Raw genomic sequence first — 57671 nt, forward strand, 5'->3', positions numbered from 1 at the left:
CTCAGCCAGATTAGTTCTTTTATTTGCAAGATCAGTTCTGCCTTGGGCAAGTTCAGTTCTTTTATTAGCGAGGTTAGTTCTATTTTCAGCCAACTCAGTTCTTTTGTTTGCGAGATTGGTTCTGCCCTCAGCCAGACTAGTTCTTTTATTTGCAAGATCAGTTCTACCTTGAGCGAGTTCAGTTCTGCCTTTTGCGAGTCTGGTTCTATTTTCTGCTAGTTTAGTCCTGTATTGGGCAAGGTTAGTAGTATTTTCTGCTAATTCCTTCCTCTTTCGCATCCATTCATTCATTTCTTCTAAAAATTCTTCATAAAAAGCATCATGGGCTTCACAATGTTGGTCTTTACGCTCATCCATTTATCTATCCCTCATAGATTATTAATTGTTTAGATTAATTTAGATTAAATAAATAATGATTACATAACCGGCGGAGATACCTTATTATTGAATCATTTAATTATCAAGCCCTTAATGTAGAAAAAAGTACAATTTACACGGTTAACTATTTAATAGATAGTTTAAAATTATTTGTTTATGGCAATGATATAAAAACAATGTATTTAAATAGCTACCTCAGTAACAGCACTGAAGATGGGGTAGTGTTTATGAGATTAATAATTTTTTCATTTGGAAGAAATTTCCTTAAAAAGGATTTTCTCCCAAACCATATGGCAATAAGATTATCTTGTGAAATCTGGTTTACAAAGGTATGGAATACACTGGAGTCTATTACTTCAAGCCACATGGGAATGTCCTGTTTTAGATAATACATAAACAGGTTTTTCATTGTATTTTCTACCTTTATTTTTAGAGACCCTGCTTCAGATACCCCAACAATTTTTAACTCAGCCTTATACAGGGTAACCATCTGATTTATAAGTTCCAATGAATTTTGAGTTATGTAATCATGGTCAAGACAACATACAATTTGTTTGGGGCTTTTGTTCTCTTTTACAATTAAGACAGAACATGGAGCTTGGTTTGCTATCTTGGCAGGAATGTCCAACTCTCCCCATTTGCATCCATTTGTTTTATTACATCCTAGAATTATCAATGTTGAGTCGTCTTCAGTTGATTGTTCTAAAATTTCGTCAACTATATTAGTTCCTTTTTTAATGATGATCTTTAATGTCTTAAGACCGCCTTTTCCCACTCCCACAAATACGTTGTCTTTAGGTGTTGTAAATGTAGAGATTTCTTCTCTTGAATAGGGACATTCACCTTTAGGATAATAGGATGTTATGATTTCCCTATAGTCAAGTAACGTTTTGGCCAGATCTGAATCTTCTATCCTATTTGGAGCTTCTTCTGGTTTAATTACTCCCAGGAGTGTGATATCAGACCAGGTGTTAACAGCTAGTTTGCCTACCTCGTGGACAACATATGAGCTATAAGGATTTTTATCAACTGCTACTAATATTCTCATTTTATTTCCCCTTTTTAATCCCAAAAAATTAAAATAGGTGACAGTGTACATGCCATAATATCTGTTATGGGCCTCCTTCTCCCTTTCCTATTAAACATGGAAACCACCATCCCACTTTCCTTTAACTTTTCTGCTACATTCTCAGGCAGACCTGATATTTCAAGTAGTTCAGTTGTAGATATCCCTTCTTTGGCTAATAGGGATTTGGCACGATCAAGTAGATCACTAGAGGGGGCTTTGTTAATAATAACTTCTCTGGTTTCCAAGAAATTGTATTGCACCAAGTAAATTTTCACTGGCACATTTTTGTATAGCTTTATGTAACTAAGGATAAATTTTTCAAGATTCATCTCACTGTCTAGCACTAGATGGACCTTTTCAAATTTAGTTAGATTTTTTACAATCAATACTGGACATGTCATTTTTTTTATAAATGAACTTTTTAATGTATCATAAAAAAAGGAACAATCAAAAGAGGATAAATGTCCAATAACACATAAATCGTAGAATCCACCTTCTAATTCTTTTAGTATCTCCTTTTCTTTATCTCCTACAACTATTTTGACTTTAGTAATTCCTTTACAATTGTCTGCTTCTGTTTTAACAAAGGTTTCTATTTTGTCTTTTGTTGTGTTAACTAGAGTTTTTTCCCAGGTTTTTCTCACCCAGCCTGCACCAAATTGATAATGTTTTTGTGTTGGCTCTTCAACATGAATTGGTTGAATGAACATTGGTACTTTTTGTGATTGTCTACAAATGTATCTTAGACTAATACTTGATGGAAGATTGTTTTCAATGGGGATAAGTACGTTCATAAAAATCCTTCCTTTTTTATTGGGTTTTTTTTCTATTAAGAACCTTTTTTTCTGCCTTTGTTACAGCTTCATGTATTTCACTTAATCTAAATGGTTTTGCTAGAAAATCTAATACTCCCTTTTGGAAAGATTCCTTTGCTGCGTCCATAGTTGCAAATCCAGTTATCACTATAACCTCAGTATCTGGTTTCATTTCTTTTACCTCTGTTAAAAATTCCATTCCATCCATCCCTTCCATTTTTAGGTCTGTTATAACTATGTCGAAAGGTTTTTCTTTAAATCTAGTAATAGCGTCTATACTCCTGGTAAATGTCTCAACCATGTAACCTTTTTTTTCTAAATAAGATTTTAGTCTTTTGGTGACTATAGGTTCGTCATCCAATATTAGAACACTTATTTGTCTCTTATCCATATTAATCCTCCTAAGTGTATATCTAGTTAAATGTGTTGTAATTTATGTTGTAGTAAAATATCATAAAAAATTTTCGAGTACAATGTTATTTGATTTTCATCTATCATTTTAACATCCAATTGTCGGGTAAAAGCAACTAATATTCCAATAATATATATCTTTTCAAGTATATCTTCCTTTGAAAGTCCTTTTAACCTAGCAACAACTAAGTCTCCTTTTATTTCTGTTAAAAAATCTTGTTCTATGAGAATGTTGCTAATTAATTTTGCGCGTCTTGTCCGCTTTGTGTCTTCTGTAACCCCTCCAAAAAATCTAAAGTAGATGTAATTGTCATGGGGGTTATCACAAGCCAGAGTATCTATCATTGTAAAGTGGTAACCAAGCCTTAAACTTATATTTGCATATCCATTTGAAATTACAGCTAAATTTTGTCCAACAAATCTAGGATCTGCCATTTCAAAGGCAAAAGTTTTATTCATACTGGACATGAAACTCCTAAAGTCAACCCCTACAGGATCAGTTGACCATACATTTTTACTACATATACCTTTTAAAAAATATCTTAGAGGAAGAGACGATATTTGGCTTATATCTAATTCCAGTGAGGAGTTGATGTTTTTTAGAGTAGTATCAATTATTTTAAGGTCCAGAGGTATGGGTAGTTTGAGTTTAATTGATGACTTTGAGATCGCTGGGTCTGCATAATAATCTTGGTCTATAAGTTCTTGTACTGCCTTTTCGTGAATAAATCTGATGATATCGTGAAATGTCTTACAATTTTCTATTTTAAAATTGTCTCCTGTAGGGTCTACTAGATTCAGGGGAGAAATTTTTTTGTAAATTCTTTTGAGTAATCTATATTCTTTTATTTCTTCAAATTTTTCCTCAACAAATTCATAATAGCACAACTCCTTTATAAAGCCTTCATAAACAACGTTTTCAGTGGCATTTAATGTAATTTCTTGATTGTTTTTTAAGACTTTGGTGGCAATCTTGGTATTTATTATCATAGGGACCCTGAATTCTCTGGCAATTGTGGCAAGGTGTCCAATGGGGGAACCAATATCTGTTATAATCCCATTTACCTTTTTTATCACCTTTGCCAATATAGGTGATGATGAAGTGGCAACTAGTATACATTCATCAGGTACGTTGTCTAGGTCTTCAGAGCTAGTTACCTTATAAACCCTTCCAATGGCAATTCCTTCTCTTACTATATCCCCTTGTCCAGACAGTAATTTTTTAAAAGAACCCAATTCTGAGAGATTACATTTCATCTCTATTCTTTTCTTTTCTATCTGGAGACGGCGGGTCTGAAGAATTACTAGGTTGTTTTGTTGGTCGTAGGCAAATTCTATATCTTGTGGATTTTTAAAGTATTTTTCCAGCATCATACTGATTCTAACCAATTCCATAATTTGTTGAGTACTTAAAGAGGGTTTGTCTTTTTTCTCTTTTGAAACTTCTTGTTTTATTATGGATCTTTTTTTAAAGTCGAAGTTTTTCATAAAAGGTTTAGATACTATGTTCATCTCAATAATATCATGAGGTGGTGTCCTTGATATATAATATTTATCGGCCTCAATGGTTCCTCCAACTAATTCTTCACCTAATCCATACGTAGATGCAATTACTATCTTTTCATCCTTGAGGTCAAAAGGGTCCAAGGTATAAACCACACCACTGACCTTGGCCCTAATCATCATTTGACACCCCACAGCCATGGCAACCTCTGATTCCATTATATCTTTGTTCCTTCTATATTCCAGGGCCCTTTCAGAGTATGTACTTGCTATTACCTCTTTGTATTTTTCCAATACTTGAGTGGGGGGCACCCCTAAAAAACTCTTATAGATTCCAGCAAAGGAGTGTTCGCTGTCTTCACCAATACAACTGCTTCTAACAGCGAAAAATACTTCATTATTTCCGGCAAGTCTTTTGATTTTATTTATTTGTCTTATAATCTCTGAGGTGAGGTCTTTTGGTAAATTATAATTTAATATAAGGTCTGTTATTTTTTTTGATGCATCTTCAGTGGAAATTTGATCTTTCTGCCAATTTAATAGTATTTGTTGTATTGAATTTCCTATTTTTGATTCCTTGACAATTTTAGAGAAGCCTCTTGTTGTGATTGCAAAACCTTCAGGGATATTTATAGATAAAATATTTTTCGCAACTCCAAGATGTGTATTTTTTCCACCAACTGCTTCTTCCAGTTCATCATTAATTTCAGAATATGGAATTGTATATTTACCCTTTGGAATAATAATGTTTCCCTTTAATTCTTCTTCAATCTCAGTTCTTATTTTTTTATAATGATAAAACAGATCTGTATATTTTCCAGGGGCCATAGCTTCTAAGTGATAGATCATCCTATATACGCTACTAAATAGGGCATTAGTCTGCGTATCTATAAAATGTTTGTCAAAGATATATTCTCCACTTAATTTTTCCCCGATATTTGAAATGATCTCCATTGAAATGTTATTTTCTTTGATAAGTTGTTGGAAGTGGTCAAATAATTCTGTAAAAGATACCTTTTTTTTCTTATTGAATTTAGAGAAGAGCTTTTTAAAAAGGCCTTTCATATTTGACCACCTCCTTATACCATATGTGGACCGCATTATTCTAGTCCAAGTTTATCATTTTGATAAACTTGGGCTAATGGGCTCCTCCCTTGTCTTTAAATATAAATCCCATGGCAAAACCCGCAAAAATTGCTATAATTACTGCTAAGATGCCATAGATTAAACTGTGGTTAAATGCCATATCTGAGATGAATTTTGGAAAACCAGTTAATTTTACTTCAAAGGTATCTTTGTCTATGTTTTCTATCTTGTGTTCCTTGTTTAAGGTGTACACCACAATCTCATATTTTCCAGGAGGCATCTTAGAAGGAATTGATATCTCGGACCTATATTTTTTTCTATCTGTTTTTGTATCATATTTAATACCTTTTTTATTTATTTGGTATAATCTTTCTTTTTCCTTTAATTTTAAAAAATCCTTTAGTATTTGCTTTTTATTTGGAGGAGTTGGTTCTATTTCTATATTTGATAATACGGTGTTATATCCTAGACCTAATTCATTTAAATAGCTAGATAAGTTTGATGGCATATATAACATATATACAGAAGGAGCGTTTTTAAATGTTAGATGTGCCACGGTCATCCAGAATATACCCCATACCTTTCCTTTTTGTTTGAAATGTGAATCCTGGACACTACCTTTAATTTCTACAATCACATCTTTATCTTTGTCAACATACCCTGATATGCTTAATTTAGCACCGTTGTACTGTGCACCTATTAATATAGTTTCAGGGGAATGGGTAAAGGCAAAGGCTAATACATCTTTAGATATAATTGTTAAACACCCTATTAAAATAATGTAAAGATATTTTAATTTCATGATTAGTGACCTCCTGCATAGGATAACATTAGGGAAGGTTTTGCAAGTAAACTATAGAGCATCTTAAACATAACAAGTAAAACTATAGTAGCAAGGATTATTTTTAGTTGATCTCCTTTTAGCCTTTTTGAAATTCTTGTTCCAAATTGAGCACCAACAGTTGATCCCAATAGCAAACAAAGTGCTAAAACAAAGTCAACTGTATGATTAGAATATGCCTGCATTATAGTCACATTAATACATGTAAATAGAATTTGAAACAGCGACGTTCCCACCACAACGTGCATGGGCATGCGAAGGAGATATACCATTACAGGAACCATTATAAACCCGCCGCCAACACCCATGATTGCAGCCAAGATTCCAACAAAGACTCCCAAAATTAATGGCATTAGAGCAGACATGGTAACCCCAGATTTTTCAAAATGGGTTTGAAAAGGAAGAGAATTCATTATTTTAATATATATAGATTCTTTTTGAGGAGTTGATACATATGTCTGGTCCACTTTGCTCTCTTCTTTGCTTTTTCTCAAACTCTGTAGACTCTCAATAAACATGTAGGTTCCAACAAAACCTAACATAATGACATATGTTATATTGATTAGAAAGTCTGCATTCCCAAGTGCCCTTAACACTTTAATTATGTGGACACCAACATCTCCACCAATAATTCCTCCAATAAGTAGCAATATACCCATTTTTATATCCACGTTTCCCAATCTATAATGGGCAACTGTACCAGAGGTGGATGCCCCAACAATTTGGTTTGAGTCAGATGCAGCTGCCACTGTTGGTGGTATTCCAAACATGATCAGTAGAGGGGTCATTAAAAATCCTCCACCAACTCCAAAAATTCCAGATAAAAGCCCAACTAAACCACCAAGTCCAAGGATGAGAAATACGTTTATGCTGTTTCCTGCAATTGGTAGATACATGTGAAACATATTCACCACCTTCCTTTTTTTATTTTTTTACAATCTCCACCCTGCACAATTTTTGTTTATTGATTGTTTTTATTAAATCTAAAACCCAATGCCGGTATTGGGTTTTGTTAGGTATTGATAATACAACTAAATCTATACCATGTTCTGCAATGAACTTTGTGCATTTGGTTAAGAAATTTCCATTCACCCGAATGTGTACATTTTTCCCCTCCTTTTTATTAAGGTTTAAAAACTTAAGATAACCGCAATCCCTGGACACATAAGTATTATCCTTAGAGGACGCACTATCATCCTCTATAAATTCCATTAGGTATACCTTTGCATCTATTCTCTCAGATAGCTGCATGGCATGGACTGAAGCCCAAAAATTTGGTTCTTTGGAAAATATGGGGACCAGTATACGTTTCATGACATATATCTAGCATATTTTGTTCCAAAAAAATAACATACTGTAGTTATTGATTTTTTGTAAAATAGCGGTATATATTAGAATATAAAGATTGTTTCATTTTGAAAAAAAGTTAATTTTATTAACAGTAAATTGATTCAATAAAAAAAGGTGAGTTTTATTTACACATAAAATTATTTGAAGGGTTAAATTTTAAAGGTTAACAAATGGTTTGATTTGTTTCATTTTGAAAAGGAATATCAATTGTTAGAGATTGTATTTTTTCATTTTTCTCCAAAGGGTGGTTCTTGGTAGTTTTAGGATTGCTGCAGCTGCTTTTTTATCATATGCTGTAAATTCCAGAACCCTTTTTATGTGATTTTTTTCTACTTCTTCAATGGATAAAAATAAGTTAGCGGATACATTGGTAAAATTTAGGTTGGTTATATCTCCAGGCAGGTGTTCTGTTTTTATTTCTTTTCCATCGCACAGGGCAACTGCCCTTTGAATTATGTTTTCCAGCTCTCTAACATTCCCAGGAAAATCATATTTTAAGAGCACTGACATTGCCCTATTGGATATGCTTTTTACTTCCTTATCAAATTGGCTGTTATACTTTGAAATAAAATGTGAAATAAGGATTGGAATGTCTTCTACTCGTTCATTTAATTTGGGCAATGCGATATTTACAACATTTAGTCTGAAATAAAGGTCTTCTCTAAACAGATTTTTTTTTACCAATGTTTTAAGATCCCTGTTTGTGGCTGCAATTATCCTGATATCCAACTCAATTGGTCTGTTTGCTCCCAATCTGAAAATTTTTTTTTTCTTCAATTACTTTTAAGAGTTTTACCTGTAGGGAAAGCGGCATCTCTCCAATTTCATCTAGAAACAGAGTCCCTTTTTGTGCAGCTTCAATTAATCCAATTTTTCTGGAATTCGCTCCTGTAAACGCCTCTTTTTCATGTCCAAAGAGCTCATTTGTTATTAGTTCTTCAGAAAAGCCGCCGCAATTTATGGATATAAATGGTCCCTTACATCTTTTACTAAGACTGTGTATGGCCCTGGCAGCCATTTCTTTTCCAGTTCCGGTTTCTCCTTCTATTAATACGTTGCAATCAAGTGGGGCAATTTTTTTTATTACATTGGTGACGTCTCTCATTTTTGAGCAATTAGCTATAAATGAGTCAAAGGGGCTTTTATTTCTTTGTTCCAGCACTTTTTTTAGCTTTATATTTTCTTTTTTTAAAAGTATTTTTTCTAGGGTATTGTTTAGGGTCAAAAATAATTTGTCTTTATTTAGAGGCTTTTCTAAGTAGTCGTTTGCACCACTTTTTATTGCTTTAACAGCAGTCTCCACTGTAGCATGTCCTGTTACAATTATAACTTCTATGTGGGGTCTTAATTTTTTCAGGTAATTTAATACCTTGAGTCCATCTAAATCTGGTAGATTTAGATCCAAAAGGAGCAGGTCGAAATTATTAGTTTTAATTGACGAGAGAAATTCCTGACCACTTACATATGTATGGACCTTAAGACCAAAATTTTTTTCTAAAATGGATTTTACCCTTTTTAGGAAGATAGGTTCATCGTCAACTACTGCAGTAACTACTGAAGAAAAGTCCCTTTTCATAAATTATTCGTTTAATTGTTGGGATTGAATGGGGAGGTAAACAAAGAATGTAGTCCCTTCTCCTTGTTTGCTCTTTACCTCTATGTGACCCCCATGTTTTTTCACTATTCCATACGCAATGGAAAGTCCAAGTCCAGTGCCTTTACCCACGGGCTTTGTGGAAAAGAAGGGGTCAAATATCCTATCAAGAACTTCGGGTGGCATTCCCATTCCACTGTCTTCCACACCAATTTCTATATATCCTTGCTTTTCCCTTGCCGTGATCTTGAGATAACCACCATCAGGCATTGCCTGTATAGCATTTAAAAAAAGGTTTATAAAAACTTGCTTTAAGTTGTCTTCGTTCCCTTTTATCTTGGGAAGATTAGGGGGGATATCCATTATTAATTGGATATCAGATATCATTAATTGATTTTTGACCAGTTTTATAGTGGAATCAATTAGTGTTTTAATGTCAATTAATTCTGTTATGTCTGTTTTCTTTCGTCTTGAGAAATCCAATAGGTTTTGAACAACAGAGCTTGCCCTTCTGGATTCATCCACAATTTCCTTTAACATTTCTTCTGCTTCTTGTTTGGAAAGTTCGCCCCAATCTTCTAAAAGGGCCTCTGCTGTGAGTGAAATATTGTTTAAGGGATTGTTTAGTTCATGGGCAATACCAGAGACTAGAGTTCCAACTGCAGAGAGCTTTTTTGCCTGTAAAAGGGCATTTTGTCTCTCCTCCAGCTCCCTAATCATCCTGTTAAATGCATTAATAATAAGTGAAAAAGATGAAGTTTGCTGTGCATTTTCTGGAATATATGTAAAATCACCTTTGGATATCCTTTCTGTAGTTTTTTGGATAAATGAAATTTGTTTTAAAATTGTATGAGTTAATACAATTAAGAGTATAATTAAAGTTCCACCAAATAGAAACATCAGTATAGAAGGTACAAAAAGGATTTTATTTAGCGTTCTTTCTACATGTTTTTTGTTTAGATTTAGAAGTTTTTCTGCAAATATAAGCATATTGTGTCCATGTTTTCTTATGTCATTTAAATCTACCTTGTTTTTTTGTTTTGCTATTACAATTAGATGTTCATAGGTAGTGAGGTCATTTTCAAATTTTTTAAAATCATATGATAGTTCTTTAAAAATCTCTCTAAATGAATCTTGGGATTCAATATCGTTTATCTCTGATTTTATTTTTTTTAAATATAAAAGTACCTCATTTAAGTCCTTTTTATCTATGTAATAGACAAAGTTTTTTTCGTATCTTCTGAGCTCAAGTACATTTTCCATAAAATCATGGGTCCTCTCCAGCATGGCTAGTTGTTTTTTAAAAAAACTAATGTTGTACATATAGCCAATTATATGGATTATTAGAAATGCAGTGGCAGTGGCTGTGAATAGGAGGATTTTTATTCTGAGATCTTTCATCTTCTTGCTTTAACCTATTAAAATTTTACTCCTTTGAAGTAGATATTTCCTAATATGGTAGTAGTTAATTTATGCTAGCAAAAGAAGTAATGGTTTTGTCAAGCCCAAAAAATAGACATGAATTTAGGTTGATAGTTTTTTTGGGGGGGATTCTAACCCCCTTTTTTTTGTATTAATGTCCCCCTGAGCCAAGGATACCAGATGCAGCAAGTAGGAGTACCAGAATTTCAAAAATGGCAATAAAAGTATATACCATGTCACCCCTTTTAAAATAAGCAAAGGCCAATGTAAAATAGCCAACAATGGTTAAGAGCCCTAATAAAGCGATTCCAATAAAATTTATGAAATCCCCTTTACCTAACAAATGAACCCAACTCCATCCCTGGTGTATATTGAGTTTTTCCATGAACTGTCCAGATGGAAGGTGCCACATCTTTTGTAGGGTGTCCATTGGTACAAAGGGATCCATAATAGTAGATAGGTATAAAAAGTAGGTTATACACATAATGGCTATGCCACCCCAACAGCCAAAAAATAAGATCTCTGCATATATATTTTGTTCTTTTGGCACTCTAATCCTGTTTTGCATATCATACCCTCCAGGTTAATTTTAATGTCCAAGTCCCTTTAAAAGAGCCTTACCTCCTGAAAATATAAGTACTCCGATTACAAGATATCTGATTAGGGTTGGTTTGGCCTTGGCAAGGATTTGAACTCCAATAATTGAGCCTAACATTAGACCAATAATAGATGGAATGGCAATCAAGGGAATTACACATCCCCTGTTTAAGTATACCCATGCAGCAGATGTATCTGTGATGGACAAAAGGAATTTACTTGTTGCTACAGATATCTTTAAGGGTACACCCATGACCAAATTTAACACCGGTACATTGGCCCAACCTGCCCCAAGTCCAAACATCCCAGCAACAGTACCAATGACAATGAATAAAAGGAGCCCAACTAACGTGTTTTTGGCCCTCCACTGGACTACCTTACCTGTTGCTTCCTCTAGGTATGCGCCCTCAAGCCCCAGGGCAAGGCCAATTGCGTCTTGCTTTGTGACTACAGGATATTCCACGTTTTTTGATGTCAAAAGTAATATTGAAATTAATAAGATTGTTGAACCTAAAAGGATTTGAACAATGTTTGTTGGCAATGAGAGTCCCAAAAATGCACCAAAAATAGCACAGGTAGAGGCTATAAGTGCAACAGGAAGTGCAAGTCGTAGGTTAGCTAGGTTTCTTTTAAGTAAGCCAGGACCAGCAGCCAAGGCACCTGCAAGTGCAACAAATAGACCTGCGCCCCTTACAAAATCCAGATGAAAAGGGAAAAATGCAGATACCAAAGGAACATACAATACTCCTCCACCAACCCCAGCAAGCACTGCTAAAATTCCTAAAACAAAGCAGAAAACAAATAAAATTGATGGCCAATACCACCAGGGTTTTACAGAAGATTCCACAGCCCCAAGGACATCTTCGTTAACTTGTGCCTGTAGATCGGGACATAATAATAAAAAACAAAAACCCAATAAATAATACATAACAATTGGTTTTATTAATGTAATTTTCATATGTTTTACACCTCCCATATTTTTATTTTTTCTTTTGATTTTTTATTTGTGAAAAAAAGAACAAATAAAGATAAATGTTTGTTCTTTTTTTTATTTGCCACTAACTACGGCCTTTTTGTTTGTCAATAAAAAAATAGCGTTTTTCTATAAAAAATAGCAACATATACTAAACGATGTTTATGTTTGTGATAATGTATGAGTGAGAGTTGAGGTTCTACGGTTTTTTTAATCTACAAATATTTTATCTAGTATTTCAGGTAGTTCTCTGACAAATACTATTTTAATGCCCTTAATTATGCTATTTGGGAAAGATGAAAAATCTATTTTGTTTTTTTCAGGAAAGATTACTGTTTTCACCCCTGTTAGTTTTGCTGCAAGGAGTTTTTCCCTTATGCCTCCAACAGGAAGGATACGTCCTGAAAGGGTAATTTCTCCACTAAGGGCTATATCCCTTTTACATTTTTTGTTTGAGATAAGTGAGATAAGTGCTGCAAAGATGGGAAGTCCTGCAGATGGTCCATCCTTGGGGATTGCCCCTTCTGGGACATGTATATGTATATCGTGGGATTTAAAAAAATCAGGGGACAATTTAAATATTTCTATATTTGATTTTATAAAGCTCAATGCTGCCTGTGCAGATTCCTTCAATACATTTCCCAGTGACCCTGTTAGGATCAGTTTATCTGTACCAGCCATCTTTGTGGCCTCTATAAATAGTATTTCTCCTCCAAAGGGAGTCCATGCAAGTGCAGTGGATACCCCAACTCTGTCTTTTACATCTAACATGGTTGGTTTAAATTTTGGAGGTCCCAGGAGTTTTTCCACATTCCCTTGATCAATTATTATGGGTGATGTACCTTTGTTTTTTTGCTCCAAGATATTTCTGGCTGTCTTTCTGCAAATAGATGATATTTGTCTTTGTAAGTTTCTTAGTCCTGACTCTTTAGTGTATTCTGAAACAATCTTTTTAATTGCCTGGTCCTTAAAATGGATTTCATATTTTCCAAGACCATTTTCAGCGATTTCTCTTGGTATTAGATGTCTTTTCGCTATTTCAACCTTTTCTTCTTCTAAATAGCCTGGCACCCATATTATTTCCAGACGATCCAGTAGTGGAGGAGGTATTGTGTCTGTGGTGTTGGCTGTGGCTATGAACATTACCCTGGATAGGTCAAAGGGTATGTCTAGGTAATGGTCAACGTAATTTTTGTTTTGTTCAGGGTCCAATATTTCAAGAAAAGGAGCTGATGGGTCTCCTTTAAAGTCCTGTCCTATTTTGTCTATTTCATCTAACATAAATACTGGATTTTTTGAACCAGCACGCCTTATTTCCTGAATTATCCTTCCTGGTAGAGCTCCAACATAACTTCTTCTGTGGCCCCTAATTTGGGCTTCATCTTTGATTCCAGCAAGGGACATTCTAATAAATTTCCTTCCCATGCTCCTGGCAATGGAGGTTCCAAGGGATGTTTTCCCTGTACCAGGTGGCCCAACAAAGCAGAGAATTGGACCTTTGCCCTCAAACTGAATCCTCTGATTTTCCAGTGCATTTTTCACAGTGGATATAATTTCTTCAAGTTTTAGGGGTTTTGATAAGAATTGAAAAGAGCCCTTTTTCATGGCATCAACTGCAGCATTAACCGTGGCATAACCAGTAATAATTATCACTTCAGTGGCAGGATGGTTTTTTTTTGCCTTTTCAAGGACAGATAGCCCATCAACCTCCTGCATCTTGAGATCAGTTATTATTACATGGAAATTGTGTTGAGACAAAAGGGATAAAGCCTCTTTTCCACTTAGTGCTGCATGGACTTCATACCCCTCTTTCTCAAAGACATGTTTTAAATTCATACAGGTTAATTTTTCATCGTCCACAACCAATATCTTGAACTTCCTCTGGTTTTTCAAAATCCTAACTGCAATGTGTTCAAGTATCCTGTCCTTTATATCTTGAAGTCCATAATGCTCCTCATCCAATATCTCTGCTGCCCTATTAATGTCCAGATTGTCTTTGGTCATTGTGTTCCAAGGAAGAGATAATAAATAGTCAATATAATTAATTCCAATGGTGTATTCAGCCGAGGATTCTGATATGTATTTTATCCTGTCAAGCTCTTTTAATGCCACTTTCTCAATACTTTCAGGAAGGTTTTTATCCATTATTTCCGCCCTAAGCCTTGAGAGCTCGTCTAAATTTTCCTCATTTGGTTCTTTTTGAGATTTGTTTTTTTCACTCTTTTTAAAAAAAATCATAAACGCTCCAGGGCCTTGGAATCTTTAAAATGGCTTTTTCAAATAAACCTATAGATGAGCTTTAAATAAAAGTGAAGTGTTGAAAAATGAAATATAAACTCCTTAAAAATATCCTGGGGGCTTAATTACTTGAATCCATTTAAAAATGGATATTTTCAATATTGTTTTATGTTGCTTTATGAAACATATTTTGTTTTGTCTTTTTTGTAAATTTTTTTTATTTTCAGTCTATTAGAGATATGGCATCAATGTTGCTCGATAAATTTTAAAGGCAAACAAAAGGAGATATAAAATGTTGCAAAAAGAAACTATACTTAGGAAATTAGAGAGGATAATGATGGCAGTAACCTTTGCTGAGGCCAATTTAAGGGATATGGCTCTTAGTTTTTTAAAACAAGACAAGAGGGGTATTAGGGAAGAGAACAAGGAAAGGGTTAAGACTAAAAGGGACAGGGATGAATTGAGGTTGTAATTTAAAGGGGGGAAGACATGAAGAAGATATTGTTGGCCTCCTACGGTCTGTCTCCAGATTCTGATGCTGTTTATTACACACTGGATCTTGCCAAACAGCTTAATTCAGAGGTGGAGTTTTTTGAAGTGGTGCCCAAAAAAAGGAGTAAAGGGTCCATTAAGACCCTTGGTCCACTTAAATTACTTAAGTCCTTTATGGAAGATGCAATGGTGGCAGTTACCTATGCAGAACACAAGGAGCACGACGTGGCAAAAGGCATAGCAGAAGAGGCAATGGAAAACTTAAAGCCTTTTTTGTCTAGGATTAAAAAATCAGGCTTAAAGGTGGATCTTGTATTAAGGGTTGGGGATTTTGTGAAAGAGGTTATCTCCCATGTGAGGGAGAGGAAGGAAATAATATTAGCTGTAATTGCCGTGGGAAAAAAACAGAGAAAAGTAATTTTGGACAGGCTAAGAAAAGATATGGATATCCCAATTATAGTTATAGAAACCTAAATCCAGGGGGTTATATATGGGGATTTTTGACAAACTCAAAAAAAGGGCGAAAAAGACAAAGGATGAAATTACAAAATATCAAGATGCCATAGCATTTGCTGAGGAAGGAGAATATGATGATGCAGTTAAATTTATAGAAGAAACCAGTTCAGGTGGTGAGATTCAACCTAGACTGCTGGTGGTTGGTAATGGGAATATGTTTTCCCCATGTGTTGTGGATTATTCAATAGATATGGCAAAAAGGCTTGAATATCAGATTGTTGCACTTAATGCAGCACCAATTGGAGATGAATTGCCAGTAAAAAGCCTAGAGAGGAAAAGATTGAGAGACGAATTTTTAACAGAATGTGAAAAAAATATACTGCAGTTTAAAAATAGGGCAGAAAAAGAGGGGATAGAATTCTCTCATGTTGTAAAGTTCTTAGATAAAGAGGATGCCCTACAAGAGATTAAAAGAGAGATTCCAGGAATTGAATTTGTAATATCTGATAGTGAAAGGGAATTCGTGGCTCCACAGGATGAGAAAAGGCCTGGACAAAGGCCAAGTGTTTGCGTCTATTCAATTGTATAGAAAATGTAATTGGAGGTCATCTAAATGGGCATTACCTTTGTTTTAAAACTTACCCTCATAGCAGTAGTATTTGGATTTTGCTATGTATTTAGGCATGAAAACAAAAATGGTTAGTTGTCTATAAAATTAGAATTTATCTTGCAGTATGGAAATTAGGTCCCCTACCCATAAGGGGGCTTTTTGCGTATTTTATTTCCCAAAAATAAAATTTTAGGAGGATGGCATGACACCAGATATGATACTTACCATGGTAGTGCTTGCATTTGTCATAGTATTATTTGTTTTTGAGTGGGTTAGGGTTGATGTAGTGGGAATAATGATGATGGTCCTGCTTCCACTACTTGGTCTGGTAACTGCAAAGGAGGCCTTTGTTGGTCTTAGTTCCAATGCAGTGTGTTCAATTATAGCGGTAATAATAATTGGTGCTGGTTTAGATAAAACTGGAGTAATGAACAAGGTTGCAAGTCCTATAATAAAACTTGCTGGAAATAGCGAGAAAAGAATAATTACACTGATTTCTGGTACAGTTGGAATTATCTCGTCTATGATGCAAAATATCGGTGCAGCAGCTCTATTTCTTCCTGCTGCCCAGAGAATTGCTAAAAGGACTGGTGTTCCAATATCAAGGATACTAATGCCCATGGGATTTTGTGCAATAATAGGTGGTACCTTGACCCTGGTTGGTGCAAGCCCAACAATACTTTTAAATGATTTGATGGTGCTAAATGGGGAGAAGCTAAAGCCTTTTGGGCTGTTTACCCAGACACCAATAGGTGTTTGTCTTTTGGCCTCAGCTATTATCTATTTTGCATTTTTTGGGAAATATATCTTACCTGCAGGTGGGGGACAGTCTGATAAAGGGATTTCAGATCTGCTCATGGAGGCCTATAAAGGTCTCGAAAGTGTTTTTGAGCTGGAGATTCCAAAAACCTTCAGTGGGCCAAAGACACTAGAAGAATTAGCTATCAGGGAAAGATTTTTGGTAACAGTAGTAGGAATATACTTTAGACAAAAAAAGGATAGGACCCTGGTTCCAAGAAGCCATGACAAACTATCTCAGGGGGATACAATTGCAGTTGTTGGAAGAAAGAAAAACGTTGAAATCATGGCAAAGGAACTAAATTTTAAGTTAAAGGACCAATTAGAGGTATTTGCAGAGGATTTGGCCAGGACAAATGCAGGGCTTGCTGAAACCATTGTATCTCCAAGATCTGAACTCATAGGAAAGACACTAAGTGAAGTAAATTTCAAAGAACTTTTTGGAGTAAACCCTGTGGCCCTTTTTAAGGGCAATAAAATATTTTATTCAGGACTTACTAATATCAAACTGAGTATGGGTGATACCCTTCTTTTATTTGGTCCATGGGCAAGGTTCCATATATTAAGAAATAGGCCCCAACCAAGGCCCCTTAGTTTTGCCTCTCCATTGGAGGGTGAAATATTAAAGCCCCAAAAGGCAAAATGGGCTATTTTTTGGTTGGTTTTAGCCCTATCTCAGATAATATTTTTCAAGGTAAAACTTTCCGTAGCCCTAATGTCTGGGGCCCTTGGAATGATAATAACCGGAGTGTTAACAGTTGATGAGGCCTATCAATCTGTGGATTGGATGACAGTATTTTTGCTTGCAGGTTTAATTCCGCTTGGAATTGCATTTGAGAAAACAGGAACTGCATCTTTTATAGCCCATAATATTTTAGCAATTATAGGTAAACCCTCACCCATAGTCCTGCTTGCAGTGGTAGGGCTATTAACTTCCTTTTTTACCTTGGTTATATCAAATGTAGGTGCAACAGTTTTGTTGGTTCCCCTTTGTATGAATATGGCAGTTATGGCAGGTGGTGATCCTAGGATGGCAGCCCTGGTTGTTGGATTGTCTGCTTCAAACACATTTGTACTTCCAACCCATCAGGTAAATGCACTGGTGATGAGACCAGGGGGCTATCGCACAGTGGATTACGCAAAGGCAGGTGCAGTTATGACTGTGTTATTTCTTGTAGTGGAGCTGTCAGTTATATACTTTTTCTATGGGATAAATTGATCTTGTTTTTTGGGCACTGTTTGCCCCTATCCCATAAATAAAAAGTAAAGAAGGAGATATCATATGGCAATTATCACCATTTCAAGGGGGAGCTATAGTTTTGGTAAAATGATAGCAGAGAGGGTTGCTGATATATTAAGTTACAGATGTATGAGTAGAGAAGTTTTAGTTGAAACCGCTTCTAAAAACCACATTAAAGAAAAAGAGTTATTTAAGGCATTGCATGACTCACCATCTTTTTTTGAAAATAAGAAAAACAGGGAAAAGTATTTAAATATGATAAAGGCAACACTTATAGAACATGCAATTGATGATAATCTAATATATCACGGAAATGCTGGACACTTTTTACTCCCAAATGTTGCATGTTTGCTTAGGGTTCGCCTGGTCGCCAATTTAGATGAGAGGGTAGCCCTTTTAATGAAATTAAAAAATATAAATGAGAGTGATGCAAAAAAAGAGATAGAAAGGGAAGATAAACAGAGATATCAGTGGACCCAAATGCTTTACAAAGAGGATTTAAATTCACCATTTTTATACGATATAATCCTTCATATTGAAAAAATTGACGTTAATCAGGCGTGTGAGATAATAAATGGTATTGTGTGCCAGGGCAGGTTTAATATGACAGATAATTGTAAGAAAAAACTTATAGATGAGTACATATTAACCAGGGCAAAGATTCTTTTGTTTAAAGAAAATATAGAGCATATGTTGGTTGAAGATGGAATATTGAAAATAAAGATTGGACCAACAAAGATCAAAAAGACATCACCTATACCACCAAAGCTAGAGAAGAGTATTAATGCGGAATTAAATGATGAAACCAAGATATGGATTTATAATATGGTAAAAAATATTAATTACTTAAAAGATGTGATGTTTTTGGCCTGAATTATGGGGGCATTTTTCATTATGAAAGTAAGTATCAGAAAAAAGATTATTATCACTTTTTTGATATTATTTGTCATATTGAGTAGTATCTGTATTTTGGGATTTTATAATTATAATAAATTAAATCAAAAGATGGGGATTTTGGACAAAAAAAGAGAACTACTCAATTATATATTAGAAGCAAGGAGGTATGAGAAGAACTTTTTTATTAATAAGGACAAAAAGAATCTCATTCAAGCAATTCAATTCCTGAAAAAATCTGATGCACTCCTTGTAACAATATCAAGAGAGTATAGTGAAAAAAGCCCTCCTAATAATATTCAGGAACACATAAGCCTCCTTAGGGATTATAAGGAGGCTTTAGTTTTGCTTTTAAAGAAAATGGAATTGTCTTCTGAGATTGGGGTAGAGGAAGTAGAAATAGTTAGAAAAAAAGGATACTATTTAACTAGTGTCATGGAAAATGCCATTAAAAGAGAAAAAGGCGCTGTTAAAAAATTAGTGGAACAGTCAAGGATGTATTTGTATTTCACCCTAATTATAATGATAGGGGCCACTTTAATTATCTTAATATTTTTACTAATTAATGTTAACAGGCCGTTAAAACAAATTGAAAAGGCAATAAAGAGAATAATCAGTGGAGATTATGAGTCCATACCGCAGATAAAGACTGGTGATGAGTTTGAGCGTCTTACCCAGAGTTTAAATAAACTTCTCTTAGAGATGAAAAAAAGGAGTGAACAATTGGTTCAGAGTGAGAAGATGGCAGCACTTGGGACACTCACATCAGGAGTTGCTCATGAGTTAAATAATCCTTTAAACAATATATCCACATCACTTCAAATAGTTTTAGAAGAATTAGAGGAAGGAGACATTGATTACCAAAGAAACCTTTTAGGGGAATCCCTTGCCCAGGTGGACAGGGCACAGGACATTGTGAAGAGTTTGCTTGAATTTTCAAGGGAGACCACTTTTAGCACAAGTAGGGAAAATATATTTGATCTGGTTAAGAATACATTAAAATTAGTACAAGGTGAAGTTCCGTCAAGCGTTGATATTTTTGTTGAGGTACCAGAAGATATTGAGGCAGTGGTTGACCCAAGGAGGATACAACAGGTATTTTTGAATCTTATCTTAAATGCAATCCAGGCAATGGGAAAACATGGGGGGAAAATATTTATCAGGGCTAAGAGAGATAAAGAAAGAGGGGGTGTGGTCATAGAAGTTGAAGATAATGGCCCAGGTATTCCAGAGTACGTCCTTCCGAAAATATTTGATCCCTTTTTCACCACAAAGGAGGTGGGAAGGGGATCAGGCCTTGGCCTTTCTGTATCTCAGGGGATAATAGCAAAACATGGGGGAGACATATCAGTTACCAGTGAAGTAGGTAAAGGGACTTGTTTTAGAATATTTTTGCCAGATCAGGTAAATAATTAACCTGTTTTTATCTCAAAAAAATTGGGGAAATTGTGATTATGGAACCAAGAGAGTTTAAAATTTTGGTAGTAGAAGATGAGGACATAGCAAGAAAAAATTTGCATAGGATACTTTCAAAACAAGGATATCTTGTAGAGAGTGTAGTCAGTGGGCATAAGGCAATTGAGCTATTGGACAAAAGAGAATTTGATCTAGTTGTAACAGATCTTAAAATGGAAGGCATAGATGGCATGGATGTGTTAAAATATGTAAAATCAAAGAGTCCCCATACAGAAGTGATAATGATTACAGGTTACGCCACTGTGGACTCTGCTGTGGAAGCAATGAAGCAAGGTGCCTTTCACTACATAGCAAAACCCTATAAACTTGATGAGGTAAGGGGAATAGTGAAACAGGCCCTCATAAAAAGGGGACTACAGCTTGAGAACCTTGAACTCAAAAAAAAGCTGGCACAAAAGAAATCATCTGTAGAGCTCATAGGAAAATCAAAGTCCTTTGGGCAGGTAATAAGTCTTGCAAAGCAGGTGGCCCCCACAGATGCAAATGTATTGATTTTAGGGGAATCTGGAACTGGAAAAGAGGTTTTGGCAAAATATATACATGCAATGAGTAAAAGGGCCAACAAAAAATTTGTGGCATTTAACTGCGGGGCATTAACTGAAGAATTAATTGCAAATGAGCTTTTTGGGCATGAAAAAGGGGCATTTACCGGGGCAGATGCCTTAAAAAAGGGACTTATTGAGGTTGCCCATGGGGGTACCCTTTTTTTGGACGAAATTGGGGATATGCCCATGATGATGCAGGTAAAGTTGCTCAGGGCTATCCAGGAAAAGGAAATTTTAAGGGTAGGGGGGACAGATCCAGTTAAAGTAGATGTGAGATTTATTGCAGCAACCCATAGGGATCTCCATATGGAGGTTGAAAGGGGAAATTTTAGACAGGACCTCTATTACAGATTAAATGTGGTCTCCATAAAACTCCCTCCCCTTGTCCAGAGGAAGGAAGACATACCATTGCTGGTGAACTATTTTATCAAGAAAAAGTCAAGAGAGATGGAAAAAGAGGTAAAATCTATCTCTAAGGAGGCCATGGATGTATTGCTCGGCTATTCATGGCCTGGAAATGTGAGGGAACTTGAAAACATAATTGAGAGGGCAGTTGCCCTGGTAACTGGTCCTGAGATTACTTTAGATCAACTTCCTGAATATCTTCAGATGTACGAAGTACGCACCTTTAGAAGGGATCCATCAAATATACCAACACTGGAAGAGGTTGAGAAGGACTATATATTCTGGGTATTGGAGCAATGTGGAGGAAACAGATCAAAGGCAGCAAAGATAATTGGCATTGATCGTGTTTCCCTCTGGAGAAAATTAAAAAAATGGGCATAGCATCTTAATTATTCCGCTGGTAACCTCTCAATATCCAGTGTCAAGATTATAGTCTCTGGGTCATTTGGATCTGACTTGATTTTAAATCCAAGTTTTTTGGCAAGTGCCTGCATGGCCTTATTGTCTCTTAAGGTATAGGCCATGAGAATCTTTGTTCCCCTCATCTTGCAGTATCTGATCATTTTATCCAAGAGGATAGTGCCAAGTCCCTTTAATTTTAAATCAGTTCTAACCACTATGGCAAACTCAGCAGTGGTATTGTCAGGATCAAAATATGCACGAACCTCACCTATGGTCTCCCCTTTGTCTTCACCTTCTGTTAAATTAATGGCAATAAAGGCCATTTCCCTGTCATAGTCTATTTGGGTTAAGTGGGCCAGTTGTGAATGGGTAAACTCGTGCACAAATGCGAAAAATCTCATCCTTATATCATATTCTGAGAGTTTATCCATAAATCTTTTGTGTTTTTCTTCATCTTCAGGTCTAATTGGCCTTATGTGGACATTAAGGCCTGAGGGGAGTGATATAAATTCCTCTAAATACTCTGGATATGGTCTGATGACAAGTCTTGCTGCACCTGTTATGTTTGTTTCAGAGATCCTTGCACTTGCATCCAGTGCATAGACCCCAGTGGAATCTGCAATTAGGGGGTTTATGGAGATCTCTTTTAATTGTGGTATATCGATTGTTAGCTGGGACAGTTGAACAAGTGTAAGCCTAATTGCATCTAAATCCACATTGCCCTGGTTGGCGGCCTGTTTTATCATTGTATATATCTTGGTGTGTGTAAGAACTTCCTTTGCAAGGGTCATGTTAAGGGGAGGGAATCCTGCAGCCAGGTCCCTGTTGACATTAATATTATATCCACCCTGTCCAAATATGATAACTGGCCCAAAAACTTCATGATCATATACCCCGGCAAATAGCTCAAATGTATCAGGTTTTCTAAACATCTTTTGCACAATAAATCCATCTATCTTGGCCTCTGGACAGCATTTTATTGTGCGTGTGAGTATTGCTTCTGATGCCTTTTTTAAGTCATCTTCCTTTTCAATGTCCCAGGCCACTGCGCCTATTTCTTGTGGATTTTGGATGTCTGGAGATGAGATTTTTACACACAGGGGATAGCCTATTTCCCTTGCAATCAAGCAAACATCTTCTAAACACTCAACTAGCCTTGTTTCAGGCATTTTTATTGAATACAGGGACAGAACTTCCTTTAACTCGGGCAGAGTTAAGGTCTCTCTTTTTTCCTTTAAGGCGTTTTTAACGATTATTTTTGCTGGTTCTGGATTTGGCGTGAACTCCTTAGGCACAGAATCAGGTGTTTCCATGAGTAGATCCTGATTGCGTTTAAATTTTACCAGATCCATGAAGATCCTAACTGCTTCATCTGGTGTCTCATAGGTTGGAATACCTGATATTGCAAAGATTCTTCTTGCTTCTTTAGGGGCATTTTCCCCCAGCCAAACGGTGAATATATTTTTTCTACTCTGCCCTATGGTGTTGACTATAGCACCTGCAATATCTCTGGAGGATGCAAATGCAGAAGGTACATGGATTACCATTACTGCATCTACATTTTTGTCCTTTAAAATTATTTCAAGTGTTTTTGAATATATTTCACTTGGGGCATGATCAATAATTCTTATGGGATTTTCTCCAAAAAAGGTATCTCCAATCTCCTGTTTTAGTTGTTCCACTGTTTGTTTTTCCAGTTTGGAGAGATTTCCCCCCTGACTTATGAGCAGGTTTTTGGCCATCATGGCAGGTCCGCCTCCATTACTTAAAATGGCCAATTTATCTCCTCTAAGTGGCTTGGATCTGGCAAGGGTTTCCACTGCATTAAAGAGTTCTGCTATTTCAGATACCCTTAACATCCCAGACCTTCTAAAAAGTGCATTATAGATGAGTTCAATATCAACTTCCATTCCATTATAGAGTATTATATTTGAGTCATCCTCGTTCATAGGACCACCTTTTATAACCATCAAAGGTTTGTTCCTAGATGCTGATCTGGCTGCAGATATGAATTTTCTGGGGTTTTTTATCTCTTCAATGTAGAGTAAAATGGATGCAGTATAAGGATCTCCTGCAAGATAATCTATTATTTCATCAAAATTTATATCAAGGGAATCCCCTAATGAAAGAAATGTTGAAAAGCCTATATTTTTTGAATGAGCCCAATCTAATACAGCCATACCAAGTGAATCAGACTGTGAAATAAAGGCTATTTGTCCTGGAGGTACTGTAGTTACACCAAAACTTGCATTTAATCCAATCCGAGGAATCATCATCCCCAAACAATTTGGGCCCAATATCCTCATGGAATATTTCTTTGCTATCTCTAGGCATAATTTATCTAAGGGTCTTCCTTTTTCGTGATATTTGTATAGATCTGTACTCATAATTAAAGCAGTTTTGCCTCCAATTTCCCCTAGCTGCCTTAAATAAGCAGGTATGGTGTTTGGTGGAGTACAAATTATTGCTAGATCTAGAGTAATGGGAAGAGTGGTGAGGTTGGAATACGCTAAAACCCCAGCAATAGCTTTGTATTTAGGGTTAACAGGAAGTATTGGACCTGCAAATCCACCGTTCAGTAAATTCTTCATTACCACGCTACCAATACTCTTAGGCCTGTTTGATGCCCCTATTACTGCAACAGCCTTGGGTCTAAATAGATAATCCAGGTCTTTTAGGCTCATTTTTATATCCCCTTTTTAATAAAGAATCCCTAGATAAATCCTAGAACATTCCTTTAGTTTTATTTTGAGGTAATTATAATATTAAAAAATCCGTTAATAGAGATTCTTACTTTAAAAGAAAAAAAAATCAACTGAAGTTTTAAAAAAAACAAAAAAGGGATTGACAAAAAAAACGTATTGTTGCATAAAATAACCATACTAGAATGAGTAAACCTTGTTTATTAACTTTTAAAACAGGAGGGGAGAGATGGGAGAACAAGAAGTAAAGCATTATGAGGCAAGATGGCAAGAAGAAGAATATTACTATCCTTCACCTGACTTTATTGGTCAAGCAAATTGTACAGACAGCTCAGTTTATGATCGCTTTAGTTTAGACAATTTTCCTGAGTGTTTTAGGGAAATGGCAGAGTTGCTGGACTGGGATAAATATTGGCATACAACTCTGGATACCTCTGATGCGCCTTGCTGGAAGTGGTTTGTTGGAGGTAGAATAAATGCTTGTTACAATTGTGTTGACAGACACCTTGCCAAATACAGAAACAAGGTGGCAATCTATTTTGTTGGTGAACCAGAAGAAGAACGCATCCTGAAGATCACGTATCAAGAATTGTGGAGAAGGGTAAATGAGGTTGCTGCATTACTTAGGGATTTTTGTGGCTTAAAGGCAGGGGACAGAGTCACACTACACCTTCCAATGACACCTGAGCTTCCCATTACCATGCTCGCATGTGCCAGGCTTGGGGTGATACACTCCCAGGTGTTTGCTGGGTTTAGTGGCAAGGCCTGTGGTGAGAGGATAGTTGATTCTGAAAGTGAAGTTTTGATTACAATGGACTCTTATTACAGGGCAGGTAATTTGCTTGACCATAAACAAAAGGCAGATGAGGCAGTAAAAACTGCTGAAGAACAGGGACAAAAGGTAAAGAAGGTTCTAATTTGGCAAAGATATCCAGGCAAGTATTCTGCTAAAACTCCCTTGGTGGAGGGAAGAGACTACATAATGAACGATGTGCTAAAAGACTACTACCACAAGGAAGTTGAACCAGTTTCCATGCCAGCAGATGGCATCCTATTTTTGATGTACACAAGTGGTTCCACAGGAAAGCCAAAAGGGGCTCAGCATTCAATTGGAGGATATCTTGCCTATGTTACCTGGATGTCAAAGGTAATCCAAGACATTCACCCAGAAGATGTTTACTGGTGTATGGCAGATATTGGATGGATTACTGGACACTCCTTTATTGTCTATGGTCCACTGGCCCTTGCTGCATCAACAGTAATATTTGAAGGAACACCTACTTATCCAGATGCAGGTAGGCCCTGGAGGGTCTCAGAAGAACTTGGAATCAATATATTCCATACATCTCCAACAGCCATCAGGGCACTTAGGAAGGCTGGAGGAGACCTGCCACTTAAGTATAATCATTCTTTTAAACATATGACCACAGTGGGTGAACCCATTGAGCCAGAGGTATGGAGATGGTACTACAATGTGGTTGGTAAACAAAAGGCAGTGATTGTGGACACATGGTGGCAGACAGAAACTGGAGGGTTCTTGTGCTCCACTGTACCAGCACTAAAACCAATGAAACCAGGAAGTGCAGGACCAGGGGTACCAGGCATTCATCCAGTGATTTTAGATGACGAGGGAAATGAGATACCCCCAGGATCTGGAAGGGCAGGAAATATCTGTATTAAAAATCCATGGCCAGGTCTCATGCAGACCATCTGGAAGAACAGGCAGAGGTTTGTGGATACCTATTATGCAAAGTACTGCAAAAATCCAGAATCCAAGGATTGGAGAGATTGGCCATATATGGCTGGTGATGCTGCAGTGATTGCTGCTGATGGATATGTGCGGATATTAGGTAGGGTGGATGATGTTATTAATGTTGCAGGTCACAGGCTTGGAACCAAGGAGATTGAGTCTGCTGCACTCACAGTTGAAGAAGTGGCAGAGGCAGCTGTGGTGGCAGTATACGACGAGATTAAGGGAACAGTTCCACATCTGTATGTATCGCTAAAACCTGGATTTGATCCGTCTGATGAAATAGCCAAGAAAATTACAGATGCTGTATCTGATATTGTTGGTAAGATAGCAAAACCATCTGCTGTATTCATTGTTCCTGATATGCCAAAGACAAGGTCTGGAAAGATTATGCGCAGGATTTTGGCTGCAATATCCAATAAGAAAGAAGATCTTGGTGATATTACCACCCTTTCTAATCCTCAAGTAGTTGAGGAAATCAGGAAGATGGTTCAGGGATAGATAATTACAAATAAAATAAAGGAATAAAGGAAAGGCGGCATATTAGCTGCCTTTCCACAAGATGAAAAAGTAGAATAAGAAAAATGGGGAGAGATGAATTAGAGGGAAGAGGTTTGGCTTTGATTTAAGATAAGGCCAAGATGATTTAAATAAAAAATTTAAGGAGGGGGAAGATGAGTGAAGTAAAATTAGGGAATCCAGCAGCAGTGGGTTTAGGTGGATTTGCAATGACCACCTTTATATTGCAATGTCACAATCTTGGATGGGTTGGAATAACGCCTGTTCTATGGTTAGGGCTATTTTATGGTGGTGCAGCTCAAATGATTGCTGGGTATTTTGAGTTTAAAATGGGAAATAATTTTGGGTTTAGTGCCTTTGTTTCATATGGCGCATTTTGGATAGCGTTATGCTTTTTTGTAATCATGGGTACAAATCCAGAATTGGTTAAGGCCTATCCTGTCCTTAAATTGACTGGGAAAGGACTGGGGTATTTTCTTGTGGTATGGACTATTTACACAGCAATTTTGTTTATAGCATCTATGAAACACCATACAGTTCTAGCACTGTTATTTTTGACATTACTCATTGGATTTATTGGATTGGATTTAAAAGAACTTGCTGGCAGCAAGGCCATGGGAACATTTGCCGCCTGGGACTTACTTTTGTGTGCATCTTTGGCATGGTACCTAATGGCACATATAATTTTTGCAGATGTTGGTATTAATTTACCTGTTGGAAAACCCTGGATCAAATAAACATAACATAAAAAAATAATATTTAAAACTACGGCGCTAATCTCATATTAAAAGGGAGGGGGAGAAGTAGAGATTGAGATTAGCGCCATTTCTATTCAAAAGACCTCTCTAATCTCTTTTGCTAAATCTTCAGGTGTAATCTCAGACAGTTCGTTTTTAAGTATCTTCTGTAAGAAATAGTCGTCGGTCCTGTGATGCTTCACTACATTTTGTCTGTTAACTATCTTCATTACACACCTATAATAGGGTGCACTTTCATTTAATGGTCCGCTTAATATGGAGAAATTATAGGTGGATATCTTTTTTGAGTGAAAATATGAAAACACCTTCTCAAGTCCATTACTTAAATCTTTTATATCGTTATCAGTAAACTGGGAGAAATTTTCTTTTTTGGGCCAGATTACCTGGATTTCATTTCTTCCCATTGGCGAATAGGCTGAAATCCAGATACTATTGCCTTTGTCTCCAATATACCTCTGCCCCAATTCTTTTTCAGTTTTAACCAGGTCAAGAAAATAGCATGAACTATTTTTTTCAAAATATTCTCTGGACCTGTCCAAAAGCAATTGATGGTAGGTGGAGGGGACAAAGAAGTTCATAATTTGAAAATGGGGATGGGTCGCACTTGCCCCTGATGGAAACATGAAATTGGCATTTATTGTTGGGTATTTATATTTTTTATCAAGTTCAAATGACTTTTTTAGAAATTTAAAGGCCAATTTTAGGCCATTAAATATCATAGTGGAATCTATTTCCCCTAATTTTTTGAAATGTTCACTGGTGAGCCTAACAACTGCGTGAAATTTGGATAAGGGATATAAATTTGGGAACAACACAGCGTCTTTGTATTTAAGCCTTCCTTCCCCAAAAAACTCTTCTGGATAATAAGGAGTCATTTTCTCGAGGTTTCCATCACACATAAAACAAAATTTTTTACTCTTTTCACCTATTTTATTTAAATATTCATAGTCTGTGTCTGGATAGAGGAGTCCCCTTTTGTTGACCAGATATTCATTTATAATAGACCTATATCCAGTTAAGGGATCTTCTCTAACCTCTAAATTTATTTTAATCTTTTCAAAATTTTTTTTAGGGCTGTGAAATTCTACAGTTTCATTGTATTTTTTAAATTTTATCATGCAAGGCTCCTTTATTTCTACCTTGAAGTTTTTAAATTTAATGCCTACCTTGGCCACAAAAGTTATATTTGAATTTACTTAAAACATTGGGTAATAGCAAGTTAGTTCTTTTTTAGGGGGCATTATGGAAGAAAAAAAGATTTTGTTAATTGACGTTGGAAATACAAGTACCAAGATAGGGCTTGCCATTGGCAATGAAATTGTTTCCACTTATGTGCTGCCCACCACTTTAAAAGAGACTTCTGATACCTTTGGATTTAAGATATTTGCACTGACCAGACACCTTAAGGTCCAGATATCTGAAATAGACCTGTGGATGGTGTCCTCAGTGGTTCCCCCATTAAATGGGATAATCAGGGAAGCTGGAAATAAGTATTCCCTGTGTGATGTTGTCTTTGTTCCAGAAGACCTCTCACTTCCACTTATAAACAGGTATGCAAACCCATACGAAGTTGGATCAGACAGACTTGTAACTGCCTTTGCTGCAAGGGAGCTATTTTCAACACCAGGACTAATTGTAATAGATTTTGGGACTGCTACCACCCTAGAATGTGTGCAAGATAATATCTATTTAGGTGGGCTCATATGTCCTGGAATTTTGTCTTCACTACAGGCCCTTAGCCAAAAGACCGCAAAACTCCCCAAGATTAGCCTGGATGTGGAAGATGGCAAAATGTTAATTGGTAATTCCACAGTAACAAGTATGACCCATGGATTTATATTTGGTTTTGCTGCAATGGTAGATGGTCTTTGCATGGAACTCAGAAATTTTTTATCAGGGGAGATAACTATTGTTGCAACTGGCGGATTTGCTCCTAAAATTAAAGATGTCTGTAAATCCATTAATGAGATAAGACCAGATTTACTCTTAAAAGGGCTTCTTTTGGCTTCTAAGAAAATTGTATAAAATTTTTTTGGCGTAATCCTCAAAGCAGGATTACGCCCATTTCAACTTTTATTTCCAGTAATATTCAGCATTGGTACCCAGCTCTAACTCTATTTCAAGGAGACGATTGTATTTTGCAATCCTCTCACTTCTACAAGCCGAACCAGTCTTTAGGTGTCCGCCATCCATTGCAACAGAAAAATCTGCAAGAAAATCATCTTCGGTTTCACCTGATCTATGGGATATAAAATACCTCCATCCAGCGTCTCTGCACATCCTTATTGCCTCAATAGTTTCAGTAACTGTTCCTATTTGATTTAGCTTAATAAGTGCTGAATTGGCAGTTCCTTCTTCAATTCCCCGTTTAATGTACTTTGTGTTTGTCACAAAGATATCGTCACCCACCACTTCTATCTTATCCCCAAATTCCTTGGTAAATTTTCTAAAACCATTCCAATCTTCTTCAGATAGTGGATCTTCCCACAGTACAATGGGATACTTAGATATCCACTCTTTGGCCATTTCAATTATTTCATCACTTGTCTTTTTGCCTCCACCAGACCACTTTAAATCATATTCTCCAACCCTGTGGGTTGCAAATGAAGAGGCAGCAGAATCAAGGGCAATAGCGATGTGTTCACCAGGTTTGTATCCTGCCTTTTCAATTGCCTGGATGATTAAGTCAAGGGCTTCCTCATTGCTCTTTAAGTTTGGAGCAAATCCTCCTTCGTCGCCAACTGATGTAGCAAGACCTTTTTCTTTTAAGATTTTTTTCAGTATGTGAAAAGTTTCAGATACATACCTCAGTCCTTCGGCAAAAGTAGGGGCACCTACAGGGACTGCCATAAATTCCTGTATGTCAACACTGTTGTCTGCGTGGGCACCACCATTTAAGATGTTCATACATGGAACAGGTATTCTCCTTGAAGTAGTTCCACCAATGTATTTGTATAGGGGAAGTCCACATGACATCGCTGCTGCCCTGCATACTGCCATGGAAACTCCCAATATTGCATTTGCACCCAAATTGGACTTATTTTCTGTACCGTCTAATTCTAACATTATTTTATCTATTCCCAGTTGATTTGTGGGATCAAGCCCAATTAACTTAGGTGCAATCTTGTCATTTACATTTGAAACTGCCTTTAAGACCCCTTTTCCAAGGTATCTTTTTGGATCACCATCCCTAAGCTCCAATGCCTCATTTTCTCCTGTACTTGCTCCTGATGGAACTGAGGCAGATGCCTTTATCCCAGATTCCAATTCAACAAAAACCCTAACAGTTGGATTTCCCCTTGAGTCTAGAATTTCCATCCCCTTTATTGATTTTATCTTATCTACCATAATACACCCCCATTTTTGCAGTTTTAAAAAATATCACCAAAGACAAACTATTTTTTTAAACTAAAACGCTTTGTTTTTCCAGTTTTTTTGTGTAATTTTTTTAGGGCAATGGGTTTGACACCTAAATGGAAACCCTATACAAATTGCCCTTGAACTTAGGTGTAATTAAAGGGGCATTTTATGTTTCAAAGGGAACTTGAGATAATAAATTTTCACGCAACCGAGGGAGCAAGGCTAAGGACATCTTTTTTTGAAGAAAATGCCAGGCTGATAATAGATATAGCTGGTACAATAGCCGCAAGTCTAGTTAAAGGCGGAAAGGTGTTAATTTGTGGAAATGGGGGGAGCGCTTCTGATGCTCAGCACATGGCAGCTGAATTTGTTGGCAGATTCAAGATTGAGCGGCCACCACTTCCTGCCATTGCATTGACAACTGATAGCTCTATCCTTACTTGTATTAGTAATGATTATAGCTTTAGAGATGTATTCAGTAGACAGGTAAAAGGCCTTGGAGTAGAGGGAGATGTCCTTGTAGTCATTAGTACATCTGGTAGGAGCAAAAATATATTAAATGCCATAGATGCAGCAAAGGAAAAGAATATTCAAACTATAGGACTAACTGGAGCAAAAGGAATCAGGTTTGTAGATAGGTGTGACTATGCATTGGTAGTACCAAGTGATTATACTCCTATAATTCAAGAAATCCATATAAGTGCAATACACTTAATATGCGAGTTAGTAGATGTATTTTTGTTTGAAGAAGTGCATAAAATAGATATCTATTCATAATTTAAAAGGAGGTACATCATGCCAATTTATGAGTATGTTTGTTTAGATTGTAATAATAAATTTGAAGAACTTGTATTAAAAAATGATGCAAATGTAAAATGTCCAAAATGTAGCAGCGGAAATACAAAAAAATTGATGTCTACATGTAGGGCAAAAGTTGCTGGTGGTGCTTCTTTAGATAATCTTTCTTCCAGTACTAGTTCTTCTTGTTCTGGTTGTTCTGGTGGGAATTGTTCAACATGTGGTGGTTAAAAAGGATTGGAAGACAAAAATGATTCATAGAATACGTATCGCAACAAGGGGAAGCAAATTAGCTCTTTGGCAGGCCCATTATATTGGTGGATTAATAGAAAAGAAGTATTCCAATATAAAAGTGGAGTATAAGATTGTTAAGACTTCTGGAGATAAAATACTAGATGTTCCACTTGCCAAGATAGGTGGAAAAGGTCTCTTTGTAAAAGAAATAGAAGAAACATTACTTGGAGATGATGCTGATATAGCTGTACATTCAATGAAAGACGTACCATCTATCTTGCCAGAGGGGCTAGAGGTAGACATAATTCCAAGGAGGGAAGAGCCCTTTGACGCCTTTTTATCAGAAAAGTATAGGGACATTGGCTCCCTTCCCAAGGGGGCAATAATTGGAACCAGTAGTTTGAGGAGACAGGCACAGGTAAAAAAAATACGTCCTGATTTAGAAGTTCGTATGCTCAGGGGAAATTTAGATACAAGGGTAAGGAAGTTAAAACAAGGGATGTATGATGCAATAATTATTGCAATAGCTGGTCTAAAACGACTTAATATATGGTGTAAGTATATGGAAGTGCTAACTCCGCCTGATTTTTACCCAGCTGTTGGTCAGGGAGCCCTGGGCATAGAATACAAGAAGGATCGTAAGGATGTTTTAGACACAATATCCTTTTTAAATGACAGTGAGACCAAGATATGTGTGATGGCTGAAAGGGGTTTTTTAGATGAGCTTCAAGGTGGATGTCAGGTTCCAATTGGTGGTTATGCCCAGATAGAAGATAATATGGTGTATCTAAGAGGATTTGTTTCTGATATAGACGGAAAAAGGTTTGTATATGGTGAGAAAAAAGGAAGCATCTCAGATCCAGTAAAGGTTGGGATTGATCTGGGTAGGTATATTCTTAATAATGGAGGTCAGGAGATTTTACAGGAAATTTATGATCAAGGGGTTATAGATATATGAGAAAGCATTTTTTTGCAATATTTGTAATGGTATGGATTTTAGCTTTTAATGTCACTACAAGGGGAGAGGCGGTTGTTTCAATGGATAAATTAAGGGAAAAGATTCATTCTTTTAAGCTTTCAAATGGGATGACATTTGTTGTAATGGAGAGAAAAACTTCTCCAGTGGTAAGTTTTGTTACATTTGTAAAGGTAGGTAGTGTTGATGAAGAAACAGGACACACTGGTATTGCCCATATTTTTGAGCATATGGCATTTAAAGGAACTAAAGATATTGGTACCAAAGATTATGAGAGGGAAAAAGTTTTATTAAAAAAATTAGATGAAGCATATGTAAAATATATAAAGTGTAAAGATCTGAATGGAGATAAAAATAAATGTGGTGTTTTTGAAGATAAGTTTAAAAAGTTTCTCAGGGATGCAAATTCTTTAGTAAAACACAATGAATTTTCAAAGATAATAGAGAAAAACGGTGGAGAAGACCTAAATGCAGGTACATCTACTGACTATACAATTTATTACTGTTCGCTTCCAGCAAATAAAGTAGAATTATGGTTTTTCCTTGAATCTGACAGACTGAAAAATCCAGTATTTAGGGAATTTTATACAGAAAAAGAGGTAATCAGGGAAGAAAGGCGCATGAGAGTTGATACATCTCCAATGGGAAAGCTCATAGAGGCATTTAGATCAGTTGCATTTAGCGCCCATCCCTATGGACATCCTACTATAGGGTGGGATTCAGATATTATTCACACTACCATTAAAGATGTGGAAAAATTCCATAAGAAATTTTATGTGCCACAGAATATAACAATAGCAATAGTGGGAGATGTGGATTTAGATGAAATAAAAAAAATGGCCAATATCTATTTTGGAGAAATTAAAAAAAGACCTGATCCACCCTATGTTTGGACAAAGGAGCCTAAACAGGAAGGAAAAAAAGAGGTTGTTTTGTATGCAGATGCACAGCCCATGTATATTAGGGGTTACCACGTGCCAGGATATGGGAGTAGGGATTATCTTGCATTGGAGCTTTTAGAAGAGATTTTATCCGCAGGCAGGAGTTCAAGGCTCTATGCCCACCTTGTATTGGAAAAAAAATTGGCACTATCTATTTCTGCATTTTATGGATTTCCAGGAGAGAGATATCCATGCCTTTTCGGTATATTTGCTATACCAAATCACGGGGTAAGTCTTGATAAATTGTCCAGGGCAATAGATATGGAACTTGAAGATATTTTAAAGAATGGAGTGAGCAGGGAAGAACTTAATAGGGCTTACACAATAGATGAAGCAAATTTACTCAGGGAAATGGAATCCAATCTTGGGATGGCAAAAGAACTTGCATATGCCCAGTCTATGTATGGTGACTACAATAGGCTATTTTCAGATCTTGAAGCACTAAAATCTGTGAGCTCAAAGGATATCACAGGTGTAATAGAAAAATATTTTGTATCAGGTAATATGGTTGAGGCAAGGTTAATTAATTCAAAAAAACAAAAATAGGGCGTTATATATGAAGAGGGCAATATTAATGGTAATGGTTTTAAGTCTTATGGGTTGTGGGTTTTCAGGCCCTAAAAGATATAGTGAACTAAAGTTTAAAAAGAATATCTCATGGCCAAATTACAAAATTTCCTCTTACCTTGCCAAAAATGGAGTAAAGCTCTTTTTGATAGAAGATCATGAACTACCCATCATTAAGTGTACTATTTTTATAAAAGGTGGGAAATATTCGGTGCCAAAAGGAAAAGAAGGTCTTGAATTTATCCTTGCACAAATGCTCAGGATGGGTGGAACAAAAGAGTATCCAGGGGAAAAACTTGATGTCTTTTTAGAAGATAGGGCTGTTGAATATGACATTGACTTTGATTTCTTAAATGGTGTGGTGGAGATTGATTTATTAAAAAAGGATTTTGATACGGTTATTCCAGTTATTCTTGAGAGTTTATCAAATCCAATATTTACACAGGACAAACTAGAGTTAGCAAAGATGAGACTCTTAACAATAATTTCCAGGAGAAATGACAGACAAGAAGAAGTTGGCATGAGGGAGTTTAAAAGGATTATATATGGAAGGGATTCAGTGTGGGGCCGTCTTCCAACTAAAGATAGTGTGAAAAAAATAACCCTCAAAGATGTGGAGAAGTTTTATAAAAAACTATTTGCAGGATCCAATATGCTCGTGGGAGTTGTAGGAGATTTTGACAAAAATAATATGGAGGAAAAACTAAACGACTTGTTTGCAGTATTTAAAAGGGGCAAAGATATTAAATTTAATTTTCCACAAATTAAGCCAGAGGTTCACCAAAGATATATTATTGATAAACCAGGGTCAAATCAGGCTTTTATAATCTTAGGTCATCTGGGAACTTATCGTCTAAATCCAGATTTCGCAGCCCTTCAGGTCATGAATATGATTTTGAGTGGGGGTTTTTCTGGCAGACTATTTGAGAACATAAGGACTAAAATGGGGCTTGCTTATAGCGTATATGGACATTTTGGAGGAGAGAGATATTATCCAGGACTCTTTTTTGTAGCCCTTAAGACAAAAAATAGTTCTGTTGCCAAAGCTATAGGTGCAGTAATTGATCAGCTTGAAAAGATAAAAGCCCGTGGTGTAACTAAAAAAGAAGTAGTTGACGCAAAAGAACAATTTTTAAATTCTCTGGTTTTTAGATATGACTCTCCCAAAAAAATAATGGATAGAAGGCTTTATTATGAAATAAGAGACATGGAACCAGATTCCTTTAAAAAATTGATTAATGATATAAAGGCAGTGAAAGTGGAAGATGTAAATAGAGTAGCAAAAAAGTATTTGTGCATAAAGGATCTAGATATCTTAGTGGTTGGAGACAAACATGTTCTTATAAATGACCTGGATAAATTGGGAAAATGGAAGGATTGGGTGCTTGAATAAGGTTGCCAAAAACACAGGTGAATTGGTTTTTATTTTTTGGTAAAAAAGTTAAATTTTTTGTTGCTTTTAATCAATTGGTATTAGATTTGTCTTGTAAAATCAGGACAGTTTATGTAGTATAAATAGCAAAATTGGTTCAATGTTGCTTAATTAAATAAGGAGGGTGTAAGTTATGAAAAATAATCAGGAGAGTTATAAAAAGCTCCTTGAGATAGGAAGGCCACCAAATATAAAAAAACTGTTCCCAAACTCGAAGGCCTTGATTGTCAGTGGAAAGGTCATAGATAGGGCCATGCTAAAAAAAGGCAAGGCAATGACCATTGCTGCAAATGGGAGAAACTATTTTGTAATAAGAGGAGCACTACTTGCAGCACAAAGGGCAAATGCTGCAATAATCATGGAAATAGCCAAGTCAGAGTCAACTTATTGTCCCACCAATTTCTGGAATCTGGCAAGAAGGGTAGATGTGCTTTGTAATGAGTTAAATATAACAGTCCCTGTGGCCATCCATGCGGACCATTTTGCAATTAAGGGCAAGGAAGATATAGAAAAGGCCAGAAAACAAATTCCCTCTATGTTTGATTTTGGGATAACTTCAATTGCAATAGATGCATCTCACCTGCCAGATAGGGATAATCTTCTGGCCAATCTAGAACTATCACAATATATTCCCAAATGGGCTGGATATGAGACAGAGGTTGGAGAGATAAAGGGAAAAGAGGGTCTATCAACCCCTGAAGAAGCCCTGTTTTTAATCAAGGGCTTAAATGCACATTCAATATTTCCAGACTGGATTGCACTGAATAATGGTACAACCCATGGTATCCAGGACTCAGATGCTGGAATTCAAGTAGATTTAACAGCTGAGATACACAAGGCCCTGGAGCCATATAAGGTTTCAGGTGCCCAACATGGTACATCTGGAAATAGTACACAGAGATTAAAAGAAATCGCCCAGAAGACAAGGACAACAAAGGCTAATGTTGCAACAGCACTTCAGATGATCTCCTGGGGTGTTCGGGTAAATGACTATGGAAATGCTGAGTTAGATGAAAATGGTGAATTTATAAAAGAAAAGGACAAAGGAGTTAGTGAAGAACTGTGGCAAGAGATGGTTGAATATGCAAAGAAAAATGGCATAAGAGGTGGAAATTATAAAAAATTAAATCTACCATTTGAAACTGCACTTTTATCAGAACCACCTGAGATAAGGGAGAGAATGACCAAAAATGTAGAAGAGTTTGTATATCATCTACTGGTTGATGTTTTCAATGCAAAGGATACTGCTGATATTGCAAAGAAGCTTATTTTAGAAGCAAAAACCTATGATTTAGGGCCAAAGGGAGAAAAAATTGAAGATGAATCTCAGTGGAGCATTGAAAAAATAAAAGCAATGGAGGCCTCTCAAAAACAAGGCAGTGGTGATTATGACGATTAAGAAAGAAAAATGGGGGCCACTACCTTGTAGTGGCCTTTTTCTATTTAAAGGAATTGAATATCTTGGCAGCCATGTAAGCAGCCCCAAATCCATTATCTATATTTAAGACACTAACACCACCTGAACAGGAGTTTAGCATCCCCAGAAGTGCACTGATACCATTAAAACTTGCTCCATATCCAACAGATGTGGGTACAGCCAGTATTGGCTTGCCTGTGAGCCCCCCAATTACACTGGGCAGTGCTCCTTCCATGCCAGCTACCACTATTAAGAGCCTGGCCTGTCTGAGCTTATCTAAGAATGGGAAAATCCTGTGAATTCCAGCCACTCCTACATCTGTTATTAGTCCCACATCTAGATCAAAAAATTTTGCACACAAATAGGCCTCCAATGCAATTGGAAGATCAGAGGCACCAGCTGTTATTACAATAACATCACCTTCTTGTTGCCACGGTGGATCAAGAGAGATTTTTTTTCCCAAAACAAAGGATTTTGGTGAGGAATAATATTTCCCTTTACTGAAAAACTTTTCCAGTTTTTCGCCAATTTCCTTATCTAATTTGGTAACCAATATCTTATCCGCCCCGCTGGAAGATAATATTGTTTCCAGTTGTTCTATACTTTTTCCTTTACCAAAAATAATTTCCCCATGACCAGTCCTGATTTCCCTGTGGGAGTCTATACAAACTCCATTATCAAGCCTTTTGAATGGTAGGTCTTTAAGGTAGTTGTATGCATCTTCAATAGATATATTCCCAACTGACAGGTCCATTAAAATATTTTTGATGTCCAATTTTATTGCTCCTTTTTATTATGATTTTTAAATAATCTTGCCTAAAGATAAATATCCATGTATGATCCCCTCTAAATGTTTAGAGTTTTTTAGTCAACCGTGGACTGGATTAGAGGGTTGCAGCATGTCCATTAAAATTCAAAAGGTTTAAGGGAAATTATAATGGTAGATTCAAACTTTGCCATATCAAAGGCAACAAACCTATTGATATCTAGAAAACCCAAGGAAAAATTAGATGGCTTTTTTGAGTTTCTGGAAAAAAATTTTGGAATAGATGGGGCATGTGTTTTCCTATGGACCCCTGAATACAATATGTTCAGAACATGTGGTCTGGAGTGGGTAAAGGATGATTTTAAAGAGAACTTAAATGAAATCATTTTTTCTCTCTATGGTGAAGATGATATACTATTTTTACCTCTAGATAAGAATAGTTATGCAGATGTAGTGCTCAAACAAAACACTCCTCTCTATGTGAGGGATACAAGTAAATCTCCTTATTGGGGGGATAGTATTAGATATAAAGGAGGAATAAAATCCACATATATTTATCCCCTGATTAACAGAGAGGATATTAAAGTAATTATAGTATTTTTTAGTAGGTACACAGATGGTTTTTCCATGGATTTCATTAAATTTATAAATGAAATATCAGATAAATTATCTTCAATAATTGAGATTATAATACATGAAGAAACCCAAAAAATTACAAAAATAAAACTTCAAAAAGAACTCAAACAAAGGAACTATGAATTAGAGATATTGCTTAATATGTCAAGACAACTGAGTTTTACTTCTACCTATGAAGAAACACTAAAAATTGTAAGTAATTTACTCCATTTTGGTGTAGAATATGATTTCTTTTCAATTTTAATAGTTTCAGATTATATGAAAAAAATATTTATTTATCCCTATCATGTACTAGGCGAAAATTTGATAAAATACATAATTGACAATATGATAAAGGAGATTTCTAGAGATGTTGCAGTAGAAAAAAATGAATTTGATATCTATATTGAGACACCCATGCATAAAAACATAAAATGTGTAAAAGATACTTCTCAACTTTTTCTATTTCCAATAGAGATCAGTCCTGCTGGCATGGATAAGGGGATATTTTGTGTTGGCCGAAGCAGCGGAAGATTTACCAATGAAGAAATCAGGTTTTTGAATCTTGTTGTAACCCAATTAAATATAACCTTCTTAAGGATCATAGAACTCAGGGAAAGGGAGAGATCTATTGTTCAAAATATTTTGTATAATTTTCCAGAAGGAGTTATATTAATTGATGATAATCTAAAGGTATTACTTTTCAATAAGATTGGAGAAGGGTTAATATCTAAATTTGGACAATTTTCAGAAAGAAATCAGTTATTAAAATTCAAAAATATTTTAATTGGAGACCTTATTAGTTCACAAAAAAAAGAAGTAGAGATAGAGGTTGGGAATGGTGAAGATTTGAAGATACTTAAATTAATGGTTCAACCTCTAGATATATCTCATTCATCTCCCACATGGATCATATTGGTCTCAGACGTTACTGAACACAGGACCTTTCAAAGAAAAATACACAGGATGTTAGAGGGGACTGTGTATTCACTTGCATTGGCCATTGAGAGAAGGGATCCATATACTGCTGGACATCAAAAAAATGTTGCCAATCTTGCAGTAGAAATTGGCAAAAAAATGGGATTAGAAGAAGAAACAGTAAATATTTTGTATATGGGTGGACTTCTTCACGACCTGGGAAAGATTGCAATCCCCTCAGAAATACTGACAAAACCGGGTAAATTGACTCCAGAGGAATTCGCCTTAATCAAGACTCACCCCCGGGTGGGATATGAAATTTTAAAGGACGTTGAGTTCGTAGGCCCAATAAAAGAGATGGTCCTGTATCACCATGAAAGACTCAATGGAACAGGGTATCCCAACGGTTTAAAGGGAGACGAGATTCCCCTGGAGGCAAGGATACTTGCTGTGGCAGACGTGGTTGATGCCATATCGTCACACAGGCCCTATAGACCTTCACTGGGAATTGAAACTGCCCTAAAGGAGATAAGAACTTACAGGGGGAAATTATACGACTCAGATGCAGTGGATGCATGTCTATCTATTGATTTTTCAGATTAAGTATGCGAAAGATTGCCCTTTAAAAGAGTTACAAATTAACATGTTGCAGGAAAAATATGGAGAGATTTGTACTATTTATTTCAGAATTAGACGATATAGCTCACTTGATAGATGGTCTCAAGGAAAACCACATACAATTTCATGTGAGCTGTGACCCGCATGAGATAGAAGTCCTGTTAGATAAAAGAAGTCCTGGACTGGTGGTTATTAAAGATGAATTAGAAAAAATAGATCCAGAAGGATTCATAGAAAGGGCAGTAAACAAAGATAATGCTCCCAATGTTGTGGTTTTCTCAGAAAAAGCAGACAGTATAAAGGCAAAAAAATTTTTAGACCTGGGTGTGTTTGATTTTTGGATATCACCAATTGTCCTGGAAAAGGTCCTTGTGTTTTTTAAGGATGACACCACAGATGGGGGGCGGAAAAGAGAAAGGAGACATGGATACATAAAAATTGTTGGTGAGCACAAAAAGATAAGATTGGCCCTGGCCCTTGCAAAAAAGGTGGCTCCTTCTGATGCAACGGTTTTAATCTCTGGGGAGTCTGGTACAGGGAAGGAGCTTATTGCAAAGTACATTCATTTAAACAGTAAAAGGGCAAAAGGTCCCTATGTGGCTGTAAATTGTGCTGCACTTCCTGAAAATCTTTTAGAGAGTGAACTCTTTGGATATGAAAAAGGTGCCTTTACAGGTGCCTATAAATCAAAACCTGGTAAGTTTGAGCTGGCCTCAGGAGGCACAATACTCCTTGATGAGGTCTCCGAGATGAACCTTACCCTGCAGGCCAAACTCCTACGGGTGATTCAGGAAAAGGAAATAGATAGATTGGGAGGACTCCAGCCTATTAAAGTTGACGTTCGGATAATTGCCACAACAAATAGGAACCTAAAGGAGTATGTTGAGCAGGGAAATTTCAGACAAGACCTATATTACAGGTTAAATGTCATCCCAATTCATCTTCCTCCCCTGAGGGAGAGGGGTGATGATGTTATTTTACTTGCCAATTACTTTTTGGAAAAATTCTCATCAGAATACAATATCATAACACCTGGCTTTAGTGATAAGGCTATATTATGGCTAAAAGAATATGAGTGGCCAGGGAATATAAGGGAGTTAGAGAATTTAATTGAGCGGGCAGTGTTAATTGCCCAGGACTCATACATTGAGCCAAGACATTTACTCATGGAGTCTTTAGAAGAAGACCTCCTTGGAGATTTTATTGACAAGGGGTCTTGCAGAGGTGATGGAAGAAGTGAGCAAAGGGACAGATCTGGTGTCAATATAGACAGGATATTACCTTTAGAAGAGCTGGAAAAACAAATGATAATTAAAAGTTTAGAGAAGACCAGGGGGAATAGGACAAGGGCAGCGGAATTACTTGGTATCTCAGTTAGGACACTTAGGAATAAATTAAATAAACTAAGAGAACAGGGAATTACACTGTAAAAGGAGCAAAGAATATGAGATATTTGACTAAAGAAGTGAGTCAGTTTTTAGAGAAAAGTTCCTGGATCAGGAAGATGTTTGAGACAGGTCTTGAGCTAAAAAAGAAGTATGGTGAGGACAAGGTATATGACTTTAGTTTAGGCAATCCAGATCTTCCTCCACCAAAAAAGGTCAAAGAGGCCCTAATGGAGATAGCCAGTTATGCAGATAGACCATATGTTTTTGGCTATATGCCAAATGCAGGGTCCCCTCAGACTAGAGAAAAGCTTGCTAAATATCTATCTCAGGAACAGGGAAGGGAAATTTCAGCCTCAGATGTAATGCTCACCTGTGGTGCTGCTGGTGGGCTCAATTGTCTATTTAGATGTATTTTAGAGGCTGGTGAGGAAATCATCTGTCTGTCTCCCTATTTTGTTGAGTATGGATTCTATTTATCTAACCATAAAGCAAAGGTCAAAGTTGTTGAAACAAAGGATAACTTTGAAATTGACCTTGAAAAAATAGAAGAGGCGCTCTCAGAAAATGTACGTGGAGTTTTAATAAATTCTCCAAATAATCCAACAGGTCAAGTATATAGTGAGTCACAGCTTAAGCAGTTGGGTAATTTACTTACAAAATATTCAGAAAAATTTGAGAGACCAATTTATTTGATTTCAGATGAGCCATATAGGTTCTTGACTTACAATGGACTCAAGTGTCCTTCAGTATTTAAATGTTATAAAAATTCTATAATCGTGAGCTCTTTTTCAAAGAACCTATCCCTTGCTGGTGAGCGTATTGGGTATGTGGCCCTATGTCCTGATCTTCAGGGTAAAGATGAACTCATGAATGGTCTTATCTTTGTAAATAGAATACTTGGTTATGTAAACGCCCCTACAATAGGGCAGAAGATATTAGACTTTGCACTTGGTGAAACTGTAGATATTTCTATTTATGAAAAGAGAAGGGATATCATGGCTAATGTACTCAAAAATGCAGGATATGATTTTCTCATGCCAAAGGGTGGATTTTATTTTTTTCCAAAGTCACCAATACCAGATGAAGTTGAATTTATAAAGATCTTGCAGGAGGAGAGAATTTTGGCAGTACCAGGTTCTGGATTTGGGAGGGGTGGATATTTTAGACTGTCTTTTTGTGTGTCTGAGAAGACAATAGAAAATTCTGCCACGGGTTTTAAGAGGGCCTTTGACAGGGTCATGTCCTAACCCTTTATGATATCAGGAGGTTGACATGCAAGACATAGGATATATTCCTTTATCGCAGGATTTAATAATGATAATTAACTGTTTAAAAAAAGATGATGAGACTATGCAAGATTTTTTAAGGAGGCTAATCGAGAATTTTATTTTTCAAAGAGATATGGAACAGGCTCAAATGGAGAAAATGAGAGAATTGTGGGATAATGAGGAAGATATGATATGGGAGAAAATGATTTAAAATTTGGTGACATCGTTCTGGTAGAAGTTCCATTTACAGATAAACTTGAGACGAAATTAAGGCCGTCATTAGTCTTGTTTGAAGAATTTAATAATGTGGTAATTGCTGGTATTACAAGTAACAGAAAAGTGGAAGGTATTTTAATTCCAAGGAATGAGGGCCTAATAGTAGATAGTGTTTTAAAGTTAAATTATGTTTTTACAGTATCTAAAAATAGAATTAGAAGAAGGTTAACTTCTTTATCAGAAGAAAGGAAGAAAATTGTTTGTCAAAATTTGTTGAGAAGATTTAAAATTTGTATAGAAATTCTTTAAGGTATTTCTTATAGAGTGAACAAATCTGTCTAAGGAGAGTATATTTGACATATTATGACAATTGATTTAAGCAAGTGGGCTTGGGTTTTTAGAACAACAAAGATAAATCTCAAAGTGGGTATTCTATGTTTGACAGTTTATCAGAAAGACTGGATGGAATTTTTTCTAAATTAAAGGGTAAAGGAACCCTTGATGAAAAGAATATTCAGGATGGGTTAAGGGAAGTCAGGCTTGCCCTTTTAGAGGCAGATGTAAACTATAAAGTTGTCAAGGACTTTATAGAAAAGGTCAGGGAGAGGGCAGTTGGTCAGGAAGTATTAAAGAGCCTAACCCCTGGCCAACAAATAGTAAAGATAGTACATGAAGAATTAATAGAACTTTTGGGAGGAGTTGCTGAACCCCTAAATCTCACTAAAATTCCATCTGTCATAATGTTAGTTGGCCTCCAGGGATCTGGTAAGACAACCACAGCTGCAAAGCTTGCCCTTTATTTAAAATCTCAAAAAAAGAAACCATATTTAGTTCCAGCAGACGTATATCGTCCTGCTGCAATTGATCAATTATTTAAACTATCCAAGGAGGTAGATGTCCCTTGCTTTGAATCCACTCCAGATATGGATCCAGTTGAGATAGCAAAAGGGGCAATCTCTACAGCGAGCAAGAATTTTTTAGATGTGGTGATTATAGATACTGCTGGTAGGCTTCATATTGATGAAGTTTTAATGGAAGAGCTTGTTCGAATAAAAAGAGCTGTATTGCCTCAGGAGATCTTGCTTGTTGCTGATGCAATGACTGGTCAGGATGCTGTAAATATTGCCCAGAGCTTCAATGATAGGCTGGATATTACTGGAGTGGTACTGACCAAGTTAGAAGGTGATGCCAGGGGTGGAGCTGCACTATCCATTAGGTCCATTATAAATAAACCAATAAAGTTTGTAGGTGTTGGTGAAAAATTAAAGGATTTAGAAGTATTTCATCCTGATAGGGTGGCATCAAGAATCCTTGGAATGGGAGATGTCTTAACCTTAATTGAAAAGGCAGAAAAGGCATTTGCAGACGAAGATGTTGAGGACTTAGAAGAAAAATTTTTACAGGCAAAGTTTGATTTAGAGGATTTTAGGAGTCAACTAAGAAGAATAAAAAAGTTAGGATCCCTTGAAGGGATTATGAAGCTTATCCCTGGAATGGGTAAGGTAAGGGAGCAACTAAAACAGGCCAAGATGCCTGAGAAGGAACTCAAAAAGGTTGAGGCCATCATAAATTCAATGACCATCCAGGAGAGAAAAAATCCTAAGATTATAAATAATTCCAGGAAAGAGAGAATTGCTAAGGGAAGCGGAACCACTGTTGCTGATGTAAATCAGCTCCTTAAAAATTTTAATCAGATGCAAAAGATGGTGAAGAAGCTTGCTGGAAAGACCAAAAAAAAGGGTATGGTTCCAGGAATGGGTGTAAATCCATTTGGAAATCCATTGGGTGGTGCTGATTCAGGAAATAGCCTGCCAAAAAGTTTTTTTACCAAAAAGAAAAAAGATAGAAAAAAGAAGAAAAAGCAAAAGAAGAGGTCCAAGAGGAAAAAGTAGAAAAATGGTAGTTGGTTGGTGTTGCCTTTTGGTTTGAAAGTGGTTATAATCATAATTCATTATTTTTTTGGGGGGTAGATAAGATATGGCAGTGAAGATCAGGTTAACTAGATTGGGTTCAAAAAAGAGACCATTTTACAGAGTTGTGGCTATTGATAGCTTGCGCAAGAGGGAAGGCAGGGCACTTGACTATCTGGGGTATTATAATCCCATGGTGGATCCAGCAGAAATCAAAATTGATTTAGAAAAGGTTAAGTTCTGGTTTTCTAAGGGTGCGCAGCCAACAGAAACAGTTAAGTCTCTACTTAGGAAGGTTGGTTTTTACAAGGAGAACTAAAATTTTCAAAATTTGGTTTAGTTGTTTTTTGTAATCCTTTTGTTAAATCTCAGATGTAGTTGTGGAGGTAGGTTATGTTCAAAGAATTAGTTGAGTACATTGCAAAGGCTTTGGTCGACAACCCTGATGCAGTACAAGTTACTGAAATTGAAGGGGAACAGACATCGGTAATTGAGCTTAGGGTTGCCAAGGAGGACCTTGGTAAGGTAATTGGAAGACAGGGACGTACTGCTAGAGCAATTAGGACTATCTTGGGGGCAGTATCAACAAAGGTTCAAAAAAGAGTTGTATTGGAGATATTGGAATAGCTTATGAAAAAAGGATCCAGATCCAGATACTTGGTTCTGGGTAGGGTTAGAAAACCCCATGGATTAAAAGGGGAACTCAGTATAGCCAGCTATGCTGATTCCCCTTTAGTTTTTGATAAATTAAAGAGGGTCTTTCTTAAGTTAAATGGAAGAGAAGCTCAAGAATTTTCTGTTTTTAAGGTAAGAGAGCATGGGAAATTTGTTCTCGTTAAGCTAAAGGATGTAAAGGACAGAGACGAGGCTGAAAAATGGCGGGGGGCAAAACTCCTTGCCTTAAGAGAAGACATACCCAAAGAAGATGATGAGGTATTTTTTGCAGATATTATTGGTTGCAGGGTATATTTACCGGACGGTATCTTTGTTGGTATTGTTAAAGATGTGAAAAAATATCCCCAGGAAATATGGGAGATAGTAGATAGGGATGATAATGAAATCCTATTTCCAGCTATAGATGAGTTTGTTATAAAGCTAGATGTGGAAAAGGAAGAAATTATCATTGATCCACCTGCAGGCCTTTTAGAAATATACGGTTTTGAACCATAAAGTCTCATCTTTTTATCTTACCTAAGGCATGATTTTATGCATTTTAATATAATATCCATCTTTCCTGAATTTTTTACCTCTCCCTTAAATACAAGTCTTTTAAAAAAAGCTATTGATAAAAAAATTATTTCTTTTTCTTTTTTTAATCCAAGGGATTTTGCTACCAATGCACACAGAAGTGTTGATGATAGGCCCTATGGTGGTGGTCCTGGTATGGTAATGATGGTAGAACCTCTGTATAAGGCCTTAAAGAACATTAAAGATCCAGGCAAGATGATTTTGCTATCTCCAAGGGGTAAGGTCTTTAATCAAAAAAAGGCAGAGGAGCTCAGTAAACTCACCACTATTACCTTTATTTGTGGGAGGTATGAAGGTATTGACGAGAGAATAGAGGAAATTTTTGATGTTGAGAGGATATCTGTTGGCGACTTTGTTTTAAATGGTGGTGAAGCTGCCTGCCTTTCAATGATTGAAGCAATCTCTAGACTAATTCCAGATTTTATGGGGAAAACAGAATCAACAGAATATGAGAGTTTTTCCTCTTATTTAATTGAACATCCACACTATACCAGACCAGCTGAATTTATGGGGTATAAGGTGCCAGAAGTCCTTTTATCTGGGAACCACAAAGAGATTTATGAGTGGAGAAGGCATAAGTGTCTAATGGAAACATTTAAATATAGACCGGAGTTGCTTACATTAGCAGACCTTACACCCTCGGATTATGCATATCTTAGAGAGAACAAGTCTCTTTTTTTAGGCAGAAATCTCTATGTTGGTCTTGTTCATTATCCTGTATTAAATAAAGATGGAAAAGAGTGTGCTGTTTCCCTAACCAACCTGGATATCCACGATATCGCCAGAGTATGTAAAACTTATTCCATTAACAGGTATTTTTTGATTACCCCAATTGAGGATCAAAAAGATCTTGCCTCTAGGCTTATAAATCACTGGACAAACGGCCCTGGAAAAGGCGCAAATCCAGACAGGGAAATGGCGCTTAAATTGGTCAGGATTGTGGATTCCATTGAAAAGGCTATTGCCCAGATAACAGAATGTACTGGTGTAAAACCCTATATAGTTACAACCAGTGCACGGGATGAAGGGTATCTTAGTTTTTCAAATGTCAGGGAGATGTTACAGAAAAGACCTATATTGCTTCTATTTGGAACTGGTCATGGCCTGTCAAAAAGGGTTATGAAGATGGCAAATGGAATTTTAAAACCAATCAGGGCATTTGATAGATATCGACATCTCTCGGTTCGGTCCGCAGTATCAATAACAATTGACAGGATCCTGGGAGATTGTTTTTAAATATCTAGTTTAGCTAAATTCAATTAAAATTTTTTATTGATAAATCCTTTCTTTTTGGATTACTATATTTTTAAATGCTTTTTGGTTAACAAAAGGAATGGTTGTATGGAGTTAAAAGAAAAAATAAAAAAGGAAATAGATTCCTTGCCCGAAATTTATTTACTTCAACTTCAACAATATATTCAGATATTAAAAGACAATAAAGATCGAGAAAAAAAAATTAAAACAGTCCATTTCAAGGGAAGATTTGACAATTTAAATATTAGAAAAATTGCATATGAGTAAATTGGTTCTCCTGGATACAAATGTTTTGATATATGCTGTTGATGCTGATTCTAAATTTCATAAAGGAGCTCTGGCTTTATTCTCAGATCCCACAATTAGACTGTTTACTACTTCAAAAAACATCTCAGAATTTTTAGTAGTATTAACCAGACACAGTGAGGTTAGTCTTCCATCATATAAGTGTTTAGAACTCCTTGAGGGTCTTTTGTCTTCGACTACAGTCTTATATCCAACCCCCATAACATTTAGCTTATTTCAAAATTTAGTTAAGAAATACAATCCCAAGGGATTATGGATACATGATTTAGAGATAGCGAGTATAGGACTTGCATATGGTATTTCAACAATTGCTACCAAGAATATCCATGATTTTATGCGTATATCTGAGATAAAAATTATGCAAATTTGAATTTTTTTCAAAAGGTATTAAGCTGGTTCTAACCATCTATTTTTTAATATTGCGAACACAGAGCACATAACGTCTGCTGGTCTTATCTGCCCAATAGGCATTTCCATTATATAAATAGATTTCCCATACATATTCTTTCTGTCCTTTGACTGGTGTTGAACTCCAGTAAGAACAGATCCTGCATTGAAAACAACATGCATTTATTACTGGGTTGCCCCCTCCTTTTGGTGAAACTATGCTAAATAATTCAAATATTGTGGGGAGTCTCCAGTCAGTAAAACCAGCAAGACTGAGATGCTCACAATATTCTTTGGCCCTGTCCCAGGTGGTCTTGTCAATATGACATACCTGCCCATCCCCATCTATGTCTGCTGTGGACTGCTGCCACATGAGGTTGGTCTTTGAATCGATTACTACCAAATCTCCCTTGATTTTTTTTCTGTCCAAAAATTTCAGAAGATCATCATATTTTTGTCCATATCCATAAAACTTTTCACCTTTTTCTGGCTTGGGACAAACTGTTTCAGTACACTGATTGTAACATTTTATTTTTTGTGCTAAGATGACACCTGGGATAAGGACGCAAATAATAGCAATAATTATACTGTAAAAAATAAGTTTTTGGTGTATTTTCATGACTGCACCTCCTAATATAAAGTTAATAATAAATGGTTTTTATATTTGATATTATTGAAAATTACTTTCATTATAATTTAATTTTTATTTTTTTCAACTTAATTCTTGAAAATTTTTTGATTTATTATTATGACATTTTGGTCTTGAAAGGTAATATTATGAAAGATTAATATAGTTAAATATTTTAAGGGGGCTATTGTATGAAGAAAAAATAGTTAACATATTTGATTTGTTGAGTTTTTAATCGTATATTTAAGAGTTCCTATTCACACAATTAAAGATAGTTTTTGTATAGGATTAATTCAACAAATAATATTGGGAGGGCTTATTAATGGAAGGAAATCATTCAACAAAATTACCATTGATAATGATGGCAATTTTTTTTCTTTTTACGCCACAGGCATGGGGAATGGTCAAACACAAAGATCCGTCCATTACCGCAGACCATTCAAAATTTAAGGAATTAAAAGAAGATTTTAAAGATGGTGCAGATTTAACAAAAAAGTGTTTAAAATGTCATAATCTTGCTGATAAACAAGTATATAAGACCTTTCACTGGACGTGGCAGGACAAAAAAGGCCTAAAGGGAAAGGGTGCGTATACTGCAAATAATTTCTGTATATCCACTAATTTTATGTATGATGAAGAGTGTTCAAATTGTCATATTGGTTGGAGGGGCAAAGAGGATGGTATCAATTGCTTTAAATGTCACCTCCAGACCAAAGAAGATATTTCCAGTGATATGAAAGACTATTTGTTTTTTTCTAAGTCAAAGGATAGGGATTCTCAGGAGATGGCCCAGGATATAAAGAACACAATCATGGAAAATATTGTAAAAGTAGGGACTCCCACCAGGAGAAATTGTGGAGAATGTCACTTTAATGGTGGTGGTGGTGATGGGGTGAAACATGGAGATTTGGACACTTCATTAATAAATCCCAAAAGAGATCTAGATGTCCATATGGGAGTGGATGGTGGAAACTTTTCTTGTGTTAGGTGCCATACAACTATTGAACATAACGTTGCAGGTAGATATTACGAACGTCCAGCAGTAAAGGAGAGAAAGTCTCTTATAGAAGATGATAAGGCCTCTAAAATTACCTGTGTTTCCTGTCATACAAAAACTCCCCATAAAGACGATATCATAAATGGTCATACTGAAAAAGTTGCATGCCAGACATGTCATATTCCTGCATTTGCCAGAAAAAAACCAACAGAGATGTGGTGGGATTGGTCCACTGCTGGAAAGACAAAAAATGGAAAACAGATAAGAAAAACAGGACCATTGGGCAAGCCTATTTATACCACTATTAGGGGTGATAAAAAATGGGCAAAGAATGTGATTCCTGAATATTTTTGGTATAATGGGACCATGGAATCCCTAACTGTTAAAGACAAAATTGATCCCACCCATGAAGTAGCACTTCGTTGGCCTTTGGGTTCTCCAAATGATAAAAATTCAAGGATATATCCCTTTAAAATCCATAGAGGGAACCAACCATATGACAAAAAATACAAAAATCTTGTTCCACCTCTATTGTCTGTGGAAGATGGGTTTTGGATCAGTTTAGACTGGCAAAAGGCAATAAAACATGGATGTGAGATTGTGGGAATCCCATATAGTGGAGAATATGGATTTGTTAAGACCTCCTTTGCTTTTCCAATAACACACATGGTTGCTCCAAAAGAAAATGCAGTAAAATGCATAGAATGTCATACTCAAAATGGTAGATTAAAGAATATAAAAGGTGTGTATCTGCCAGGTAGAGATAGGTTTGGAATTTTAGATAATCTGGCGTGGACAATTATAATACTGACCTTAATAGGCGTAATTATGCATGGCCTTGGCAGACTAATTTTAGGTAAAAGGAGGGGATAAGATGAAGAAAAGAATATATTTATTTACCAGATTTGAACGTCTATGGCACTGGCTACAGGCCATACTCATAATTGTATTGTTAATAACAGGTTTTGAAATTCACGGTACTTATTCCTTATTGGGTTATAAGAGGGCGGTAACTATACATAATTTTTGTGGTCTAACCTGGCTTGGGCTATTTTTCCTGTTTGTATTTTGGCTTTTTGTCACTGGAGAATGGAAACAGTATATACCAACTACAAAGAAGATGTTTGATGTCATTCGTTTTTATTCTTATGGAATTTTCAAGGGAGAGAGCCATCCATTTCACAAAACCAGGGACCATAAACACAATCCCTTGCAGAGGATAGTATACCTTATACTTGCCTCTATATTTTTGCCAATTCAGATTTTATCTGGAATTTATTATTATACTTATCACACATGGCCCAAATTAGGAGGACTTGCTATTTTCAGTTCCTTAGATACTGTGGCATTTATCCATACCCTATTTGCTTTTATAATTTTACATTTTTTAGTAATACATATTTATATGACCACCACTGGTGATACTGTCTTTGCCCACATTAAATCTATGTTTACAGGATATGAAGAAATAGAAGAACTCTCTAGTTAACATTTCATTTTTTTATGTTAGGCCCAGGTTTTTCTGACCTGGGCTAAACCCTTATCTATTGCCATCTACTAATATTATTGTTATCACATCTACACTTTCTTGGGTTCCCTCCCAAGAGAACACAGGGTTGTGTGTTTAATCTTTTTATATCCAAGGTAAATAGGAGTTTTGGGAAAATGAATAGAGAGCTAAGGGATCGTTTAATAGCTTATCTGGTGATTCTTTATATTGGAATTACTTCTGCATTTTTTTTTATAATTGCCTTATTTATATGGCTTTTTACCCTTCCCTTTGATAAAAACAAAAAGATCCTACATCAGTTTACCTGTTTTTGGGCATCTTTTTATCTCTGGACATTACCTGTTTGGAAGGCTCGTGCAATTGACAGGCACAAGATAGACAAAAACAAGGTGTATGTTATTGTTGCCAATCATCAGTCTCACCTGGATATTGTGGTGTCCTTTTTACTTTTTTGTCATTTTAAGTGGATTTCAAAGGCTGAAGTATTTCGCCTCCCCTTTATTGGCTGGAATATGAGGTTAAACGGTTATGTAAAACTAAAGAGAGGAGATAAAAAGAGTATTGCAGAGATGTTTAAAAGGTGTGAAGAGTTAATTGCAAAGGGAAATTCCATATTTATCTTCCCAGAAGGAACCAGATCTCCAGATGGAAAATTGCAAAAATTTAAGCCCGGGGCATTTGTGCTTGCAAAAAGGATGAAGGTGCCTATACTTCCAGTGGTAATAAATGGTACCAGGGCAGCTTTACCCAAATATACATTAAAGTTTCATGGAATACATGAATTTACCATTAAGGTTTTAGATGAAATACCATATGAAAAATTTAAAGATATGAATATAGACGAGATATCTGAAATGGTTAGAAATATTATGCTTCCCCACATAAAAGAGAGCTAAAATCTATTTTGGGCTCTTTCTAAAGTCATATGTTATTAAAGTTACTATAAATAAAAGACAAATGACTGATGATAGATAAAAATCATACTTTATATCTAGATATTCTGTTATAAGGCCAAATATAATAGGTGCTATAAATGCAGAGGTAGTTATAGCAGTAAATCTAATACCCATACCAAGCCCAGATTTATCCTCCTGGATATTCTCAGATATAAGTAACATACTAAGTGGCTGAGATATGCCAAATCCCAATCCCCATAAAGAGATTCCAATGGCTATGGTGATCAAATCATTTCTTAATGGAATAATTAAAAGGCCTATAGAAAATAAAAACAGAGTTAGGTAAAGTAGTTTATTTAAGTCAATAACCTTAAAAATCCTTGATATAAAGATTCTCAACACAGACATTGTAATTGAAAAAATAGATATAAGTATACCAATAATATCTGGTTCATAGTTGTTGTTTTTCAAAAAAATAGGCAAAAAAGAACTTCTAAGTGTGGTGATAAATACAGCTATTGATGTAAATAAAAGTATTAAAATAAGATTGGTGTTGTGTAAAATATTATGTATTTCTTTAAAAAGAGAAATATTTTTATCAGGATTAGATAAAATCCCTTTTTTTTCATCATGCCTTAAAAATATCCCTGGCAAACTAAACAATATGGTAATTAAAAAAAGAAGTTCAAAGCTATAATACTTTACAATAATTCCACCTAAATATGGTCCAATGCCCTGTCCAATTGAGCCAAATAGTGCCAGATCTCCAAATCCCTTCGCCTTTTCTGTGAAATCTGTATTTGAAGAAATTAGTGTTTGAGCTCCCACTACAATAAGTAAAAATCCGAGACCACCGATTAATTGGGAGGTAATAACCCCAAATAGGTTTTTGTATAGGATTAGCAGGGCTGAAGAGGCAAAGTTCAGGAAAAATCCCAATTTTATCCCGAATAGAGGTGAGAGTCTATCCATTATCCGTCCAAGGGGTATTGCTAGTGGGATGGAAAGAAGGCTGTGTGCGCTGACTATTATTCCAATCAAGGCTGGGGAAAAATGAAGGTGTTCGCAATATAGGGGAAGGATAGGAAATAGCATTGAAAATCTCAGGAAATGGAACAGATATAAAATGTTCATGGGGAGTTAGATAATTTTTATCCATTTGAATTTCAAGGGAATTAAAAGCGGTCTAACTTTAAGGTTTTTGTGTATGTATTTCCCCTTTTTATCTTGCCTAACTTCGTTTTTTAAGGAATCCAGGACTCAACATATTTGTTCGAGAACACTTTTAACCCTAGTCAAAGGCCGTGGAATTTTCCACGGCCCTTTATTATAATTTAGTTCACATGTTTTTTTAATTCCCTTTTTAGGATTTTGCCCACTGGATTTCTGGGAAGGGAGTCTATAATCTTTAGTTTTTCAGGGAACTTGTATTTAGCAAGTCCCATTTCTTCTAAAAAGGTGCATAGTTCATCTAATGTCACTGTTTCACCTTTAACTGGAACCACAAAGGCACAACCCCTTTCGCCTAACACTTCATCTGGATATCCCACAACAGCAACTTCAGCTATTTTGGGGTGGGCTAATATTGCATTTTCCACCTCCTGGGTACTGATGTTAAAACCTCCCCTAACTATAATGTCTTTTTTCCTCTCAAAAAAACCAATGTATTTTTCGTCTTTTATAACAAATAGGTCTCCAGTGTAAAAATAATCATCTTCATCAAAAGATTTTTCTGTGATATCTGGTCGTTTAAAATAACAGGGAATAACATTTGGGCCCTTGTATGCAAGTTCTCCTACATCTCCTACCTTGTCTACCTCCTTTCCTGTTGCAGGGTCAACCAACTTTAATTTTAACCTTTCATTTAATATATCAGATGACCATTTTGTCCCAGGTCTCCCATAAAACGGGAAATGATCCACCCTTTTTTCTATATCTGGGACATCTTTTACCCCTGCAATTATGCCTGTTCCCTCATTTTGTCCCCAGATATTTCCCACATCAATATTCCAACGTCTTTTAAACTCCTTCATGGTGTAGAGGGAAGGGGCAGCTGAGCCAAGGGTGATGTACTTTAGGGAACTAAGGTCAAACTCCTTTGATTTTGGGTGCTTTACAATTATATTGGCAATTGCTGGAACCATCAGGGTATAATGCACCTTTTCTTGTATTATCTGTTTAAGATACAACTCAAAGTCAAAGGGATGGTGGAGCACAAAAGTGCCCCCATGGACTATCCAGGGCATATAGGTGGTGCCAATGGCTGCCATATTTACCAGGGGGCCTGCAGTTATGTATATTGTATCTTCTGAGAGCCCAACAGAGTCTTTTTGAATAAGCGCCTGGTTAATCCAATTATTGTGACTTAAAGGACAACCCTTGGGATCTGATTCAGTACCAGAGGTCCAGCATATGGTGAATATGTCATTTGCATCTATGTTTATTTTCTTTATGCGCTCATAGTCAGGGGGTGTTTTCAAAATATTTTTCAGATCATTATAGGTCAGCACATCCTTTATTGATGAATGCTCTTTTTTTAACTGACTTGCCAAATCTTTGTGTTTAAATCCCTTGAAATCATCCACTGTTATGATTAACTTTGCATTTGTTAGACTAGCAATATAAGAGAGTTCTTTTTTTCTCCACTGCATTGGTGTAGGGCTGGTTATTGCCCCTGCCTTTGCTATACCAATATATAGGGCAGCAAGCTCCCAACAATTTGGTATCTGGACCATGATTATATGGTCTTTTTCTATCCCCATTTCTATGAGAGCTGTGGCAATGGAGTCAGTTGCCTTTTTGAATTCATCATATGAAACCCTTTGCGGAGATGTTCCAACTAGATCTTCCTTGTTGTAAGGGTCCACTATTGCAGTTTTATCAGGAAAGTCCACTGAGTGTTTTTCAAAATAATCAATCAAAGTGGTTGTTCCCCACCAACCTTTTTGGGTATATTCATCTAATCTCTGTTTTGGTGCAAGTATCATTTAAACCTCCTCTTTTTATTTGAACAGATCCTTATAAGTTATTCTGAGATCCCTTTTTAATAATTTACCTGTGGGTGTTTTTGGCAATGCATCAACAATTAATACCTTTTTAGGCACTTTAAATGGAGAGAGATGTTTTTTGCAATGTTCTATTATATCCTGTTCAGTTAGTTCTTCACCTTTTCTTGGAACTACAATTGCGCAAACAGCTTCTACCCATTTTGGATGAGGTACGCCAATAACTGCCACTTCTTCCACCCTTTTGTCCAGATAGATGGCCTCTTCTACTTCTCGACTTGCAACATTCTCACCCCCTGTCTTTATCATGTCTTTTTTTCTATCTACCACTGTGATATAACCTTCTTCATCCATTACACCAAGGTCACCAGAATGAAACCAGCCTCCCTTCATTGCCTCTTCAGTCTTCTCAGGGTCCTTATAATACATGAGCATTACATGGGGACCGCGACCTGTTATCTCTCCAACAACACCTGGATCAGTTATTGTGTTTCCCATATCATCTTCAAGTCTTGTCTCCATATTAAGTCCGCCTTTTCCTGCTGATCCCAATTTTCTTAGGGCGTCTTCTGCCTTTAGGACTGTGTGATAGGGTGCAAGTTCTGTCTGCCCATAGTAGTTATATACCTTTGCCCCTTCAAATTTCTCTAAAATTTCCTTTAAGACCTCAACAGGCATAATTGACGCACCATAATATAATTTTTTCAAACTACTTAAATTGTATTTATCAAAATCTGGATGTCTAAGCATCCCTATCCACACAGTGGGTGGCGCAAAAAACATAGTGGCCTTATATTTTTCAATATTTTTTAAAATTTCAGGAATCTCCGGGGTAATTAGTATATTTTCTCCACCAAGCCAGAATATGGGATTCATAAAAACATCCCTCTGAGCACAGTGGTATATGGGAAGGGCATTTACATTTACATCAGAGGATTCATACCCACCATCAACAATACAACCCATATATTGAGCAAGCAGAGATTGATGGTTTAATATAACTCCTTTGGGGTTAGATTCTGTTCCACTGGTATAGGTCATCTGACAGGGATCCTCAATGCGCAGAATAACGTCAGGTTCTGTATCAGGATATGCAGAGTACCACTCATCAAAATCTATAAACTTATCGCTTAGCTTCTCTTTACCTACCATATCCCTGGACCAGATAAATTTATCTACACTTTTCATATCATCTAAAACATCCTTAACTAGATCATATAGTGCATCTTCTACTATAAATATATTGCTCTCAGAATGATCTATGCAATATTTTATATCTGGTCCATGTAATAAGTAGTTTACTGCTAGATATATACCACCTACTTTTATTGTGCCAAACCAGGTGAGTACATGGTGTAATGTGTTGTGTGCTAAAATTGCGACCCTATCATATTTTTTTACACCTAAGTCCTTTAGTGCATTGGCAACCTGATTTGCTTTTCTGTCAAGTTCAGAGTAAGTTAAAGATGTATCTTTAAATCTCAAGGCGATTTTGTCTGGATAGTGATATGCACTTCTTTTGAGTAGATCAGATATTACCCAACGATTTATTTTATTGTAGTGGTTTAAAAGGTAGTTTACATTTTCTTCTGTAATAGAATAAAATCTGCCTTTAAGATCTTTGGAAATATTTGTCATAATAGCTCTCCCCCTTAAAATTGTTATTTAAGTATTTTTTAAATAAAAATCCTTATACATTTGCCTTATGTCTTTTTTGGAAAATTTACCAACACTTGTTTTTGGAATAGACTCAACAAATAATACCCTATCTGGTAGCTGCCATTTTGCAAATTTTGGAGAAATAAAATCAATAATATCCTCCTCTGATATATCCTTTGATGGATCCTTTAACACCACAAGGGCAAGGGGCCTTTCTTCCCATTTGGGATGGGGGATACCTACAACTGATGCCTCTAACACTTCAGGGTGTGCCATTATAGCATTTTCAAGGTCAATTGAAGAGATCCACTCACCACCGCTTTTAATTAGGTCTTTGAATCTGTCGGTTATCTTTAAATATCCATTTTCATCCACTGTTGCAGCATCTCCGCTCTTCCAGTAGCCATCTTCTGATATGGCATCCCTGGTCCTTTGGTCATTATAATATTTACAAGTGATCCATGGCCCTTTTAAATGGAGTTCACCAACAGATTTGCCGTCCATTGGTAAGTCTTTTCCCATGGGATCTCTTAGTCTCCAGTCAATAAATGGGACAAAATAGCCCTGTTTTTTCTTGAGTTCCCAACTTTTTTCCTCGTCTAGATCTAAAAATGGTTTTGGTTTGTTTATGGATACAAGTGGTGTGGTCTCGCTGGCTCCGTATGCATGTATAACTTTTGCACCCAATTCATAATATTTTTTCATAAGTGCAAGTGGCGGCTCTGTTGCCCCAGAGAGCATCCTCAAATTGTTAAATCTTGGTTTGGGATCCATTTTTTCTATATAGTGTAGCATTGGAAGGAATATGGCAGGGGCCCCATTTGTAACTGTAATTTTTTCATTCACCAATAAATCAACTAGTGATCCAGGATTTTCTGCGCTATATAATCCTGGAAACACAAGCTTTGCTCCAACTAAGGGTGGTCCAAAAAAAGCCCCCCATCCATTTGCATGAAACATGGGAACAATCTGGAGCATTACATCATCTGGTGTTAGCTCAGATAACATGGTGATTATCATTGTATGCAAACAA

The 57671-nt window shown here is 36.2% G+C and carries 54 protein-coding genes (1 of these 54 running past the window's edge); 31 read left to right on the top strand and 23 right to left on the bottom strand.

From position 1 onward, the window contains the following. The 14 genes from ACYQ0O_RS06780 to lon form a co-directional block, all read right to left on the bottom strand. Positions 1 to 357, bottom strand: a 357-nt coding sequence (locus ACYQ0O_RS06780; RefSeq protein ID WP_459891679.1) for a hypothetical protein, incomplete at its 3' end; no start/stop codon positions are given. A gap of 211 nt (positions 358 to 568) precedes the next feature. Continuing rightward, a complete protein-coding gene (locus ACYQ0O_RS06785) occupies positions 569 to 1426 on the bottom strand; it encodes a universal stress protein (RefSeq protein ID WP_459891680.1) in 858 nt (285 codons plus the stop codon). 14 nt (positions 1427 to 1440) lie between these two features. Continuing rightward, positions 1441 to 2241: an adenine nucleotide alpha hydrolase family protein gene (locus tag ACYQ0O_RS06790; RefSeq protein WP_459891681.1), complete on the bottom strand. Its 801-nt coding sequence runs from the start codon at positions 2239 to 2241 to the stop codon at positions 1441 to 1443. A 16-nt stretch (positions 2242 to 2257) separates the two neighbouring features. Beyond that, the gene (locus ACYQ0O_RS06795) at positions 2258 to 2653 is read right to left on the bottom strand and encodes a response regulator (protein WP_459891682.1); all 396 of its coding nucleotides are present in this window, start codon (positions 2651 to 2653) and stop codon (positions 2258 to 2260) included. Positions 2654 to 2679: 26 nt separating this feature from the next. Then, positions 2680 to 5241 carry a PEP/pyruvate-binding domain-containing protein gene (locus ACYQ0O_RS06800; protein WP_459891683.1) on the bottom strand — a complete coding sequence of 854 codons (2562 nt, stop codon included), beginning with the start codon at positions 5239 to 5241 and terminating at the stop codon, positions 2680 to 2682. Between the two features lie 73 nt (positions 5242 to 5314). After that, positions 5315 to 6064: a TIGR02186 family protein gene (locus ACYQ0O_RS06805; protein ID WP_459891684.1), complete on the bottom strand. Its 750-nt coding sequence runs from the start codon at positions 6062 to 6064 to the stop codon at positions 5315 to 5317. 2 nt (positions 6065 to 6066) lie between these two features. Further along, positions 6067 to 7008, bottom strand: coding sequence for a sulfite exporter TauE/SafE family protein (locus tag ACYQ0O_RS06810; RefSeq protein ID WP_459891685.1), 942 nt, complete (start codon positions 7006 to 7008; stop codon positions 6067 to 6069). 19 nt (positions 7009 to 7027) lie between these two features. Next, complete coding sequence (locus ACYQ0O_RS06815) at positions 7028 to 7417, bottom strand: hypothetical protein (RefSeq protein ID WP_459891686.1); 390 nt, start codon at positions 7415 to 7417, stop codon at positions 7028 to 7030. 246 nt (positions 7418 to 7663) lie between these two features. Then, entirely contained in the window at positions 7664 to 8206 is a 543-nt protein-coding gene (locus tag ACYQ0O_RS06820; RefSeq protein WP_459891687.1) for an AAA-type ATPase lid domain-containing protein, read from the bottom strand. Next, a complete protein-coding gene (locus ACYQ0O_RS06825) occupies positions 8184 to 9029 on the bottom strand; it encodes a sigma-54-dependent transcriptional regulator (RefSeq protein ID WP_459891688.1) in 846 nt (281 codons plus the stop codon). Before ACYQ0O_RS06825 ends, ACYQ0O_RS06820 begins: the two co-directional genes overlap by 23 nt. Before the next feature lie 3 nt (positions 9030 to 9032). Then, positions 9033 to 10448, bottom strand: a complete 1416-nt coding sequence (locus ACYQ0O_RS06830; protein ID WP_459891689.1) for a sensor histidine kinase — start codon at positions 10446 to 10448, stop codon at positions 9033 to 9035. Between the two features lie 172 nt (positions 10449 to 10620). Then, entirely contained in the window at positions 10621 to 11037 is a 417-nt protein-coding gene (locus ACYQ0O_RS06835; protein WP_459891691.1) for a DUF1634 domain-containing protein, read from the bottom strand. Positions 11038 to 11058: 21 nt separating this feature from the next. Further along, on the bottom strand, positions 11059 to 12024 hold the full coding sequence (locus ACYQ0O_RS06840; protein ID WP_459891692.1) for a sulfite exporter TauE/SafE family protein: 966 nt from the start codon (positions 12022 to 12024) through the stop codon (positions 11059 to 11061). Between the two features lie 225 nt (positions 12025 to 12249). Next, positions 12250 to 14277, bottom strand: a complete 2028-nt coding sequence (gene lon / locus ACYQ0O_RS06845) for an endopeptidase La (RefSeq protein WP_459891693.1) — start codon at positions 14275 to 14277, stop codon at positions 12250 to 12252. 292 nt (positions 14278 to 14569) lie between these two features. On the opposite strand from lon, the gene ACYQ0O_RS06850 reads away from it, so the two are divergent. The 7 genes from ACYQ0O_RS06850 to ACYQ0O_RS06880 all read left to right on the top strand — a co-directional run bounded on the left by ACYQ0O_RS06850 (position 14570) and on the right by ACYQ0O_RS06880 (position 21574). Next, complete coding sequence (locus ACYQ0O_RS06850) at positions 14570 to 14749, top strand: hypothetical protein (RefSeq protein ID WP_459891694.1); 180 nt, start codon at positions 14570 to 14572, stop codon at positions 14747 to 14749. A gap of 17 nt (positions 14750 to 14766) precedes the next feature. Beyond that, complete coding sequence (locus ACYQ0O_RS06855) at positions 14767 to 15243, top strand: hypothetical protein (protein WP_459891695.1); 477 nt, start codon at positions 14767 to 14769, stop codon at positions 15241 to 15243. Between the two features lie 16 nt (positions 15244 to 15259). Further along, positions 15260 to 15814 (top strand): hypothetical protein, encoded by a 555-nt coding sequence (locus tag ACYQ0O_RS06860; RefSeq protein WP_459891696.1) that lies wholly within the window; start codon positions 15260 to 15262, stop codon positions 15812 to 15814. Positions 15815 to 16037: 223 nt separating this feature from the next. After that, positions 16038 to 17852, top strand: coding sequence for an SLC13 family permease (locus tag ACYQ0O_RS06865; RefSeq protein ID WP_459891697.1), 1815 nt, complete (start codon positions 16038 to 16040; stop codon positions 17850 to 17852). 63 nt (positions 17853 to 17915) lie between these two features. Further along, positions 17916 to 18746, top strand: coding sequence for a cytidylate kinase-like family protein (locus tag ACYQ0O_RS06870; protein ID WP_459891698.1), 831 nt, complete (start codon positions 17916 to 17918; stop codon positions 18744 to 18746). A 21-nt stretch (positions 18747 to 18767) separates the two neighbouring features. Further along, a complete protein-coding gene (locus ACYQ0O_RS06875; RefSeq protein WP_459891699.1) occupies positions 18768 to 20183 on the top strand; it encodes an ATP-binding protein in 1416 nt (471 codons plus the stop codon). A gap of 38 nt (positions 20184 to 20221) precedes the next feature. Further along, positions 20222 to 21574: a sigma-54-dependent transcriptional regulator gene (locus ACYQ0O_RS06880; RefSeq protein WP_459891700.1), complete on the top strand. Its 1353-nt coding sequence runs from the start codon at positions 20222 to 20224 to the stop codon at positions 21572 to 21574. 8 nt (positions 21575 to 21582) lie between these two features. Here ACYQ0O_RS06880 and ACYQ0O_RS06885 read toward each other — a convergent pair whose 3' ends face one another. Then, complete coding sequence (locus ACYQ0O_RS06885) at positions 21583 to 24279, bottom strand: bifunctional acetate--CoA ligase family protein/GNAT family N-acetyltransferase (protein WP_459891701.1); 2697 nt, start codon at positions 24277 to 24279, stop codon at positions 21583 to 21585. A gap of 247 nt (positions 24280 to 24526) precedes the next feature. Here ACYQ0O_RS06885 and acs point away from each other — a divergent pair, with 247 nt between their 5' ends. Beyond that, positions 24527 to 26548 carry an acetate--CoA ligase gene (gene acs / locus ACYQ0O_RS06890; RefSeq protein ID WP_459891702.1) on the top strand — a complete coding sequence of 674 codons (2022 nt, stop codon included), beginning with the start codon at positions 24527 to 24529 and terminating at the stop codon, positions 26546 to 26548. A gap of 173 nt (positions 26549 to 26721) precedes the next feature. Further along, entirely contained in the window at positions 26722 to 27303 is a 582-nt protein-coding gene (locus ACYQ0O_RS06895; RefSeq protein ID WP_459891703.1) for an acetate uptake transporter, read from the top strand. A 95-nt stretch (positions 27304 to 27398) separates the two neighbouring features. Here ACYQ0O_RS06895 and ACYQ0O_RS06900 read toward each other — a convergent pair whose 3' ends face one another. Next, positions 27399 to 28442 (bottom strand): hypothetical protein, encoded by a 1044-nt coding sequence (locus tag ACYQ0O_RS06900; RefSeq protein ID WP_459891704.1) that lies wholly within the window; start codon positions 28440 to 28442, stop codon positions 27399 to 27401. 124 nt (positions 28443 to 28566) lie between these two features. Between ACYQ0O_RS06900 and ACYQ0O_RS06905 the strand changes: the two genes are divergently transcribed. After that, the gene (locus ACYQ0O_RS06905; RefSeq protein ID WP_459891705.1) at positions 28567 to 29349 is read left to right on the top strand and encodes a type III pantothenate kinase; all 783 of its coding nucleotides are present in this window, start codon (positions 28567 to 28569) and stop codon (positions 29347 to 29349) included. Positions 29350 to 29397: 48 nt separating this feature from the next. Here the strand turns inward: ACYQ0O_RS06905 and eno are convergent, their stop codons facing one another. Continuing rightward, positions 29398 to 30672: a phosphopyruvate hydratase gene (eno, locus tag ACYQ0O_RS06910; protein WP_459891706.1), complete on the bottom strand. Its 1275-nt coding sequence runs from the start codon at positions 30670 to 30672 to the stop codon at positions 29398 to 29400. Positions 30673 to 30852: 180 nt separating this feature from the next. Between eno and gmhA the strand changes: the two genes are divergently transcribed. From gmhA to ACYQ0O_RS06940, 6 genes are all read left to right on the top strand, one after another. Further along, positions 30853 to 31461, top strand: coding sequence for a D-sedoheptulose 7-phosphate isomerase (gene gmhA / locus ACYQ0O_RS06915; protein WP_459891707.1), 609 nt, complete (start codon positions 30853 to 30855; stop codon positions 31459 to 31461). An 18-nt stretch (positions 31462 to 31479) separates the two neighbouring features. Beyond that, positions 31480 to 31713 (top strand): FmdB family zinc ribbon protein, encoded by a 234-nt coding sequence (locus ACYQ0O_RS06920; RefSeq protein ID WP_459891708.1) that lies wholly within the window; start codon positions 31480 to 31482, stop codon positions 31711 to 31713. Between the two features lie 19 nt (positions 31714 to 31732). Next, the gene (hemC, locus tag ACYQ0O_RS06925) at positions 31733 to 32674 is read left to right on the top strand and encodes a hydroxymethylbilane synthase (RefSeq protein WP_459891709.1); all 942 of its coding nucleotides are present in this window, start codon (positions 31733 to 31735) and stop codon (positions 32672 to 32674) included. Then, a complete protein-coding gene (locus ACYQ0O_RS06930; protein ID WP_459891710.1) occupies positions 32671 to 34179 on the top strand; it encodes a M16 family metallopeptidase in 1509 nt (502 codons plus the stop codon). The genes hemC and ACYQ0O_RS06930 overlap by 4 nt, the downstream gene beginning before the upstream one ends. A gap of 10 nt (positions 34180 to 34189) precedes the next feature. Then, on the top strand, positions 34190 to 35593 hold the full coding sequence (locus ACYQ0O_RS06935; protein ID WP_459891711.1) for a M16 family metallopeptidase: 1404 nt from the start codon (positions 34190 to 34192) through the stop codon (positions 35591 to 35593). Positions 35594 to 35765: 172 nt separating this feature from the next. After that, positions 35766 to 37031, top strand: a complete 1266-nt coding sequence (locus ACYQ0O_RS06940) for a class II fructose-bisphosphate aldolase (RefSeq protein WP_459891712.1) — start codon at positions 35766 to 35768, stop codon at positions 37029 to 37031. Positions 37032 to 37071: 40 nt separating this feature from the next. Here the strand turns inward: ACYQ0O_RS06940 and larB are convergent, their stop codons facing one another. Next, positions 37072 to 37824, bottom strand: a complete 753-nt coding sequence (gene larB / locus ACYQ0O_RS06945; RefSeq protein WP_459891713.1) for a nickel pincer cofactor biosynthesis protein LarB — start codon at positions 37822 to 37824, stop codon at positions 37072 to 37074. Positions 37825 to 37986: 162 nt separating this feature from the next. On the opposite strand from larB, the gene ACYQ0O_RS06950 reads away from it, so the two are divergent. The 12 genes from ACYQ0O_RS06950 to ACYQ0O_RS07005 all read left to right on the top strand — a co-directional run bounded on the left by ACYQ0O_RS06950 (position 37987) and on the right by ACYQ0O_RS07005 (position 47926). After that, positions 37987 to 39951, top strand: a complete 1965-nt coding sequence (locus ACYQ0O_RS06950) for an HD domain-containing phosphohydrolase (RefSeq protein WP_459891714.1) — start codon at positions 37987 to 37989, stop codon at positions 39949 to 39951. Positions 39952 to 40007: 56 nt separating this feature from the next. After that, a complete protein-coding gene (locus ACYQ0O_RS06955; RefSeq protein ID WP_459891715.1) occupies positions 40008 to 41396 on the top strand; it encodes a sigma-54 interaction domain-containing protein in 1389 nt (462 codons plus the stop codon). Between the two features lie 14 nt (positions 41397 to 41410). Then, the gene (locus ACYQ0O_RS06960; RefSeq protein WP_459891716.1) at positions 41411 to 42601 is read left to right on the top strand and encodes a pyridoxal phosphate-dependent aminotransferase; all 1191 of its coding nucleotides are present in this window, start codon (positions 41411 to 41413) and stop codon (positions 42599 to 42601) included. 25 nt (positions 42602 to 42626) lie between these two features. After that, positions 42627 to 42833 (top strand): hypothetical protein, encoded by a 207-nt coding sequence (locus ACYQ0O_RS06965; RefSeq protein ID WP_459891717.1) that lies wholly within the window; start codon positions 42627 to 42629, stop codon positions 42831 to 42833. Then, positions 42815 to 43147, top strand: a complete 333-nt coding sequence (locus tag ACYQ0O_RS06970; RefSeq protein ID WP_075068060.1) for a type II toxin-antitoxin system PemK/MazF family toxin — start codon at positions 42815 to 42817, stop codon at positions 43145 to 43147. Before ACYQ0O_RS06965 ends, ACYQ0O_RS06970 begins: the two co-directional genes overlap by 19 nt. 125 nt (positions 43148 to 43272) lie before the next feature. Further along, positions 43273 to 44730, top strand: a complete 1458-nt coding sequence (ffh, locus tag ACYQ0O_RS06975) for a signal recognition particle protein (protein ID WP_459891718.1) — start codon at positions 43273 to 43275, stop codon at positions 44728 to 44730. A gap of 85 nt (positions 44731 to 44815) precedes the next feature. Further along, the gene (gene rpsP / locus ACYQ0O_RS06980) at positions 44816 to 45067 is read left to right on the top strand and encodes a 30S ribosomal protein S16 (protein ID WP_459891719.1); all 252 of its coding nucleotides are present in this window, start codon (positions 44816 to 44818) and stop codon (positions 45065 to 45067) included. A gap of 74 nt (positions 45068 to 45141) precedes the next feature. Then, on the top strand, positions 45142 to 45375 hold the full coding sequence (locus tag ACYQ0O_RS06985) for a KH domain-containing protein (RefSeq protein ID WP_459875146.1): 234 nt from the start codon (positions 45142 to 45144) through the stop codon (positions 45373 to 45375). A gap of 3 nt (positions 45376 to 45378) precedes the next feature. After that, positions 45379 to 45918 (top strand): ribosome maturation factor RimM, encoded by a 540-nt coding sequence (gene rimM, locus ACYQ0O_RS06990; protein ID WP_459891720.1) that lies wholly within the window; start codon positions 45379 to 45381, stop codon positions 45916 to 45918. A gap of 36 nt (positions 45919 to 45954) precedes the next feature. Then, positions 45955 to 47232 (top strand): tRNA (guanosine(37)-N1)-methyltransferase TrmD, encoded by a 1278-nt coding sequence (trmD, locus tag ACYQ0O_RS06995; RefSeq protein ID WP_459891721.1) that lies wholly within the window; start codon positions 45955 to 45957, stop codon positions 47230 to 47232. Between the two features lie 105 nt (positions 47233 to 47337). Then, positions 47338 to 47517, top strand: coding sequence for a hypothetical protein (locus tag ACYQ0O_RS07000; RefSeq protein ID WP_459891722.1), 180 nt, complete (start codon positions 47338 to 47340; stop codon positions 47515 to 47517). Next, positions 47510 to 47926, top strand: a complete 417-nt coding sequence (locus ACYQ0O_RS07005; protein ID WP_075068062.1) for a type II toxin-antitoxin system VapC family toxin — start codon at positions 47510 to 47512, stop codon at positions 47924 to 47926. Before ACYQ0O_RS07000 ends, ACYQ0O_RS07005 begins: the two co-directional genes overlap by 8 nt. A gap of 36 nt (positions 47927 to 47962) precedes the next feature. On the opposite strand, the gene ACYQ0O_RS07010 is transcribed toward ACYQ0O_RS07005, so the two are convergent. Then, positions 47963 to 48562, bottom strand: a complete 600-nt coding sequence (locus tag ACYQ0O_RS07010) for an Lcl C-terminal domain-containing protein (protein WP_459891723.1) — start codon at positions 48560 to 48562, stop codon at positions 47963 to 47965. 331 nt (positions 48563 to 48893) lie between these two features. Between ACYQ0O_RS07010 and ACYQ0O_RS07015 the strand changes: the two genes are divergently transcribed. From ACYQ0O_RS07015 to ACYQ0O_RS07025, 3 genes are all read left to right on the top strand, one after another. After that, positions 48894 to 50441, top strand: a complete 1548-nt coding sequence (locus ACYQ0O_RS07015; RefSeq protein ID WP_459891724.1) for a tetrathionate reductase family octaheme c-type cytochrome — start codon at positions 48894 to 48896, stop codon at positions 50439 to 50441. A gap of 1 nt (position 50442) precedes the next feature. After that, entirely contained in the window at positions 50443 to 51057 is a 615-nt protein-coding gene (locus tag ACYQ0O_RS07020) for a cytochrome b/b6 domain-containing protein (RefSeq protein WP_459891725.1), read from the top strand. A gap of 176 nt (positions 51058 to 51233) precedes the next feature. Next, on the top strand, positions 51234 to 51974 hold the full coding sequence (locus ACYQ0O_RS07025) for a lysophospholipid acyltransferase family protein (protein WP_459891726.1): 741 nt from the start codon (positions 51234 to 51236) through the stop codon (positions 51972 to 51974). Positions 51975 to 51977: 3 nt separating this feature from the next. Here ACYQ0O_RS07025 and ACYQ0O_RS07030 read toward each other — a convergent pair whose 3' ends face one another. The 4 genes from ACYQ0O_RS07030 to ACYQ0O_RS07045 form a co-directional block, all read right to left on the bottom strand. Continuing rightward, positions 51978 to 53108, bottom strand: a complete 1131-nt coding sequence (locus ACYQ0O_RS07030; RefSeq protein ID WP_459891728.1) for an MFS transporter — start codon at positions 53106 to 53108, stop codon at positions 51978 to 51980. 200 nt (positions 53109 to 53308) lie between these two features. Beyond that, positions 53309 to 54961, bottom strand: a complete 1653-nt coding sequence (locus tag ACYQ0O_RS07035) for a class I adenylate-forming enzyme family protein (RefSeq protein WP_459891729.1) — start codon at positions 54959 to 54961, stop codon at positions 53309 to 53311. A gap of 15 nt (positions 54962 to 54976) precedes the next feature. Beyond that, positions 54977 to 56617 carry an acyl-CoA synthetase gene (locus ACYQ0O_RS07040; protein ID WP_459891730.1) on the bottom strand — a complete coding sequence of 547 codons (1641 nt, stop codon included), beginning with the start codon at positions 56615 to 56617 and terminating at the stop codon, positions 54977 to 54979. 27 nt (positions 56618 to 56644) lie between these two features. Further along, positions 56645 to 57671, bottom strand: partial view of a long-chain-fatty-acid--CoA ligase gene (locus ACYQ0O_RS07045; RefSeq protein ID WP_459891731.1) — the 3' portion only. The gene runs 629 nt beyond the window's last position; the window shows 1027 of its 1656 coding nt (coding positions 630-1656); its start codon lies off the right edge, out of view; it ends in the stop codon at positions 56645 to 56647.

It is taken from the genome of Desulfothermus okinawensis JCM 13304, from assembly GCF_054654515.1.

Bases quoted from the DNA above. Each gene is read 5' to 3' on its own strand.
- ACYQ0O_RS06785 (WP_459891680.1), bottom strand. From the start codon at position 1,426: ATGAGAATATTAGTAGCAGTTGATAAAAATCCTTATAGCTCATATGTT.
- ACYQ0O_RS06790 (WP_459891681.1), bottom strand. From the start codon at position 2,241: ATGAACGTACTTATCCCCATTGAAAACAATCTTCCATCAAGTATTAGT.
- ACYQ0O_RS06795 (WP_459891682.1), bottom strand. From the start codon at position 2,653: ATGGATAAGAGACAAATAAGTGTTCTAATATTGGATGACGAACCTATA.
- ACYQ0O_RS06800 (WP_459891683.1), bottom strand. From the start codon at position 5,241: ATGAAAGGCCTTTTTAAAAAGCTCTTCTCTAAATTCAATAAGAAAAAA.
- ACYQ0O_RS06805 (WP_459891684.1), bottom strand. From the start codon at position 6,064: ATGAAATTAAAATATCTTTACATTATTTTAATAGGGTGTTTAACAATT.
- ACYQ0O_RS06810 (WP_459891685.1), bottom strand. From the start codon at position 7,008: ATGTTTCACATGTATCTACCAATTGCAGGAAACAGCATAAACGTATTT.
- ACYQ0O_RS06815 (WP_459891686.1), bottom strand. From the start codon at position 7,417: ATGAAACGTATACTGGTCCCCATATTTTCCAAAGAACCAAATTTTTGG.
- ACYQ0O_RS06825 (WP_459891688.1), bottom strand. From the start codon at position 9,029: ATGAAAAGGGACTTTTCTTCAGTAGTTACTGCAGTAGTTGACGATGAA.
- ACYQ0O_RS06830 (WP_459891689.1), bottom strand. From the start codon at position 10,448: ATGAAAGATCTCAGAATAAAAATCCTCCTATTCACAGCCACTGCCACT.
- ACYQ0O_RS06835 (WP_459891691.1), bottom strand. From the start codon at position 11,037: ATGCAAAACAGGATTAGAGTGCCAAAAGAACAAAATATATATGCAGAG.
- ACYQ0O_RS06840 (WP_459891692.1), bottom strand. From the start codon at position 12,024: ATGAAAATTACATTAATAAAACCAATTGTTATGTATTATTTATTGGGT.
- lon (WP_459891693.1), bottom strand. From the start codon at position 14,277: ATGATTTTTTTTAAAAAGAGTGAAAAAAACAAATCTCAAAAAGAACCA.
- ACYQ0O_RS06850 (WP_459891694.1), top strand. From the start codon at position 14,570: ATGTTGCAAAAAGAAACTATACTTAGGAAATTAGAGAGGATAATGATG.
- ACYQ0O_RS06855 (WP_459891695.1), top strand. From the start codon at position 14,767: ATGAAGAAGATATTGTTGGCCTCCTACGGTCTGTCTCCAGATTCTGAT.
- ACYQ0O_RS06860 (WP_459891696.1), top strand. From the start codon at position 15,260: ATGGGGATTTTTGACAAACTCAAAAAAAGGGCGAAAAAGACAAAGGAT.
- ACYQ0O_RS06865 (WP_459891697.1), top strand. From the start codon at position 16,038: ATGACACCAGATATGATACTTACCATGGTAGTGCTTGCATTTGTCATA.
- ACYQ0O_RS06870 (WP_459891698.1), top strand. From the start codon at position 17,916: ATGGCAATTATCACCATTTCAAGGGGGAGCTATAGTTTTGGTAAAATG.
- ACYQ0O_RS06875 (WP_459891699.1), top strand. From the start codon at position 18,768: ATGAAAGTAAGTATCAGAAAAAAGATTATTATCACTTTTTTGATATTA.
- ACYQ0O_RS06880 (WP_459891700.1), top strand. From the start codon at position 20,222: ATGGAACCAAGAGAGTTTAAAATTTTGGTAGTAGAAGATGAGGACATA.
- ACYQ0O_RS06885 (WP_459891701.1), bottom strand. From the start codon at position 24,279: ATGAGCCTAAAAGACCTGGATTATCTATTTAGACCCAAGGCTGTTGCA.
- acs (WP_459891702.1), top strand. From the start codon at position 24,527: ATGGGAGAACAAGAAGTAAAGCATTATGAGGCAAGATGGCAAGAAGAA.
- ACYQ0O_RS06895 (WP_459891703.1), top strand. From the start codon at position 26,722: ATGAGTGAAGTAAAATTAGGGAATCCAGCAGCAGTGGGTTTAGGTGGA.
- ACYQ0O_RS06900 (WP_459891704.1), bottom strand. From the start codon at position 28,442: ATGATAAAATTTAAAAAATACAATGAAACTGTAGAATTTCACAGCCCT.
- ACYQ0O_RS06905 (WP_459891705.1), top strand. From the start codon at position 28,567: ATGGAAGAAAAAAAGATTTTGTTAATTGACGTTGGAAATACAAGTACC.
- eno (WP_459891706.1), bottom strand. From the start codon at position 30,672: ATGGTAGATAAGATAAAATCAATAAAGGGGATGGAAATTCTAGACTCA.
- gmhA (WP_459891707.1), top strand. From the start codon at position 30,853: ATGTTTCAAAGGGAACTTGAGATAATAAATTTTCACGCAACCGAGGGA.
- ACYQ0O_RS06920 (WP_459891708.1), top strand. From the start codon at position 31,480: ATGCCAATTTATGAGTATGTTTGTTTAGATTGTAATAATAAATTTGAA.
- hemC (WP_459891709.1), top strand. From the start codon at position 31,733: ATGATTCATAGAATACGTATCGCAACAAGGGGAAGCAAATTAGCTCTT.
- ACYQ0O_RS06930 (WP_459891710.1), top strand. From the start codon at position 32,671: ATGAGAAAGCATTTTTTTGCAATATTTGTAATGGTATGGATTTTAGCT.
- ACYQ0O_RS06935 (WP_459891711.1), top strand. From the start codon at position 34,190: ATGAAGAGGGCAATATTAATGGTAATGGTTTTAAGTCTTATGGGTTGT.
- ACYQ0O_RS06940 (WP_459891712.1), top strand. From the start codon at position 35,766: ATGAAAAATAATCAGGAGAGTTATAAAAAGCTCCTTGAGATAGGAAGG.
- ACYQ0O_RS06950 (WP_459891714.1), top strand. From the start codon at position 37,987: ATGGTAGATTCAAACTTTGCCATATCAAAGGCAACAAACCTATTGATA.
- ACYQ0O_RS06955 (WP_459891715.1), top strand. From the start codon at position 40,008: ATGGAGAGATTTGTACTATTTATTTCAGAATTAGACGATATAGCTCAC.
- ACYQ0O_RS06960 (WP_459891716.1), top strand. From the start codon at position 41,411: ATGAGATATTTGACTAAAGAAGTGAGTCAGTTTTTAGAGAAAAGTTCC.
- ACYQ0O_RS06965 (WP_459891717.1), top strand. From the start codon at position 42,627: ATGCAAGACATAGGATATATTCCTTTATCGCAGGATTTAATAATGATA.
- ACYQ0O_RS06970 (WP_075068060.1), top strand. From the start codon at position 42,815: ATGGGAGAAAATGATTTAAAATTTGGTGACATCGTTCTGGTAGAAGTT.
- ffh (WP_459891718.1), top strand. From the start codon at position 43,273: ATGTTTGACAGTTTATCAGAAAGACTGGATGGAATTTTTTCTAAATTA.
- rpsP (WP_459891719.1), top strand. From the start codon at position 44,816: ATGGCAGTGAAGATCAGGTTAACTAGATTGGGTTCAAAAAAGAGACCA.
- ACYQ0O_RS06985 (WP_459875146.1), top strand. From the start codon at position 45,142: ATGTTCAAAGAATTAGTTGAGTACATTGCAAAGGCTTTGGTCGACAAC.
- rimM (WP_459891720.1), top strand. From the start codon at position 45,379: ATGAAAAAAGGATCCAGATCCAGATACTTGGTTCTGGGTAGGGTTAGA.
- trmD (WP_459891721.1), top strand. From the start codon at position 45,955: ATGCATTTTAATATAATATCCATCTTTCCTGAATTTTTTACCTCTCCC.
- ACYQ0O_RS07000 (WP_459891722.1), top strand. From the start codon at position 47,338: ATGGAGTTAAAAGAAAAAATAAAAAAGGAAATAGATTCCTTGCCCGAA.
- ACYQ0O_RS07005 (WP_075068062.1), top strand. From the start codon at position 47,510: ATGAGTAAATTGGTTCTCCTGGATACAAATGTTTTGATATATGCTGTT.
- ACYQ0O_RS07010 (WP_459891723.1), bottom strand. From the start codon at position 48,562: ATGAAAATACACCAAAAACTTATTTTTTACAGTATAATTATTGCTATT.
- ACYQ0O_RS07015 (WP_459891724.1), top strand. From the start codon at position 48,894: ATGGAAGGAAATCATTCAACAAAATTACCATTGATAATGATGGCAATT.
- ACYQ0O_RS07020 (WP_459891725.1), top strand. From the start codon at position 50,443: ATGAAGAAAAGAATATATTTATTTACCAGATTTGAACGTCTATGGCAC.
- ACYQ0O_RS07025 (WP_459891726.1), top strand. From the start codon at position 51,234: ATGAATAGAGAGCTAAGGGATCGTTTAATAGCTTATCTGGTGATTCTT.
- ACYQ0O_RS07030 (WP_459891728.1), bottom strand. From the start codon at position 53,108: ATGAACATTTTATATCTGTTCCATTTCCTGAGATTTTCAATGCTATTT.
- ACYQ0O_RS07035 (WP_459891729.1), bottom strand. From the start codon at position 54,961: ATGATACTTGCACCAAAACAGAGATTAGATGAATATACCCAAAAAGGT.
- ACYQ0O_RS07040 (WP_459891730.1), bottom strand. From the start codon at position 56,617: ATGACAAATATTTCCAAAGATCTTAAAGGCAGATTTTATTCTATTACA.